This is a genomic window from Ligilactobacillus sp. 110_WCHN, from assembly GCF_030518115.1.
GTDB lineage: Bacteria > Bacillota > Bacilli > Lactobacillales > Lactobacillaceae > Ligilactobacillus > Ligilactobacillus aviarius_C.
Genome location: NZ_JAULLI010000010.1, coordinates 1 through 57,671 on the forward strand (window position 1 = coordinate 1; position 57,671 = coordinate 57,671).

The window sequence follows — 57,671 nt, forward strand, 5'->3', positions numbered from 1 at the left end:
CTATGGAGAGTTGTCCGAGTTGGCCGAAGGAGCATGATTGGAAATCATGTAAACGGGTAATAACCTGTTTCAAGGGTTCGAATCCCTTACTCTCCGTATGCGAAAGTTATAAATATGACCCGTTGGTCAAGTGGTTAAGACACCGCCCTTTCACGGCGGTAACATGGGTTCAAATCCCGTACGGGTCATTATATGGAGGATTAGCTCAGTTGGGAGAGCATCTGCCTTACAAGCAGGGGGTCACAGGTTCGAGCCCTGTATCCTCCATTTGTGACTGAAAGGTTGCATTTGAATTTAATATTTAGTATCATCAATTAAGTAGTGGCTCGGTAGCTCAGTCGGTAGAGCAAAGGATTGAAGCTCCTTGTGTCGGCAGTTCGATTCTGTCCCGCGCCACCACGGAGGGGTAGCGAAGTCTGGCTAAACGCGGCGGACTGTAAATCCGCTCCTTCGGGTTCGGTGGTTCGAATCCACTCCCCTCCATTTTATGATAGGGATATAGTTTAAAGGTAGAACTACGGTCTCCAAAACCGTCGGTGTGGGTTCAATTCCTACTATCCCTGCTTCTTATTTTGATGGCGATAGTGGTGAAGGTTGGTTAACACACCGGTTTGTGGCACCGGCACGCGTGGGTTCGAATCCCACCTATCGCCCTTTTTTATTGGGCTATGGCCAAGCGGTAAGGCAAAGGACTTTGACTCCTTTATGCGCTGGTTCGAATCCAGCTAGCCCAATTTCTTAAGGATTTGAATCCTTTGAGATGGCGGTATAGCCAAGTGGTAAGGCAGAGGTCTGCAAAACCTTCATCACCGGTTCAAATCCGGTTACCGCCTTATTAATGCTAAGCAAGGCGTTAACTTTTAAAATTTAATTATGCCGGTGTGGCGGAATTGGCAGACGCGCTGGACTCAAAATCCGGTGTCCGTTGAGGACGTATCGGTTCGACCCCGATCACCGGTATCATATATGAAAGGGCTGTGATATGATCACGGTTCTTTTTTTTGTATATATTATTAAATTAATATTAGGTATACTTTATAGGATAATCAATAAATTTGATGTTAAAATTACTATAATAAATTACATATGGTTTAATTTGTGAATTTATTAAGATCAAAACTTGAAGTTATTGTTATAACAATGATTAGAGCACTAAAATGTTCTAGATGAAACCTTAAATTACTTTAAAGGAACTCTAGCTTTTTTCTAAATTACCCAATCACCAATTAAAAATAAGTGTATAATAGAATATGTAAGGTAGTTATTTGGATATGGACAAAAGCAAAGGAGCGGTTAGATATGGTTACTTTATATACATCACCAAGTTGTACTTCATGCAGAAAAGCTCGCGCCTGGTTAAAAGAACATGATATTCCTTTTACAGAAAGAAATATTTTCTCCAATCCACTTAGCATTGATGAAATTAAACAAATTTTACAAATGACTGAGGATGGGACAGAAGAGATTATTTCTAAACGTTCAAAAGCTTATCAAGATTTGAATGTTGACATTAACGATATGCCACTTCAACAGTTATTTGAATTATTACAATCAAATCCTGGACTTTTACGGCGTCCAATTATCATGGATGATAAGCGCCTTCAAGTTGGATACAATGAAGACGAAATTCGGCGGTTCTTGCCACGGAAGGTTCGGGTTCTTGAACTTGAAAAAGCCCAAAAGATGGCCGGATTTTAATTATAACTGATTATTAAAATGGAATTTTAAAAAGGTTGCCCATATAATAAGGGTAGCCTTTTTTATTAAATATGTGCTATGATATTACGTGAATTTGAAGGGAGGTTCTCTTTATGGAAATGGAGAAAATCAACGAAAATACAATGCGTGTAACCCTTGGAAAAGAGGATCTTGCCGAGCGTGGAATCTCAATCTTGGATTTGATTGGAAACCAACACGACGTTGAAGATTTTTTCTATAGTATTTTGGATGAAGTTGATACTGACCATGAGTTTCGTGATAACGGGGCAGTGACATTTCAGTTAGTTCCAAGCGGCGATGGGGTTGAGTTATTTATTACCAAAGTTGATCCGGAAGCCGCAGAGAAGATGAATTTACCTAAAGATGCAGAATTTGATGAAAATAATAGCGTAATGCTTTCAAATTTAACTCCCGATGAATTGGACCAAATCGGATTAGATAAAGATGTAACGCGGATTTTAAAGGACCGAATGAAAGGTAACTTTAAAACTAATTCAAAAGATCAGCGAAAGACATCGATTCAACAGTCTGAAAAAACAGCTGCTGATCAAGCGTCATCACAGCGTGAACAACCTGAAAATTATGTCCGGGTTGTTGAATTTGAAACGCTTCAGGACTTTATCGACCTGACACGCAATGTGATCTTTAAGGCTCCATTTGGATCAGATTTATTCCGAATGGATGATAAGTATTATTTGGTGGTTAAATTTTCTGATGAAGAGGTTACCAGCGGAACGGTTCAAGATGTATATTCAACCATGCTTGAATACGGAAAAGCACCGAAATTACCGCCAATTTATCTCGAAGAACATGGCCAAGTTGTTAAAACCCGAAATGCATACGAATGGTTTTCGTATAATTTTAGTTAATAAAAAGACACCTTATTTGCGTAATTGTAAATGAGGTGTCTTTTTATGTTTTATGCGTTAAATTCTCAAAATCAATTGGTCCACGCATCTGCAGCTGATTTACTGAAAGAATATTATTGTCCGGTATGTCGTCAGCCGGTCAAGTTGCGAATCGGCAAGTTAAATTCTGCCCATTTCGCGCATCAACATTCAACTTTTTCAAATCAGCATTATGATACAAACGTTCATCAGGCTGGAAAACGGTTGTTAATGAAATGGGGGAATGAGTTAGGATACAATGTACAGTCAGAAGTATCCTTTAAAGCAATCCAAAGGCGAGCAGATGTAATTCTTAAACTTCCGAAGTCCCAAGTTGTTATCGAGTACCAATGTTCACCAATTTCAGCAGCTGAACTGACGAAGCGGAGTCGAGCGTACGCGCAGACAGGGTTACAGTGTATTTGGCTTGTTGGAAAACGTTATTGCCTTCATGGTAGAATCTCACAGCATAACGCCCAATTTTTCAGATACCATCCGAATATCGGATTTTACTTTATTTATTTGAATGCTGAAATGCAGCGGCTAGAGCTTTATTATCAAATTCAACAAGCAGCGTTTTTACGTCCCAAATATCGAATTAAGTTTTTAGCAAATCTAAAAGAATTAATTCAATTTATTCACCATGTAAAAGAAAACCATTTAAACAAAATTTCGGTTAAAATGCGGATGCACCAAATTCGAAATTTCAATCGAGCGGAGGCATACTCAACGGGAATGACCCGCAAGTTGCAGGTCCAATGTTATTTGAACCATCTTAAGTTTCGTCAAGAAGTTTTACAAAATCTTTCGTTGTCCTTTGATTACCCAATTTATCGCTATTCAAAGGTATATTTTCAAATTGCGGTTCAATTGGGAATTAATTCTAAAAAATTGCTTTATCAAATGCCATTTATTAATTATCATAATTTTATTTAAGAAAATTTACTGGTAAAATGATTTTGAGGTGAAGATGATGACAGAAATTAAAAAGGTTCCCGCACGTTCAGAAGTTCCTGAGAAATTAACGTGGGATTTGGAACGGGTTTACCAATCAATTGAAGAATGGAAAAAGGATCAACGGAAATTAGAAAACAAATTAGATGAATTCAAACATGCCAAAGACCAATTGGAAATGAACGCGGATAAATTTTTAGAGGTAATTGAACAGTACCTTGAAATTATGCGGATTTATGAAAAGCTTGCGGTCTTTGCATCGATGAAAAATGATCAAGACACGACTAATTCGCAGTATCAAGAACTGCAAGGAATGGCAGATAATTTAGGAACGCAAGTCAGTGAAGCAGTTGCGTGGTTCCAACCAGCACTTGTTCATCTTGATGATCAAGTCGTTCAGGATTATTTTCACCAGAATTCAAAGCTTAAACCATACCGGCACTTTATTACTGAATTACGTTCACAGCGCGAGCATTTGTTAAGCGATGCGCAAGAAGAGTTATTGGCTGCAGCGGGGAACATTTTTGGCGCTCCCGAAAAAACATTTGAAATGTTAAGTGATGCGGATTTAAAGTTTCCGGTTGTTGAAGGAGAAAATGGGCAAAAAGTTGAGCTTTCAGAAGGAGCATACAGTAAATTACTCGAATCGGTTGATCAAAAGGTTCGCCAAGGGGCATTTAAGGCGTTATATCAAACGTATGGGGCATTTAAAAATACATTTGCAACAACATTAACTTCACAGGTTCAAGTGCAAAATTATCAAGCAAAAGTTCGACATTATGCTTCTGCAAAGGATGCAGCGTTAAGTGAAAATCACATTCCGGATAAAGTATACGATGTTTTAATTGACGAAGTTCACCGAAATTTACCATTGTTACACCGTTATATTAAATTGCGCGGCGAAGTTTTAAATTTGGATAAGGTTCATATGTACGACTTGTACACGCCAATTGTGAAGGAAAACAATTTATCATTTACATATCCTGAAGCTCAGGCTAAAGCACTTGAGGCTCTTCAAGTTTATGGTGACGATTATCTTCAGCATGTCCAAGAAGCCTTTGATAATCGTTGGATCGATGTTGTTGAAAATAAAGGCAAACGAACCGGGGCATATTCTTCGGGCGGATATGACACCGATCCATATATCCTGTTAAATTGGCAAGATGGATTGGAAGATCTGTATACGCTGGTTCATGAAATGGGACACAGTATGCACAGCTATTATACGACGCATACCCAACCATATGTATACGGCGATTATCCGATCTTTGTTGCGGAAATTGCATCAACTACGAATGAAAACTTACTTACGGATTACTTATTGAAGACGGAAAAGGATCCCCAAGTTCGGGCATTCGTTTTAAACCATTATTTAGATGGCTTTAAAGGAACAATTTTTAGACAAACTCAATTTGCGGAGTTTGAACAGTGGATCCATGAACAGGATGCCAGCGGGAAGTCATTGACGGCGGATTCAATTTCAAAATTTTATGGTGACTTGAATAAGCAATATTATGGCCCGGCAATTTATAATGATGATGAAATTGCGATGGAATGGATGCGGATCCCGCATTTTTACTACGACTTTTATGTATATCAATATGCAACCGGCTTTGCAGCCGCAACAACGTTATCGCAACGGATTGAAGATGATGATCCGGCGCACACCGAAGCATATTTGAACTTTTTAAAGTCTGGGAGTTCAGCATATCCAATTGAAACGATGCAAAAAGCGGGCGTTGATATGACGCAACGCGCATATTTAGAAAAGGCATTTAAGGTTTTTGAAGAACGGTTAAATGAACTTGAAAAATTGATTGTGAAGTAACATAAAAACGGAGGCGCTAAAATGCCTCCGTTTTATTTAACTGTTTTTTGTGGTTTGCTTAATTTTGCAGAATGTAAATACTGAGTATGGTTATTTGGACATAAGACCGAATCTTGCGGATGCAAAATAAACTTTTGTAAAATATCAAATGATTCTTGCGGGTTCAGTGAAAATGCATAATCAGGGAAATCGGTATTAGTTACAACAACTTCCGGATAAGTCGTGATTTGCATTTCAGCTGCAATCCGCTGATCTTTTTTAAAGGTTTTGACTGCCAGATCAGATTGCCGGTCTTCTTTAAAGAGTTCCCAATCAAGGTGACTCTTAAAAGCAACCTTTTCGACCATTTCGTCAGTGTATTTAAAATTGTTTCTTAATGTACATTCTTGAACGTTGAGTAAGAAATTCCGTCCGCGTTTCTGGCCTTGAAAAAGAGCGGCTTCATAATCAAGCGATGCCTTATAAAGGGTATCAACAACTTGATGTTCAATTGAATTTGAAACGCCCACGTGCTGCATCGCAAATGAAACGGTACTCAACGTTAAAAGGGGGAGAACCCGAAATCGAATTTTATTTTGAGCTTGCGCAAGCAATTTAATAATTTTCTTTTCAGTCTGATAGCAAGTTTCACTAATCGGATTAATAAATAGATATACCTCTAACATATTTATTTTTCCTCCCTGCTCGATTTATCCATTCCTTACTTTAAATAAAACAAAGCCGTTTTGCAATTAATATGTTTTCACCAACCAATGGTAACGTATGGTAGAATAACAACAGATAAAGTTTCGGGGAGCGAAATGATGGATCGTTGGGATGATTTTTTAGCACCATATGCTCAAGCAGTTGATGAGCTTAAGCTTAAATTGAATAGTTTAAAAAAACAAATGAGCTATAACAACCATGGCCCGATTGAATTTGTAACGGGCCGGGTAAAAACAAAGGAAAGCATTCTTGAGAAGATGCAGCGGCGGCACATCACCGCTGAAAACCTTGCAGTTGATATGGAAGACATTGCAGCTGTTCGAATTATGTGCGAGTTTGTCGACGACATCTATGCCATTGTAGGGATTCTTCGCAAACGCCATGATATGGATATTATTGAAGAACGGGACTATATTGCTCATAAGAAACCGAGCGGCTACCGTTCATACCATATTATTATCCGTTACCCGGTCGAACTCGTTACGGGAACAAAGTATATTAAAGCTGAAATTCAAATTCGGACGTTGGCAATGAATTTTTGGGCGACAATTGAGCACTCATTAAACTATAAGTATCAGGGGGAATTTCCACCTGAAATTGCTGAACGGTTACGGAAGACAGCGGAGGCAGCCTTTTTGCTTGATACGGAAATGTCAAATATCCATGATGATATTAAAGAGGCTGAACGACTATTTGCACAGCGAAAACGGAATGACGAAGAGGATAAAAAATGAAGATTGGAATTTTTGCAAATGATACTCCGCAAACGGAGCAGATCAAAAATCAGCTTGAACAAAAATTAAGTGATCGTCATATTACGATCGATAACGCCAATCCTGATATTGTGATCACGATTGGTGGTGATGGAACGTTGCTTTCAGCATTTCATCATTATCAAGAACAGCTTGAAACGATTCGTTTTTTAGGGGTGCATACTGGTCATTTAGGGTTTTATACTGACTGGCGGGCGGATGAGCTTGACGACCTTGTAATCAGTCTTCAATCAGATAATGGGCAGGCGGTCAGTTACCCGCTCCTTGATATTTCCGTTACCTATCATGATGAAAATCAGGCGCGGCATTACTTAGCCCTAAATGAGGCAACCCTCAAGCGGATTGGAATGACAATGGGAGCTGATGTTTACATTGGCGGTGAATTGTTTGAACGTTTTCGGGGCGATGGACTATGTGTGTCAACCCCGACCGGTTCGACGGCTTATAATAAATCGCTTGGTGGAGCGGTGATTCATCCGAGTTTAGATGTGATTCAATTGACAGAAATCGGATCGCTAAATAATTTAGTATACCGGACGATCAGTTCGCCAATGATCGTTCCGGTAAATGATTGGATCACGATCGTCCCTAATCAGGCGAGTGACTTTTTTATGACAGTTGACCAGGAAAATATTTATGGAAAACAAATTGAACAGATCATGTTTAAGGTCTCGAAGCGTAAAATTCGGTTTGCGAAGTACCGGCACACTGAATTTTGGCGGCGGGTCCAAGCAGCATTTATTGGTGATTTAAATGAGAATTAGTTGGCAGTATACGGGAAATGAACCGATCAAACTGAAGACGTTTATTCGCAATCAGGGAATTTCCCGGCATTTAATGGCAAAAGTCCGGGGCGACGGTGGCAAAGTGCTGATCAATGGCGTTGAAAATCGGCGAATTGATAAAATCAACCCGCAAACGGTTTTAACGATCAAATTTCCGCCAGAAGAGAACCGTAAAAATGATTTAATTCCATCGTACGTTCCATTAAAGATTCTGTATGAGGATCGCGATTTTCTGATTATTGATAAGCCGGATCATGTTAATTCGATTCCGTCCGTGCCTCAACGAAAGGATTCATTGGTGAACCGGGTCGATGGTTATTATCATCTTCGCGGGTATGATGATTTGATTCCTCACATTGTGACCCGGCTTGATCGTGATACATCGGGCGTGGCGTTGTTTGCGAAACACCGGTATGCCCACGCATTGCTTTCGCAGCAAATGGAGCAGCATGCAATCAAAAAGACTTATTTAGCGCTTTTAAGCGGTAATTTAAGGGAAGATCATCTGGTGATTGATCGGCAGATTGGCCGTGTTCCGGGGAGCCTGATTGAACGCCAGGTAGTTTCAAGCGGTGGGCAAGAAGCACAGACTGAATTATGGGTCAAAAAACGGTTACCGGACTGTACGGTCTGCGATGTACGATTGCATACGGGGCGGACCCACCAAATTCGGGTCCACTGTGAGTCGATTGGCTATCCGTTAGTGGCGGATACGTTATATGGCGGTCAAATTCAGTTGCCACTGCAGCGGCAAGGACTACATTGTCGTAAAATTGAATTTTATCACCCATTCAAAAAGCAAATGATGACGTTTGAAAGTCCGCTCCCGCAGGATATGAAAAAGTATTTAGAGCTTGAAGAGCATAAAAAAACTGGACGTTAAGTCCAGTTTTTTTATTCAACTAAGAGTAAGTGAAGGTCAAACTGTTCACACAGCTTAGTTAATTGCTTTTCATCTTTTCCGGTCAGAACAAATTGGACGGCCCCTTGATTATAGTTGATCAACGTTTGAAGATTTTCTTTAAATGCTGATGAGTCCGGCTGAGCAGCAATCATGATCCGATCAATTCCATGCTCGTTTGCAAAATCAATGGCCTTCTTTTGACCAGCTAAGGTTAACTCATCAAAAGCGTGGTTTAAGGTGATTTGCATTCCGCCCGCTGCGCCGATTAGTTGTTCCATTGAATCTTCATCGAGCTGATTGTCTTCAGTAATTGCGCCAATTGCAACGCTGTCAACGCCTAATGCTTGCGCTTCAAAAACATCGGCTTCCATTACCTTGATTTCGATGTCGCTGTATGAATACTTGCCTGTGCGTGGCCGAATCAACGTTTCAATTGAAATTTTCTGATTGTCATGCAAATAGCGAATCGTTTCGGCAATCATGCCTTTGCTGGCAGTTGTTTGTTGGTTTTGAAGTTCAATTTTTTGAAAATCAGTAAGGGTTGAAAGTTCATGAATTGTTTGAACTGCCTTTTGTTTAATAATCATTTAAGATTCCTTTCTTTATCTTATTTTTTAAAGCAAACACAGACCCCTTCAGGAAGAGGAATATTTTGCTGGATGCAGTCTAGTTTACCATTTTTTGGATCCCGTTTAAATAAGGTTGCGTTGTTGGTATTTTGGTTAGCCACAATGAGAAACCGGTTTGTTTTGTCGAGTGCAAAATCGCGTGGGAAACTGCCTTTGGTTGAAGCCCAGTCAATCAATGCTAACGTATGGTCTGGATTGACTTGATAAATTGCAAGCGAGTCATGTCCGCGGTTTGAAACGTAAACAAACCGATGATCGTCTGTGATGCGGATTGCGGCAGCTCCGTTGTGAGCAGTAAAGTCAGCGGGAATCGTTGATAAGATTTGCCGAATTTCAAAGCGCCCATCATGCGGATCATATTGGAGAACGGCGATTTGACTACTGAGTTCAGCGGCTAAATAGGCGGTGTTTTGATCGGCAAAAACAAGGTGCCGGGGACCAAAACCAGCCTCAAAATTCAAGCAGGCATCTTCAGTTGCTTTTCCGGTTGAACTAATGGTATAAGTCGTTAACGTATCATTTCCAAGGTCAACCACGGCCAATCGTCCATCTGGCGTAAGGTCGGCAAAGTGGACGTGCGCGGCATCCTGTTCAGGACGGGGGCCGTTTCCATGATGAATGATTTGATCGGTAGGCGTTAAGGTTAGATCATCGTTTAAATGATAAATTTCAACGGTTCCCCGGTGGTAGTATGCTGCAAAAACGAGTTGCCGGGATCGATCATAGCCAATGTAACATGGACTGGAGCCAGTTGTGAGTTGATCATCAAGTAAATCAAATGATCGGTCAGCTAGGTTATAGTTGACAATTCCGCCAAGCGGACCTTCAACTGCGACAGCAAGTAACGAGTTGCGGTCAGTTAATCTTAAGTAGGTGGGATTGCCCACCGTAATGATGGGTTGCGGCTGACTTAAACGCCCGGCATCGCAATCAAGTTGAGCCTGATAAATTCCCCGACTGGTTTGTTTAGTATATGTTCCGAAATAAATTTGTTGTTTCATGTAACTCACTTCCCATTTAAGTTAATTTAATTATAGCATTTTCGAATTTCTTTAATAATTCAAAAATTGCTATGTTAAAATAGCCTTGAGGTGAAGCGTGATGATTAAAATGAAAGTTGTTTCAATCGGAGAAGGCGCATTGAATGCGGAAGATGGATTGGTGATTTTATTTGGCAAAGAGGTTTCAGAACGGTTAAAGGAAGTCTCAGTTATTCAAGAATTTGAACAAATCGATCAGTACGATGTGAAAAAAGGGATGCAATTGACGATCGATGACCAGCAATATCAAGTTGCATACGTTGGAAACTTAGTTGCAAGTAACCTTGAAACGGTTCATCATACCGTTCTCGACTTTAATGCTGTTCCGGATGAACCGCGCAGCAATGCGATCTACTTGGAACCGCAAAAATTTCCGGTAATTCATGCTGGATCACAGATTACGATTAAAGAATAGAGGAATTATCGTGGCAAAGAAGAAAAAAATCAAGAAGACAAATGAAGAACGGATTCTTGATGAAAACGGAATTGAATATGAAGAAAAGAATTTTAACTGGGTTGGACGCGGAATGGATGCTTTGAAAGATGCTGAAAGCCAAGGAATCGATCCGGACAGTTTGTTGAAGACAATTGTTTTACAAGCAAATAATGATGCCAAGGATTACCTGGTGGTCTGCATACCGGTTCAGGCTGAAATCAACTTAAAATTAGTTGCGCATGAACTTGGAAAGAAACAGGTGCATTTAGCTGATAATAAAAAATTAGTCAAAATTACCGGCTACGTTCACGGCGCAAATACACCAATCGGAATCAGCGCGTATAAAGGCTTTCCAATCTATTTTGATGAACAGATTCAAAGGTTTGATGAAATTTCGGTTTCTGCAGGAAAGTTAGGACGCTCAGTGCGCTTAAAACGGGAAGATTTAGTAAAACTGGTGAAGGGATCATACATTAAAGTTGAACGCTAATCAAACAAAGTTATTAAAGAAAATTGATCAGGCAAAAGTTTTTTTGACACACAATCGTAACTTGTTTAAGTGTCCGTATTGCGGGACGGGGATGACCACGGTCGAAGGTTATAGCCTTATTTGTGCTCAAGGCCACCGGTTTGACTTGTCAAAGAAGGGGACGCTTTTCTTAATTAAGCATGGAGTTAAAAGCGACTATGATCAAAAAGAATTATGGCAGGCCCGGCGCCATGTCCTTCAACACGGATTATTTGATGGGGTCCTTGAACAGATTATTCACCGGATGCCTCAACGAAATTTAACTTATATTGATGTTGGATGCGGTGAAGGCACGCCGCTTGCCCGAATCCGGGAACAACGGCGTCAATTCAATGATCAAGCAATTGGTTTTGATATTTCAAAGGATGCGATCAACCTGGCAACGCAGCAAACGGCAAATAGTTTCTTTTGCATTGCGGATCTGGCAGCACTTCCGTTTGCCGATCGTCAAATCGATGTCATTATTGATATTTTGTCGCCGTCGTCATACCGCGAATTTGATCGGGTTCTTGCTCAGAATGGAATTTTATTTAAGGTTATTCCGAATGCTGAGTATTTGATCGAACTTCGGCACCGCCTCTATCAACCTGAAGATCCGAAGTATTCGTATCACAACGATGACGTGTTAAACCGGGTGCTGGAACAGTATCCGCAAACCGAAGTCGTTCCGGTTAAATATCAATTTGATTTAACGCCAGCGCTTGCGACGGACTTGTTAAAGATGACCCCATTGCAGTGGGGAACGCAAGCGGATCCGGCGAATGTTTTTAAAACGCCGTTAGAGCATGTTACGGTTGATATGTCACTGTTAATTGTTCGGAAAAATTTGTAAAATTGCTTGTCAAACAATATTTAAGGTGTTACCCTTATTAGTAAGAAAACGGTTATTAGTAATTAACCAAGTTGTTAGTTATTAATTAATTGGACTTCATTAACGTAGCTGTTCGCCGTGCCCACACCGAACGGTTACGCTTTTTTATTGCTTGAAATTAAGAAAGGAAGATATTGATGACGAATCACATTGCGCTCTTTGAACCATTAATGCCGGCAAACACAGGCAACATTGCACGGACTTGTGCAGGAACAAATACGGAATTGCATTTAATCGAACCACTAGGATTTTCAACCGATGATAAGTATTTAAAGCGGGCCGGTTTGGATTACTGGGACAAAGTTAAAATTACATACCATAAGAATCTTCCAGCATTTTTAGAAACGATTCCTGATATGAGTAAGCTTTATCTGGTTTCAAAGTTTGCGGAAAAAACATATACTGATCCGGATTATTCAAACGTCGATGAAGATCACTATTTCCTTTTTGGAAAAGAGACAACGGGATTACCGGAAAACTTCATGCGGCAAAATGCGGAAAAATGTATTCGGATTCCGCAAAATGATGACCATATCCGGGCATTGAACTTGTCAAATACGGCAGCAATTGTAATTTATGAAGCGTTGCGGCAACAAGGATTCCCGCAATTAGACCGGACGCACCTTTACAAAAATGACAAATTAAAATAGAAGAGGGAAAAATGGCAGCAAAAAAAAGCGGTAAACGAACATCGAAACGGAAAAAAACGGCCGCAGCCCAAAAACAAATTTTTTCTGAACGGGTCGTTGGCCTGATCTTAGGTGTTGTAAGTTTATTTGGAATTTTTCATTTAGGTTACTTAGGAGTTTTGATTGCAAATGCATTTCGGTTGCTGATCGGCGATGCATATTTAATTGGAATTGGGCTTTTATTATTATTTAGTATTTATTTGTTGATTTATGGTAAAGAACCCCAAATCAAACCACGGTATTGGGGTGGAATATTACTGATTATTTTGGGAATTAGCCTTGGATTGGAGGCAATTTTCTTTAATAAACTGGATTTGCATAACGATTTTATTGGTGTTACGTGGCAATATTTGGCCAATGATATTGTCGGTGCAAGTCTTGGGACTGCGGTTGGCGGCGGAATGATCGGAGCGTTGCTGTATACCGGAACGGATTTTCTGCTTGCTCAACTGGGGTCATATTTGATCAGTCTTTTGCTGATTGGTGCCGGTTTGTGCATGTTATTTGGAATTTCACTGCAACAGGTAGCTCAATTTTTCGGGAAAATTGGACTCGTTTGTTGGAATGGAATTAAATTGATCGCTGGAAAGTTAAAGAACGCTGCAGGAACAGCGAAGGATTCACTTCAAGATGCGGCGGAAAAACGGAAAGCAATGGTCACTGAAAAATCGGATGATCAACCGGAAGAAAAGGAAGAACCCGCCGAACCGGAAGATTTGAAAGAAGAAGTTGAACCGCTTGTTGCTCCGGAAGATAAGGAATTGCCAAAACCAATCAGCGAGCGGGATGCAACGGATGTTTGGAATCACGAGGTTGAAAAGCCGGAAGAATCAGCAATCAAGCCGGCTTTACACCCGTCATCTTCAATTGAAAATTATCAATTGCCACCCGTCAGTTTGCTTCAGGATGTTGCGCCAACAGACCAAAGTCAGGAACGAAAAGAAATCAAGCATAACCAAGAGGTCCTTCGGCAAACGTTGAAGAGCTTTGGCGTTGATGCAGAACTGAAAAATACAATTTTAGGACCGTCGGTCACAAAATATGAACTTCACCCAGCAATTGGCGTCAAAGTTTCAAAGATCGTGAACTTGACGGATGATTTAGCCTTGGCCCTGGCAGCCAAGGATATCCGAATCGAAGCTCCAATCCCCGGCAAATCATTGATTGGGATTGAAGTTCCTAACAAAAAGGTGGCCACAATTTCATTTAAAGATGTGATTTCGGCGGAACACAAGCGCCCGCATCAGTTACTTGAGGTTCCTTTAGGACGGGATGTTTCGGGAAAATTAATTACCTTGGATATTACGAAGACGCCGCACCTTTTGATTGCCGGAGCAACCGGGAGCGGAAAGTCAGTGGCAATCAATGGAATCATTACGAGCTTATTGATGAATTGTACGCCAGATGAAGTTAAATTAATGCTGGTTGATCCGAAAAAGGTTGAATTGGGAGTTTACAATGGAATTCCGCATTTAATTTCACCAGTTGTCACGGAATCCAAAAAGGCGGCCATTTCACTGAACAAACTCGTAGCTGAAATGGAACGGCGGTATGAAACGTTTGCGAATGTCGGCGTGCGGAACATTGACGGTTATAACCGGTTGATCAAGAACCAACAAGCCTCAATGGATACGGGCGAAAAACCAATGCCGTACATTGTTGGCATCGTTGATGAATTAGCCGACTTAATGATGGTTTCATCAAATGAAGTTGAAGGTGCAATCATTCGAATCGCTCAAATGGGACGGGCCGCTGGAATTCATATGATTATTGCAACTCAACGGCCGTCAGTTGACGTAATTACCGGATTGATCAAGGCAAATGTACCGTCACGGATGGCATTTGCGGTTTCAAGTGGGACGGATTCGCGGACGATTCTTGATCAAAACGGGGCCGAAAAATTACTTGGCCGGGGCGATATGCTCTTTAAGCTGGTCGGAAAGAAACCGATCCGGGTTCAAGGAGCATTTATTTCGGATGAAGACGTTGAAAAGGTCGTTTCCTTTGTCAAAGAACAGGGAACAGCCGATTATGATGATAATCTTGCAGTTTCGGATGAAGAAGTCCAGGCAACGCAGGATGGAAATGATTCGGATAGCGATCCGCTTTTTGAACAGGTGGTCGACTTTATTCAACGGGAACAAAAGGTAAGCATTTCCCTCCTTCAACGGCGGTTTAAAATTGGATATAACCGGGCTGCCCGCATCGTTGATGATTTAACGGAAAAAGGGATGGTCGGACCGCAAGAAGGAAGCAAGCCGCGGAAAGTTTACTTACCGAAGAAGGAAGAATAAGGATGAAGAGTGAATTTAATTATGAACTTAAGCCGGGGGTCAAGGTCCGGTTTATTCAGAATAAACAATTTAAATCAGTTCAGATGATGGTTTCGTTTATTCACGAATTGAAAAATGAACGGGAACTCGCAAGCCGGACACTTTTAGCTGGGATCTTGGAAAGTTCAAGTGCAGCATACCCGAATCAGCATGCAATCACGCTTAAACTTGCTGAATTATATGGGGCAACGTTTGGTGCGAATACGGAAGTTGAGGGGAATTTAAGTCTCCTCAATTTTGTTTATAGTTTTGTTGCGCCGGAATACTTGAAAGCCGGGCAGTCCCTGCTTGACGAATCGGTTGATTTTTTGAATCAAATTATTTTTCACCCGCGAATGGAAAACGGAATGTTCAAGCCGGAAGTCTTTGAACGTCAGCGAACGAATTTAAAAACATATATTCAGGGAATTGTTGATAATAAACAGTCTGAAGCCTTGATCAATGTTCAACGGTCATATTTTGATGATCCGATTCAGCAGAATACGCCGTATGGAACGGAAAATGATTATCAAGAATTAACGAATCAAGATATTGTTGCAGCCTATGATCAAATGCTTCGCCGTGATCAAGTTCAAATCACGGTAATGGGAGATTTAGTCCTTGATTATTTGAAGCGTTCCCTTTCAAAATTTGAATTCCGAGAATCAGTCCGGGAAACACTTCATGAAATTTGTTATTCTCAGGCGGCGAAAAATCAAGTCGAGGTGCAAACGAAGGCAGAACCGGTTCAGCAAAGTAAACTGGATTTGATTTACCATTTACCGATCGATGCGCATCAGGACAGAATGTTTTATGCGGCAGTTGTAATGAACGCCTTACTGGGTGGTTCGCCGCAATCACTTCTTTTTCAAAACGTTCGCGAAAAGGCAAGTATGGCGTATTATGCTGAAAGCAGCTATTCAGCATTACGGTCGATGGTGCTGATTCAAACGGGAATTCAAGCAACGAATCATGATTCAGTTTTAACGTTGATCAAGGAGCAGATCGCGGCCTTGCAGCAAGGCGATTTTTCCGCTGAACAGTTAGCTAAAATTAAAATCGAACTGATCAATGAACGGCAACGGATGCAAGATAGTCCGGCAAGCAGTCTCGAACAGGCTGTTTTGAGTGAATTGCTGGTCCGACCATTGGATTCTGAAACCCAACAAAATGGGATTCAAGCAGTGACAAAGCAGGACGTCGTTGCGGCTGCTAGTCAACTTAAACTTCAAACTGAATTTTTCTTGAAAGGGGAGATGGATAATGGCAACCATTAATTACAGCCGCTTTGGCGAAAAAATGGAAAGTTTTGTTTTACCGAATGGCTTGTATGTTGATTTGATTGCCCGCCCATCCTTTCACCAAACGGACGGCATTTTGACGACCCGGTTTGGATCAGTTAATACGACGTTCACGGTTGATGATCAGCTGAAAACTTATCCAAGCGGAATTGCCCATTTTTTGGAACATAAGTTGTTTGAAAAGGAAGAGTACGACGCGTTTGATAAATTTGCAATTTACGGAGCAGATTCAAATGCATTTACCAGTTTTACCCGGACAAGTTACCTTTTTTCAACGGCTGAAAACGTTGGCGAATGTGTTTCAACGTTGCTGGATTTTGTTTTTAGTCCGTATTTCAGTGACCAAACCGTTAATAAGGAAAAAGGAATTATTGGGCAAGAAATTCAGATGTATGAAGACGATGCAAACTGGCAGTTGCTGTTTGGAATTATCAGTAATTTGTATCCAAAGACGCCGCTGACAGCCGATATTGCTGGAAGCGTTCAGTCGATTCAAGCAATTACGCCTGCAATGCTTTATGAATGCGATCAATATTTTTATCAGCCGTCGAATATGAGTTTAATGATCGTTGGTAATTTTGATGAAGCTCAAATTAAAGAAATTATTAAGAATGCGGCTGCAGGAAGTTTAGCTTCAAATGATAAGTTAAACTTACAACGAACTGTAATTGGTCATCCTGAAATTATTTCATTTGCTGAGCGGCAAATGGATGTTCAGCGGCCGAAACTCGCGTTGGGAGTTCGGTTTGAAAAAGATTTTCTTCCAACTGAACGATTTAAAGCTAAAATTATGCTGCAGATTATTTTGGAAATGCTTGTTGGCGAATCGTCTGCTGATTATCAGCGTTTGTTTGACCAGGGATTGATCGACAACAGTTTCGGTTATGAAATTCAGCTTGAAGATGGCTTTCAGTTTGTTGATTTTTATTTAGATACAAGTTTAGAACAAATCGATCAGGCGGCTGCCGAATTAAAGGCGATCATTGTCAATGCAGCGGCAAAACTTACGGAACAAAAGCCGATTTTCGAATCGATGAAGCGCGAATTTATTGGACGGGCAATTAAAGGAATGAATTCGAACGAGAACATTGCTAACCAGTTTGATTTGTGGCTTTATGGCGAACGGACGGTGTTTGATGTTCCGGCAACGATCGAACAGCTGACATTCGATGAGGTGGTTGATTTTGCGGATCAGTTCTTTGACCCGGCAAAATTGACCCGTTATCAAATATTACCAAGGGGAGATCAAAAATGAAATGGGCGTTGATTTTAGGAAGTTCGGGCGATATTGGAAGGCAGATTGCACGCGACTTGGCACAGCAGGGCTGGTCGCTTTACCTGCACTATGCCCACCAACAAGAACGAATTGAAAAGTTGATTGGCGAATTTCGATCAAAGTTCCCGCGACAAGATTTTATTCCGATTCAGAGTGATTTTATGGCGGACGATTGTGTCGACCGGATCGCGAATTCGATTTTTAGCGTTGATACGGTGATTTTTGCTCAGGGAACAACGCACTTTAAGTTTTTGCATGACTTTACTGAAAGCGAACTAGATGAAATTTTGCGAATGCAGCTTAAAGTGCCGATGGTGATTCTTCAACGTTTAGAAGATAAGCTTGCCCGTTCTCAAGCCGGGAGAGTTGTCTTTATCAGTTCAGTATACGGAAAAAGCGGCAGTGCAATGGAAACTCCATACAGCGCAGTAAAGGGGGCAATCAATACATTTGTGAAGGCATATAGCAAGGAAGTTGCTTCGATGGGAATCACGGTCAACGCGGTGGCTCCCGGAGCGGTTAATACTCAAATGAATCAAATGTTTGATGCGGAAACTTTGGCGACTGTTCGGGACGAAATTCCAGTGGGCCATTTGGCTGATCCGGCAGAAATCAGTTATTGGGTGCGCGTTTTATTAGCACCTGAAGCGGGGTATATGACCGGCCAAACCCTTTATGTTACGGGCGGCTGGCTGGAATAGTCGTTTTTGGCAGATAAAGACGCTTATGATATACTTAACTGTATGTAAGACGAAATATTAAAAGTTTGAGATTAAATAAGAAAGATGTGGATTTTTAATGGCTAGTGTTGGTCAAAAATTAAAAGACGCAAGAATTGCCAAGGGATTGACCCTTGATGATTTGCAACAAACAACTAAAATTCAAAAGCGTTATTTAATTGCGATTGAAGAAGGCAATTATGATGCTCTTCCGGGAAAGTTTTATGTGAAGGCATTTGCCCGGCAATATGCAGAAACGGTTGGTTTAAATCCCAACGAGATCATTCAAGAATTAGACCAAGAACTTGGAATGCCGGCTTCGCCTGAAGAACAAGCAGAAACAACTTCGCGGGTTCAAAAGCGGGAAGAATTGACCCGGCCGCAAGACAACAGTTTAAGCGCAAAAATTTCTAAATACCTTCCAACGATCATTATCGTCGTGGTAGTGGTTGCAATTTTAGGGACAATTTATGCCGTTGCATGGGGAAACCATGAAAAGGCTAAAAATCAACAAATTGAACAAACCAATACCAAGGTTGCAGTTTCAACTGATGTAAAGAAGCCAGCCAAGAAGAAGAGCGAATCTTCATCAACATCGAAGAAGGAACAAAAGATCGTCAATGTCGCTTCGGCAGGCTCAACGTTTACGTATAACGTTGAAAACGCACCGAGTCAAAGCACAATTGAACTTGGGGCGACTGGCGGTTCATCATGGGATGCAGTTTACGTTGGCGGTGCTCAAAGTTGGCAAGGAACCCTTCAATCAGGAACAACGAAGGAAATTCAAGTTCCAGCTGGGACAAGCCGTGTTGTTTTGAGCATTGGAAATTCAAATGCTTCAACGGTTAAAATCAATGGTCACAAGTTGAACTTCCTTGCTCAGAATTCATCATTAACTGTGCGGAAATTAGTCTTGAACTTTACAAACGGTTCAAGTTCAACCAATGCCGAAACCCAGTCCCAAACCCAAACCCCAACCCAAACGGCTGCTCAAACTCAAGGACAAGGGCAAACGGTTAATAATCAAAATGGTTATCAAACAAACCAGCAACAACGTTATCAACAAAATAACGGCCGGACAAATAATTATCAAACCGTTACCCGGTAATTTTAGTTGAGGTGAGAGAGTTGAATTTACCTAATAAATTAACAGTTATTCGAATTTTATTAATTCCATTATTTATGTTTGTTTTGCTGTTGCCATTACATTGGGGCAACATTGTTCTTGCAGGAACAGCAATTCCGAAAACAAGCTTAATCGGAGCAATTATTTTTGCAGGGGCATCGATCACGGACTTTGTTGATGGCCAGATTGCGCGGCGGAAGCACTTAGTAACAAACTTTGGCAAGTTTGCCGACCCGTTAGCAGATAAGATGCTGGTAATGACCGCGTTTATTATCCTGGTTCAAATGGGAAAAGTTCCGGCATGGGTTGCCGCAATTATTGTCTGCCGTGAGTTAGCGGTTACCGGATTACGGTTGATCGTTGTTGAAAATAATGGTGAAGTAATGGCCGCAAAGATGCCAGGGAAAATTAAGACAGCATCGCAGATGTTTTCAATTATTTTTCTCTTTTTAAACAATGTTTTCTTTGCAAATATTCACTTCCCGATTGGACAAGTTCTTTTATACATTTGTTTGTTCTTTACGATCTATTCAGGGGTCGAATATTTTTACAATGCACGGCATGTATTTGCTGATTCATTTGGAAAAGATAAAGAATAATTTGAAAAATAAAGGTGGAGAGGCTAGGGAATTTTCTAGCCTCTGTTTTGTCTAAAAATAACTTTAATTTCGTATCTATTAAGTGAGGAGGATTTATATGGGGTCAGATGTGCATCAAACGAATCAATCAAAATTGATTCAAACCGTAATGGAAAAGTTAACTGCTCAAAACCAGACGATTGTATTTGCAACTGATTTTTTAACAAATTTTGCGACGGATTTAATCGACCGGGAAGCAAGTTTTGCAGGATTATTTGTTGCGCCCACCGATGACGCAAAGAATGCGATGTTTGATATCCCATATCAAATTTTAAATGCGAATGGATCGCAAAGCGAAGAAACAACGATTTGGATGGCCCGGCAAGCAAAAGCGGTTCTGCGCACAGACTATGCGATCGCGGTTACCCGGAATTCAGTGCAACATACTATTTGGATCGCAATCGTTGATCAGGCAGGGCATGAACGGTCATGTTCGATTCCGTTTTATCGAACACAAAATGTCGAGGATAAGGTATTTAACAAGGCATTTGAACTTGTTCAGCAAAGTTTTGAAAATAAATCAAACGTTTGTTCGCATCTTTGACTAATCTTTGGTATAATAAATTCGACGAGAAATGATACAGGAGGAAAAGGCGTGGCTAATAACGATAGACAAGCAGCATTGGATAATGCGTTAAAGAAAATTGAAAAAAACTTTGGGAAGGGTTCCATTATGCGGATGGGTGAAAAGGCCGATACGCAAATTTCAACGGTTCCAACGGGTTCACTTGCCCTTGATGAAGCTCTTGGAGTCGGCGGATATCCGCGAGGCCGGATCGTTGAAATTTATGGACCTGAAAGTTCAGGGAAAACAACGGTTGCATTGCACGCCGTTGCTGAAGTTCAGAAAAACGGGGGCACAGCTGCATACATTGATGCTGAAAACGCCCTTGACCCGGCATATGCTTCTGCATTAGGGGTTAATATTGATGATTTATTGCTTTCACAACCAGATACGGGTGAAGAAGGTTTGGAAATTGCCGATGCGTTGGTTTCATCTGGCGCAATCGATATCGTTGTTGTCGACTCAGTTGCTGCATTAGTTCCGCGTGCTGAAATTGAAGGCGAAATGGGCGATGCCCACGTTGGTTTGCAGGCCCGGTTAATGTCACAAGCATTGCGGAAACTTTCAGGAACGATCAATAAGACCAAAACAATCGCGTTATTTATCAACCAGATTCGTGAAAAAGTCGGCGTAATGTTTGGTAACCCAGAAACAACTCCTGGTGGCCGGGCATTGAAATTCTATTCAACGATTCGGTTAGATGTTCGGCGGGCTGAACAAATCAAAGACGGTTCCGATGTAATTGGTAACCGGGTTCGAATCAAAGTTGTGAAGAATAAGGTTGCTCCGCCATTTAAGCAAGCTGAAGTTGACATTATGTATGGCGAAGGAATCTCGAAGACCGGTGAATTGCTTGATATGGCGGTTGAAAAGGACATTATCAAGAAGAGCGGCTCATGGTTCTCATATGGTGAAGACCGAATTGGCCAAGGACGTGAAAACGTTAAACGGTATTTGAAGGAACATCCTGAAATGATGAAGGAAGTTACCTTGAAAGTTCGGAAAGCATACGGGATTGCAACTGAAGAAGAACAAAAGCAACTTGATTTAAAACTTGATGATCAAGCAAAGGAACCTGAGAAGGATTCAAAGAAGAAATAAGATTGCTGAAAGAGACTGGGACTGAAATGTCACAGTCTCTTATTATATATTTTTTATTATTTCTAAAAATGCCGACTATTTATGTTGACATTTTTCGGGCGCAACAACTAAAATAAGTACGTATGTGTAATAAGTATATTTAATTTAAAAAATTAAAAATGCGGTTTAAAAGCCGCATTTTTGAGACGATGCGGAGGTATTAACTATGATGGAGATCATTGTAATCCTCGCCGTCGCTGTTTTGACTTTGATTATTGGTTTTATCTTGGGAGATAAACGTCGAATCAAGCTTTATGAAACCAGTTTGAACGAGGCTAGCCGAACAGCTGAAGGAATTGTAAAGCATGCTTGCAAAGAAGCGGCTGCAAAGAAAAAGGAAGCAATTCTGGAAGCGAAAGAAGAAAGCCATCGTTACCGTTCTGAAGTTGAAAAGGAACTTCGTGAACGGCGCAATGAAGTTCAAAAGCAAGAGAATCGAATGATTCAACGTGAAGAAAACCTTGACCGGAAGGATTCTTTACTTGAAAAACGCGAACAATCTCTTGATAAGAAAGAGGATCAGTTAAATGCTGATCAACAAAAAATTGATCATCAACGTCAAAAAGTAACAGAACTTGTTCAACAACAACACGATAAGTTAGAAGAAGTTGCTTCATTAACGACCGAACAAGCAAAAGACCAAATCATGAAGGAAACCAAGGCAAGCCTGACTTATGAACTTGGTCAGATGATTAAGGAAAGCGAAGATGAAGCAAAAGCTCGCGCTGAACAAACAGCTAAAGATTTAATCGCTCAGGCAATCGAGCGCAGTGCGGCTGATACGGTTTCTGAATCAACGGTATCAGTTGTAACATTACCTAATAATGACATGAAAGGGCGGATCATTGGTAAAGAAGGCCGGAATGTCCGGACGTTTGAAACGTTGACCGGAATTGACCTGATTATTGATGATACTCCAGATACAGTTTTATTGAGCGGATTTGACCCTGTTCGAAGAGAAATCGCTAAAATCGCGCTTGAAAAATTGATTCAGGATGGACGAATTCATCCCGCTCGAATTGAAGAAATGGTTGATAAGGCTACCCGTGAGATGGATACTAAAATTCGTGAGATCGGGGAAGAAACGATTTTTGATTTGGGCTTGAATTCAATGCACCCTGATTTGATCAAGACGGTTGGTCGGTTAAATTACCGGACAAGTTATGGTCAGAATGTATTGACCCACTCAATTGAAGTTGCCAAGATAGCTGGAGTTTTAGCTGCTGAATTAGGAGAAGATGTTACATTAGCGAAACGCGCAGGATTATTACACGATATTGGGAAAGCTGTTGATCATGAGATTGACGGTTCACACGTTGAAATTGGGGTTGAATTGGCGAAGAAATATCACGAAAATGATGTGGTTGTAAATACGATTGCATCGCACCACGGTGATGTTGAACCGAAGTCAGTAATTGCAGTTTTAGTTGCTGCTGCAGACTCGATTTCAGCTGCTCGCCCAGGAGCACGGAGCGAATCATTAGAAAATTACCTTCACCGGTTAGAGAAACTTGAAAGTATTTCAAATGAATTTGACGGTGTAAGTAAGAGTTATGCAATTCAAGCAGGACGTGAAGTTCGCGTAATTGTTAAACCGGAAAAGATCAATGATTTGCAAGCAACAGTATTGGCACGTGACATTAAAGATAAGATCGAAAATGAACTTGAATATCCGGGACACATCAAAGTTACGGTTATCCGGGAAACGCGTGCGACAGAATATGCAAGATAAAAAGAGGTTGGATTTTCTCCGACCTTTTTTATTATCGAATTTAAAACCGTTGATAATTGAAAAATGTTAAAATAAGAAAAGCAAACCATAAGGAAGGAATGAGAAGCGTGGCCCAAAAAATCAAGCCAACCCCGATGATGGAACAGTACCTGGCAATCAAAAAGCAATATCCGGATGCTTTTTTGTTTTACCGCTTAGGCGACTTTTATGAAATGTTTTATGATGATGCAGTTAAGGGATCCCAGCTGCTTGAACTGACCCTGACTCAACGCAATCATAGTTCAAAAAATCCCGTTCCAATGTGTGGTGTTCCGCACCATGCCGTTCAAAACTATATCGATATTTTGGTTGATAAAGGCTATAAGGTCGCCATTTGTGAACAGATGGAAGACCCGAAGCAGGCCAAAGGAATGGTTAAGCGGGAAGTTATCCAGTTGGTTACGCCGGGGACGTTAATGGATGAATCCGCCGGCGATGCGAAGGAAAATAACTATTTAACCGCTCTTCACCAAGACCAGAACGGTAAAATGGGCTTTGCTTACGCCGACCTTTCGACTGGTGAATTGAAAGTTACGGAACTGCAATCGCCGGATGCATTGGTCAACGAATTAACCAGTTTACGGACAAAGGAAATTGTGGTTGATGATTCTGTAAACCAGGGTATTTTAGCTGTAATCAAGAAGCTGAAAATTTTAATTTCAACCCAGAATTCATATGAAGAAAAAGCAGAATTTTCATATGCGGTGCAGGATCTAACATCGGACCTTGAAGTTCAAGTTGTTAAACACCTGTTGATGTATTTGAACGTGACGCAGAAGCGGGCCCTTGCACACCTTCAACGGGCAATTCACTATGAACCGTCAGCATATTTGAAACTGGACCGGTTTGCCAAACGGAACTTGGAACTTTTGCAAAATTCGCGGACCGGGAAAAAATCCGGGACGTTGCTCTGGATTCTGGATGCAACCAAAACGGCGATGGGGGGCCGGTTGTTAAAACAATGGCTATCGCGCCCGTTGTTGTCAAAGGATGAAATTGAACAACGGCAAGGAATCGTTCAAAACTTGATGGACAATTTCTTTGAACGGAATAATCTACAAGATGAATTAACAAATGTTTATGATTTGGAACGGTTGGCCGGGAAGATTGCGTTTGGCAGTGCGAACGGCCGGGATTTGATTCAATTAAAAACTTCATTATCCCACGTTCCCCAAATTCGGTATCTGCTTTCGCAATTAAATACGGATGGAATTTATAATGATTTGCTTGCTGAACTTGACCCGGTTGAAGAAGTGGCTGATTTAATTGAACAGGCAATTGTTGATGATCCGCCAATTTCAGTGACAGATGGAAATTTGATCCGTGAAGGCTATAACGATGAACTTGATCAGTACGTTGATGCGATGAAAAACGGGAAGCAGTGGCTTGCTGATCTTGAAGAACAGGAACGTGAAAAGACCGGAATTCATAACTTAAAGATCGGTTTTAACAAGGTTTTCGGGTACTACATTGAGGTTTCAAAGGGAAATGCTAATAAAGTCCCTCAAGATCGTTATCAACGCAAGCAGACCCTTGTTAACGCCGAACGGTTTATTACACCTGAATTAAAGGAAAAGGAATCACTGATTCTTGGTTCAGAAAGTAAAGCGTATGATTTGCAATACAAACTCTTTGTCGATGTTCGGGAGCAAATCAAAGACCAGATCAAACGCATTCAAAAACTTGCCCACGCCTTAGCTAAATTGGACGTGTTGCAAGGTTTTGCGGTTGTGAGCGAAAATCATCAATTTGTAAAACCAGAATTAACAACGCAAGGCCATTCGCTTGAAATCAAGGACGGATGGCACCCGGTCGTTGAAGAAGTTATGGGACGTCAAAGCTACGTTCCAAATGACATCAAAATGGATGATGACCAAACAATTTTACTGATTACCGGGCCAAACATGTCAGGAAAGAGTACTTATATGCGGCAACTGGCATTAACGGTTATTATGGCGCAAATCGGGTGCTTTGTTCCGGCAACGCAGGCGCGGATGCCGATTTTTGACCAGATTTTTACCCGGATCGGGGCTGCTGATGATTTAATTTCCGGAGAATCAACGTTTATGGTGGAAATGAAAGAAGCCAATGAAGCGCTTGAAAACGCAAGCGAGAATAGTCTGATTCTTTTTGACGAAATCGGCCGCGGAACCGCAACGTATGATGGAATGGCCCTTGCACAAGCAATTATTGAATTTATTCATGACCATGTCCATGCGAAGACGCTGTTTTCAACGCACTATCATGAATTAACGGTTCTTGATAAGAAATTGAAACATCTCACGAATGTCCACGTTGGAGCAGTTGAAAAGAACGGTGAGTTGATTTTCTTGCACAAAATGCAACCTGGACCGGCTGATAAGTCGTACGGGATTCACGTTGCTAAACTAGCAGGCATGCCGGATTCACTGTTGCAGCGGGCAGATGTGATTTTGAAACGGTTGGAAAATGATTCAAAGAAGGTTACGCATCATGAAGAGACTAATGAAGGACCTCAAGTAACACCGGTGATCAAAGAGAACGAATCATCAGCAAGCCAAGTTGACGAACAGCTTTCACTTTTCCAACCAGAAACGGTTAAACTTGATTCGCAGGAAAACGAATTGCTTGAAGATATCAAGACGACGAATTTAATGTCATTAACGCCGTTAGAAGTAATGAACAAGGTTTTTGAGTGGCAGCAACGATTAACAAAGAAAGGTAAGCGAAAATAATGGGAAAAATCCATGAATTGCCGGAAGTTCTTGCTGACCAAATTGCGGCGGGTGAGGTGATCGAACGGCCCGCATCGGTTGTAAAGGAATTAACTGAAAACTCAATTGATGCGCAAAGTACGCGCATTGATATTTTAGTCGAAGATGCCGGCTTGAAGTCGATTCAGGTAATTGATAACGGAATTGGAATTGCAGCCGATGATGTTCAAATTGCCTTTCAGCGGCATGCAACCAGCAAAATTACCAGTCGGGATGATCTGTTTCGCGTCCGCACCCTTGGCTTTCGGGGAGAGGCGCTTCCAAGTATTGCATCAATTGCAGATGTGATTTTAGAAACCATGCCGCAGGATGCCTCAATCGGGTCAATGATTCATTTTAAAGGCGGAAAGCGGATTGCCCAGCAACCATACGCCGGCCGGCAAGGGACCCGCATCACCGTCAACCAGTTGTTCTATAACACTCCGGCTCGTTTAAAGTACTTAAGTTCGCCGCAAACGGAATTAGCAGCGATCACTGACTGGGTCGATCACCTTGCGATGAGTCACCCGGAAGTGGCATTTTCACTATCAAATAACGGGCGGACCCTGCTCCGGACTTCTGGTAATGGAAATCTGGTTCAGGTGATTAGTGCGATTTACGGGGTAAAAAACGCGCATCAAATGATCGATTTGGCGGGTGAAGACCGTGACTTTCAGGTTAGCGGATTGGTTTCGCTTCCTAAATTGACCCGGGCGTCGAAAAATTATATCAGTATTTTATTGAATGGCCGGTACATTAAAAATAATCAGCTTTCAAAAGCAATTATTAAAGGGTACGGCTCCAAATTAATGGTTGGTCGCTATCCAATCGCCGTGTTAGCAATTCAACTCGACCCGTTACTGGTAGACGTTAATGTTCATCCAACCAAGCAGGAAGTTCGAATCAGTAAGGAAAATCAACTGGCGGGCTTGATCACGACAAGTGTTGCTAATCGAATCGGCCAGCAAAATTTGATTCCAAGTGCAGTTGGCAATTTAAATTCGCATCAATCAAAGGTGAAAAAAGCAGAACAATTTGATATTGGATTGAATCCGCAAGCCGTTGAACACCAGCATCACGTTGAAAAGCAGCAAGAAGTTTTAGCGGCACTTTTAGGTGAAAAGCCGTTGCCAACTTCTAAAAATGAAAAGCAATCAGCGGATTCAACGACAGAACCGGTAGCGAATAATGAACCGTTTAAACCGCAAACGATTACTCATCCGGTAATGATTGCGACCCGAAATGATTTGAAGAGTTCGGCGGTTCAGCAATGGGACCAAAAGTATCACTTTCAATCGGCGGCTGAACAACCAAATCCTTCATTTGAGATTCATGAAGAGCAGGCAACAGAAAAGGTTAGTGAACCGTTGCCACGGCGTTTTCCAGATTTGAAGTATATCGGGCAGTTGCATGGAACCTATTTGCTTGCTGAAGCGGATGATGGGTTTTATCTACTCGATCAGCATGCTGCGCAGGAACGTGTCAAATATGAGTTTTATCGGGAAGAAATCGAGAATGACAACCCGGCAGAACAGAAAATGCTTGTTCCGCTTGTTTTAACGTACTCGGTCAGCGATGCGCTGAAGGTTGAACAAAATCGCGATAAGTTAGCGCAATTGGGAATTAACCTCGAAGATTTCGGGCAAAACACCTATATTGTTCATGAACATCCAGCGTGGATCCCAGCTGGAAAAGAGGAAGAAACGATTCGGAACTTAATTGAAGAATGTTTAGCTGATCCGCAATTGACAGTTGCTAAATTTCGGGAGGCAACCGCGATCATGATCAGTTGTAAGCAATCGATCAAAGCAAACCACCATTTGGAACGGCAACAGGCATTTTCACTGTTACAGCAGTTAAAGGAATGTGAAAATCCATTTAATTGTCCGCACGGGCGGCCAACGGTGGTTAAATTCAGTAATCAAGATTTGGAACGGATGTTTAAACGGATCCAAGATTCACACCGTTCATTACGGGAAACAAAAAACGCAGGAGATTAACATGTACGAATATTTAATTGGAAAAATTACGGCCATCAATCCGCATTACATTGTGGTTGAGGTCAACGGAATCGGTTATCAGTTGCAGGTGGCCAACCCATTCCGGTACGAAGAAAATACCACCCAAAAGGTATATGTCTATCAAGCAGTTCGGGAAAATGACGTGACGTTATACGGCTTTTACGACCTTGCTGAAAAGCAACTGTTTTTGAAACTGATTAGCGTTTCCGGAATCGGGCCGAAAAGTGCACTTGCGATTTTGGCAACGAATGATCAGGGTGGTTTTGTTGCGGCAATCAATGCAGATGACGAAGCCTATCTGACAAAGTTTCCAAGTATCGGAAAGAAGACGGCCAAGCAAATTATCCTTGATTTGAAGGGTAAAATGGATGACATTGAAACGCCGACACCAATGGTTGACCAACAAAATCTGGCCCTTGATTTTGATAACGAACAATCATACCTCAAAGAGGCGCTTGAAGCAATGTTAAGCCTTGGTTATACTAAAACGGAAGTTAAAAAAGTCAGCAAAAAACTTAAAGATTTTCAGGCCGACTCAACGGATGCTTACTTGAGTGCCGCGTTGAAATTGGTTTTGAAGAAATGACTGATTGATTGAATTATGAATAGAAAGGAGCAGACCGATGGCAGACGATGACCGGATTATTTCGGGAGAAGCGCTTGATGCGAATGACGAATTTGGGCAGTTAAGTTTACGGCCGCAATTTTTAAATCAGTATATCGGGCAAACCAAGATCAAAGATGAGATTGCGGTCTATATTCAGGCGGCCAAGCAACGGGAAGAGTCCCTTGACCATGTTTTGTTGTACGGCCCGCCAGGATTAGGAAAGACAACGCTGGCAACGGTAATTGCCAATGAGTTGCAAGTTAACATTAAGACAACCACGGGGCCGGCAATCGAAAAGCCGGGGGATCTGGTTGCAATTTTAAATGAGCTTGAACCGGGCGATGTTTTATTCATCGATGAAATTCACCGGTTGCCGAAAAACGTTGAAGAAATTTTGTATTCGGCAATGGAAGATTTTTACATCGATATCATTGTGGGCCAGGATACGACGGCGCATCCCGTCCACTTTCCGTTGCCGCCATTTACATTGATTGGCGCAACCACCCGAGCAGGAATGCTTTCAGCACCGTTGCGGGCCCGGTTCGGAATTCTGGGACATATGAGCTACTATACGGAAGCGGAATTGACCGCGATCGTTAAACGTTCCGCTGAAGTTTTTGATACGCAGATCGATGACCAGGGAGCCCATGAAATTGCCCGGCGTTCGCGGGGAACTCCTCGAATCGCGAACCGCTTATTAAAACGGGTGCGAGACTTTTCACAAGTTTCGCAAAAGGAAACGATTGATAAGGAAATCGTTGATTATGCGCTTAAACTGTTACGGGTCGATGAAAAAGGCTTGGATGATAACGACCGCAAACTTTTGCGGACAATGATTTTGCTTTATAACGGCGGCCCGGTCGGTTTATCGACGATTGCCGCCAATGTTGGTGAGGAAACGGACACGATTGAAGATGTAATCGAACCGTATTTGCTCCAAATCGGCTTTATAAAGCGGACGCCGCGTGGTAGAGTGGTAACAGACGCTGCCTATCAGCATTTAGGATTAGCACACACAGAAAAATAGGAAAGGTGAAATTTAAAATGACAGATAAACCATTAAAGACAGAAGATTTTGATTATGATTTACCCCATGAATTAATTGCCCAAACTCCATTAAAGGAACGGGACGAAGCCCGGATGCTGGTTTTGAATGCTAAGACCGGCGAATACAAGGATGATTATTTCTATGACATTATCGACTACTTAAATCCAGGCGATGCGGTTGTTATGAACGACTCCCGGGTAATGCCTGCTCGAATTTACGGCGTTAAGCCAGATACCGGTGGTCACCTTGAAGTCTTGCTATTAAACAATACTGAAGGCGATAATTGGGAAACGTTAGTTAAACCTGCCCGGCGCGCAAAGGTCGGTACGAAGATCGTTTTTGGAAACGGTGAATTGACGGCCACGGTTACCAAAGAACTTGAACACGGTGGCCGGATGATCAAATTTGAATATGACGGAATTTTCATGGAAATTCTTGATAAGTTAGGTGAAATGCCGCTTCCGCCATATATTAAAGAAAAACTTGATGATCCTGAAATGTACCAAACAGTTTACTCAAAGGAAATCGGTTCAGCAGCTGCGCCAACGGCCGGTTTCCACTGGACAAAGGAACTGTTGAAAAAGGTTGAAGAAAAGGGCGTTAAGTTAGTTTACTTAACGTTACACGTCGGATTGGGAACGTTCCGGCCAGTTAACGAAGAAAACATTGACGATCATAAAATGCACAGTGAATTTTACAGCATGTCGCAAGAAGCAGCGGACACATTGAATGAAGTCCGCAAAAACGGCGGTCGGATCGTTGCAACCGGAACAACTTCAATTCGGACATTGGAAACGATTGGAACCAAATTTAACGGTGAATTAAAGGCTGATAGCGGCTGGACAGATATCTTCATCAAGCCAGGTTACAAGTGGCAAGTCGTTGATGCTTTCATTACAAACTTCCACTTACCAAAATCAACGTTGGTAATGTTGGTTGCTGCTTTTACTGGCCGGGAAAACATTTTGAATGCATACAAGCACGCTGTTCAAGAAAAATACCGTTTCTTCAGTTTCGGCGATGCAATGTTTATTCACAAATAATTAGGAGGATCTATGAGCGAACCAGCAATCAAATACCGGTTAATTAAAAAAGAAAAACATACTGGCGCACGGCTTGGTGAAATCATTACGCCGCACGGAACCTTTCCAACCCCGATTTTTATGCCGGTTGGGACCCAAGCAACGGTTAAAGCGATGTCACCGGAAGAACTGGATGAATTAGGTGCCGACATCATTTTGTCAAACACCTATCACTTGTGGTTGCGGCCTGGTGAGGACCTTGTCCGGGAAGCAGGCGGCTTGCACAAATTTATGAATTGGCACAAGGGAATCTTAACGGATTCGGGTGGTTTCCAAGTCTTTTCATTGGCTGAATTGCGGAATATTACCGAAGAAGGGGTTCATTTCAAGAACCACCTGAATGGTCACCAAATGTTTCTTTCACCTGAAAAGGCGATCCACATTGAAAACGCGCTGGGTGCCGATATCATGATGAGCTTTGATGAATGTCCACCGTTTTTTGAAAGTTACGACTACATTAAAAAATCCGTTGAACGGACCAGTCGGTGGGCTGAAAGAGGATTAAAGGCGCACCAAAATCCGGAGGCCCAAGCTTTATTCGGAATCGTTCAAGGCGGCGGTCACAAAGATTTACGGCAACAAAGCGCCCGCGATCTGGTCGCAATGGACTTTCCGGGGTACTCGATCGGCGGCTTGTCGGTTGGGGAATCGAAGGCGGAAATGAACCACGTTCTGGACTTTACGACACCATTATTGCCGGAAAATAAACCGCGGTACTTAATGGGCGTTGGCTCACCGGATGCGTTGATCGATGGCGTTATTCGCGGAGTGGACATGTTTGACTGTGTTTTGCCGACCCGGATCGCGCGGAATGGAACATGTATGACTTCGCATGGTCGTTTAGTTGTCAAAAATGCCCAGTATGAGCACGATTTTGGCCCGATCGATGACCAGTGCGATTGTTATGCATGCCGGAACTATACGCGGGCCTATGTCCGGCATTTGTTAAAAGTCAACGAAACGATGGGAATTCGTTTAACAAGTTATCATAACCTGTACTTCTTGACGCACTTGATGCAAAAGATTCGGCAGGCAATTTTAGATGATAATTTACTTGAATTCCGGGAAGATTTCTTTGACCAATACGGATTAAATGTTAAAAATCCTAAGAATTTCTAGGATTTTGTTCGATTTTGCTAGTAACTAAGCAATTTTTTTGATACAGTGTTACCTGTAACGATAATTTAAGGAGTGACAAAGATGAAAGGCGGAGGACTTTACTCAATTATCATGATCGTCGTCTTATTCGGATTGATGTACTTCATGATGATTCGTCCACAAAAGAAGCAACAGCAACAATGGCAAAACATGATCAACAACTTGAAGAAGGGTGATCATGTTGTTACGCGCGGCGGCTTGCACGGTGTGATCGACAGCATCGACAAGGCAAACAAGACCGTAACGCTTGATTGCGATGGCATTTTCTTGACATTCAGTTTGAACGCAATTGGAAACGTTCAAAGTGCACCGGCTGCACAACCAGCCCAACCAGCTGCCAAGGAAGAAAAAGCAGCTGAACCTGCTAAAGAAGAAAAGGCAGATTCACAAGCTGAAGATAAAGAAACAAAATAATTATTAAAAAAGGTTGGATGAGAGTCCAGCCTTTTTGATTGGAGGAATAATGATGCAATTTACCAAGAAAGGAACCGTTTTGGAAACTAATGGAACGCCACTTCAAGTTGGCGACCAGCTTCCAGTATTTCAAGTTCAAAATCGAGCAGGGCAAACAGTGACTGAAGATGAGCTGATCAACCGGGTGACGTTCATCAGCGTTGTTCCCAATATTAATACTCCGGTATGCAGCTTATCAACGCGAAAATTTAATGATGAAGTTGGTAATTACCAAAACATCGATTTTTACACAATTTCAACGAATTCAACTGATGAGCAGCAAAAGTGGTGTGCGTTATCGGATGTCAGTCAAATGCAGATGTTATCAGATCGTGAGCATGATTTTGGTGAAAAGATGGGATTATGGATCAAAGATGCCGGCATTGATGCCCGCAGTGTTTGGGTCGTTGATCCCAATGGAAAGATTATTTATCGTGAATTAGTTGAAGAATTAAGTCATGAACCAAATTATGATCAAGTTTTGGAATTTCTCAAAAACCAGCAAAATTAATTTGATTTTCAAAAGAAATTTACATTTTTAAAAATTAGTTTATACTTACTTAACAATAAGGTAACTAACTATTAAAAATTTGAAAGTTAAAAGATTAATTAGTAATCAGGACGCTTTTGAACCGGATACTTTGAACCATCAAAGTATCTGGTTCTTTTTGTTAAGAAAGTTAAATAAATTAATAAATTTGTTTATTTGGCTACTTTCCTTTGCTTGACAGTGCTTTTTTTATGAAGTATGGTTTGTACATCGAATATTTTGATATTCGAAATAAATCAAGGGGTGATTTTATGAAAGTCATGGATGCTCAAGAAATCATGGAGATCATTCCAAACCGGTTTCCGATTTGCTATGTCGACTACGTTGATGAACTTGAGCCGGGGAAGCGGATCGCTGCAACGAAAAACGTGACGATCAATGAATCTTATTTTCGCGGTCATTTTCCTGGGAATCCAGTGATGCCGGGAGTTTTAATTATCGAAACGATGGCGCAAATTGCATCGATCCTGATTTTAAAATCAAAGGAGTTTCGAAATAAAACGGCATACCTTGGTGGAGTCCAAAAGGCAAAATTCAAACGGATGGTTCGCCCAGGAGATGTGTTGAAAATTGAAGTCGAAATTACAAAGCAACGGGGCAACATCGGAATCGTGAATGCGAAAGCCCGGGTTGACGGTAAAGTTGCGTGTTCGGCAGAATTAATGTTTATTGTTTCTTTAAAGGATGAACAGCAAGCAAAATAGCGAAATGCCTTATTTTTTGATATTATTTTGATAGACAAAATATTTGAATAGCAAATGATAAGGTGAGAATAGAATGAATGAGCGAGAAAAATACATCGATGAAGCGATGAAAAGAGTTTATGCCGATATTGTGTGGATCGAAGAAAATGAACTTCGCAAAAGCAGTTTTAATGATTTAAGCATTAAGGAAATTCACGCGATTATCGCGATCACAATGTATGATCATCAAACAGCATCGGAAGTTGCCCGAAAGTTGCATTTAACTCCGGGAACCTTGACGACAACGGTTGACCGGTTAGTAAAGAAAGGGTATGTTCGGCGGATTCGGGGCGAAGATGATCGGCGAATCATTCGGTTAGGGTTAACTAAAAAGGGCCGCCTTGTTTACCGCGCCCACGATGCCTTTCACCGGCAGATGGTTCGCAGCTTCCTCAAGGATCTTGATCCGGAGGAAGTTAAAACGATTGAAAAGGCGATTCGCAATTTAGAGGCATTTTTGGAGGCTCACTCTGATTAATGGGAAGGCTGAATTGTGAAAAAGGTAAAAATCAATCAAATTGCTGGATACGCACCAGCATACACGGTTTCAAATGATGATCTAAGTCAGATCATGGATACATCTGACGAATGGATCAGCACGCGGACCGGAATCAGGGAACGTAGAATAAGTTTAAATGAAAATACATCGGTTTTATGTACCAAAGTGGCGCAGCAGCTGATTGCCAAAGCCCAAATTTCAGTTGATGAAATTGGCTTGATCATTGTTGCGACCATGTCACCGGATGCATGTACGCCGTCAACGGCAGCGCTGGTTCAGGGACAGATCAAAGCTCCGAATGCGGTAGCGTTTGATATTTCAGCAGCGTGTTCAGGATTCATCTACGGGATGGAAATTGCGCAAAAGATGATGCGGATGAGTGATTTTAAGTATGCAATCGTCATTGGCGGCGAAGTCCTTTCAAAGGAAGTTGATTGGACGGACCGGACATCCGCTGTGCTTTTCGGCGATGGCGCTGCCGGGGCTTTGCTTGAAGCCAATGACAATGTTGAAGCCTTTGCAGGCACCGATTTGAAAACATTTGGCGATCTTGGTGATCGGTTAGTTGCCGGTGAAACCAATCCAATCGGCGAATTTCCGCCTGCTAAATTCACGACTTTCCATCCGTTTAAGATGGACGGCCGGGCGGTTTATAAATTTGCAACGACGGAAGTTCCGAATTCAATTGAGCGGGTATGTGATTACAATCACGTTTCACTTGATGACGTTGATTACTTTATCCTGCACCAGGCAAATATCCGGATCATTAAGTCGATTGCCAAAAAACTAAAACAACCGCTCACGAAGTTTCCGAATAACATGGAACGTTACGGAAACACCTCGGCAGCAAGCGTTCCGCTTCTCTTAGCGGAGATGAATGAGAATGGAGAATTACATGCTGGACAAACAATTGTATTGTCCGGTTTCGGTGGCGGCCTGACAATCGGCAGTCAAATTATCAAATTATAACAAGAACAAGGGAGAAATGAACAATGACAGAAGAACAAATTTTTGAAAAAGTACGTGAAATTGCAGCAGACCAATTAGAAGTTGATCAAGATGATATCAAGTTGACATCAAACATCAAGGACGATTTGGATGCTGACAGTTTAGATTTCTTTGAAATCATGAATGAACTTGAAGATGCATTTGATATCAAATTGGAATCAGATGAAGATGTTGCAACGATCGATGACGTTGTTAAGTACGTTAAGAAACAACTTGATAATAAATAGGAAATTCAGATGACACTTCAATGGGGAATTTTATTTAGCGGTCAGGGCGCACAAAAAACGGGGATGGGCCTTGATTGCTACGAGCAAAGTAATGTGTTTCGACAGGTAATCGATGCTAGCAGTCAGGAATTGCAAATGGATCTGCTAAAGGTGTTGCGGAATGAAAACGGGGAACTTGACCTTACGCGCAACGTTCAGCCGGCATTGGTTGCGGTCAGTCTTGGCTTTTATGCGATGTTGCAGCATGATCTGCCGCAAATTGATATTCGGGCCAGCGTTGGTTTATCGCTTGGTGAATATTCAGCGTTAATCGCTAGCGGAAAGCTGCCTTTTCAAACTGGAATGCGGATTTTAAAAGCCCGTGCACTTGCAATGGAGCGGGATAGCCAAGCTGCTGAAGGAAAAATGTATGCAATCGTTGATCCGCAAGATGTTGTTCAAATTCTAACGATTTGTCAGCAACATTGTTCACCGGATCAAGTTGTCCAAATTGCAAATTACAACTCACCGCATCAAATTGTGATTGGCGGCAACACAGCGGCGACCCGCCAAGTTGCCAAGACGATTCAGGACCAGCAGTTGGCAGCCAAGGTGATTGAACTGCGAGTCGAAGGCGCGTTTCATACACCGTTGTATACTGGCACGCATCATGAATTGGCACGGGTGATTCATGCAGATGACTTTGTTGCCAATTCGAAATGTGTGTTAAGTAATACGACTGGAAAGAACTTTGAGCCGGATTCAATTGCAAAAACATTGGTTGATCAAGTTGTGCGGCCAACCCACTTTGGTGACTGTTTGCGGCGAATGATCGATGAAAATCAGGTTAATGCGACCCTTGAAATTGGGGCGGGCAAAGCCTTATCATCGTTTGCGCGTCAAGTTGATCCGCAACTGCAACGGGAACGCATCACAAATTACCGAAACTATCAACGATTTATTGAGAAAGCGGGAGAAAAGGAATGGATCTAACGGGGAAGAATGTTTTAGTAACGGGTTCATCACGCGGACTGGGAGCCGCCATTGCGGTTAAGTTTGCTGAGCATAGAGCAAACGTAATTTTAAATGCCCGCCATGAACCAACAGAATTGATTCAACAGATTAAGGACCTTGGTGTCCAAGTGTGGTTTATTCAAGCGGATATTTCAAGTCCGCGCGACATTGAGGAAATGGTCCACCAACTTGATGATCATCAAATCAACGTTGATGTTTTAGTCAACAATGCTGGAATCAACCGGGATAAGCTGATGATTGGCATGCGGGAAAAAGACTTCGACGACGTTGTGAATACAAATTTGATTGGAACGTTTCGGGTAACCCAGCCGCTTTTTAAACGGATGTTGAAACGCCGAACGGGCGTCATCATCAACATGGCAAGCGTTGTTGGCGAACACGGAAATATCGGGCAGGCCAACTATGCGGCAAGTAAAGCTGGAGTGATCGGCTTTACAAAGGCGGTCGCTCAGGAAGGTGCATTACGGGGAGTGCGGTGTAATGCAATCGCTCCGGGAATGATCGCCAGTTCAATGACCGCCGCAATTGATGAAAAACGGCAAAAAGAAATTAAGGAACGAATTCCGCTTAAACGGTTAGGAACAGCAGAAGAAGTTGCGCAAACGGCACTTTTCCTTGCTCAAAATGATTATTTGACCGGTGAAGTAATTAACGTTGACGGCGGAATGGCAATGTAAGGGAGAAAAAGATGACAAGAGTTGTGATTACTGGAATGGGGGCAATTACCCCTTTAGGAAATGACGTTCAAACGTTTACTGCGAACGCGTATGCCGGTAAAGTTGGAATTGGCCCGATTACCAAATTTGATGCTGAAGAAACGGGCATTACGGTTGCCGGCGAAGTTAAAGATTTTGATCCGGCTGAAAAGATTGGTAAGAAGGCCGCCAAGCGAATGGATCTGTTTTCACAATATGCGGTTGCTTCGGCAGTTGAAGCCGTTGAACAAGCCGGCTTAACGGAAGAAAATACCCGTAGCGAGGATCTGGGCGTAATTTATGGTTCCGGAATCGGTGGCTTAACAACCATTCAGGAACAAATCATTAAAATGCATGAAAAGGGACCGCAACGCGTTTCACCAATGTTTGTCCCGACGGCAATTGCGAACATGGCAGCCGGGAACATTGCGATTCGGTTCCATGCGCAAAATATTTGTACGGCAATTGTTACTGCCTGTGCAACCGGGACGAATTCGATTGGCGAAGCCTACCGGCAAATCAAAGAAGGCCGCGCACAGGCAATGATTTGCGGCGGCTCCGAAGCATCGGTCAATGAAATCGGAATTGCCGGGTTTGCCGCATTAAATGCGTTATCAAAGGAAAAGGATCCGGCAAGAGCTTCAATTCCGTTTGATAAAAAGCGGTCGGGATTTGTTTTAGGTGAAGGCGCGGGAACGCTGGTGCTTGAAAGCCTCGAACATGCTCAAAGTCACGGGGCAAAAATTTTAGGCGAAGTTGTCGGTTATGGCAGTAATTGTGATGCCTATCACATTACGGCGCCAGACCCGACCGGTCAACCAGCGGCCCGGGCAATGCAGGAAGCAATCGTTGAAGCGGGAATTACCGCTGACCAGGTTGGATACATTAATGCCCACGGAACATCGACGCATGCAAATGATGCCAGCGAATCACTTGCTATTCGCAAGGTGTTTGGCGAAAATAGTAACGTGCAAGTCAGCAGTTCAAAGTCAATGACCGGACACCTTTTGGGGGCGGCCGGTGCCATTGAAGCCGTGCTGACGGTCGATGCACTCCAACGTCAGGTTTTGCCACCAAATGTTGGTTTGACGGAACAGGACGAAGAGTGCGATATTAATGTAGTTAAAACCGCAACCCCGGATCCAACGTTAGAATATGCAATCAGCAATTCGCTTGGATTTGGCGGGCACAATGCGGTCCTTGCATTCAAAAGATGGAGTGAATGAGATTGAATTTTGATGAAATAAATAAGATTATTGATAAATTTAATCAATCCTCAGTAAGAGAATTGGAAATTAATGATGGCGAATTTCACCTTCATTTGAGTAAAAATGAAAGTTCACCGGAAGCACCAGTTCAAGCGGTTCAACAACCAGTTCAGGCAAATGAACCGGCAACCAAAGTTGAAGCTTCTTCAAAGAACCCAGTTTCAGGTTCAAATCAAATTGTTGCGCCAATGGTCGGAACGGTTTACTTGCAACCGGAACCGGGAGCAAAGCCATACGTTGAACCAGGGAAAATGGTGCATGCCGGCGATGTTGTTTGCGTGATCGAAGCAATGAAGATGCTGACGGAAGTTAAAAGCAACGTTACTGGTCAGGTGAAAAATATTTTGGTTGAAAATGAAGATTTGGTCGAATACGACCAACCATTATTTGAAATCGAGGAAAAGTAAATGGAATTGGATGTTACGGAAATTCAAAAGATTATTCCGCACCGCTATCCAATGCTGTTGATCGATAAGGTAACTGACCTTGAACCGGGGCATAAGGCAGTCGCAATTCATAACGTAACGACGCATGAAGAAATTTTTAACGGGCATTTTCCAGGAAATCCGGTAATGCCAGGTGTTCTGATCGTTGAAGCCCTTGCGCAGATCGGAGCGGTTGCCTTATTGTCAATGCCGGACTTTAAAGGAAAAACGGCGTACTTTGGCGGAATCAAAAAAGCCCGGTTCTATCAAATGGTTCGCCCAGGCGATTCGTTGCGGTTGGAAGTTGAATTGACGAAATTGCGGGAACATATTGGAAGCGGAAAAGGAATTGCGTATGTCGGCGACAAAAAAGCATGCACAGCTGAACTGACATTTATGATTGGAGAGTAGCTGATGTTTAAGAAAGTTTTAGTTGCAAATCGTGGTGAAATTGCGGTGCGCGTCATTCGAACATTAAAGGAAATGGGAATCAAGACGGTTGCAGTGTATTCGACGGCTGACCGCGAAAGTCTCCATGTTCAGATTGCTGATGAAGCTGTCTGCATTGGCGGCCCGCAACTTAAGGACTCTTATTTGAATATGAAATCGATCCTGGCGGCTGCAATCGGAACCGGGGCGGAAGCAATTCATCCCGGATTTGGTTTTTTGTCAGAAAACAGTGAATTTGCGCGGTTATGTGAAGAATGCCACGTGAAATTTATTGGCCCGCGGTCGGAAACGATTGAATTAATGGGTAATAAGGCAAATGCGCGGATGCGGATGATGCAAAGCGACGTTCCGGTAATTCCAGGAAGCAAAGGTTTTATTCAAGATACTGCTGAAGCACTTGAAATTGCGGATCGAGTTGGTTATCCGGTTTTGCTTAAAGCAGCTGCAGGCGGTGGCGGCAAAGGAATCCGGGTGGTTCAAGACCGGCAGGAAATGAAGACGGCGTTTACGCAAGCGAAGCAAGAAGCTCAGCATGCGTTTAATGATGACCGGATGTATCTGGAAAAGGTAATGCAAGATGTTAAGCACCTTGAAATTCAAATTTTTCGGGATCAAGCCGGCCATACCTTGGCATTTCCAGAACGGGATTGTTCAGTTCAACGCAATAAGCAAAAGATGATCGAAGAAAGTCCTTGCCCGATCTTAACGGAAAAAGAACGTCAAGAGTTGCAATCAATTGCAATCAAAGCAACCGATGCGCTTAACTATGTCAATACCGGAACGATCGAATGCTTAATGGATCAAGCTCATCATTTCTACTTTATGGAAATGAATACCCGAATCCAGGTTGAACACACGGTCAGTGAAATGATTACCGGGGTCGATATTGTGCGGGAACAGGTGCGGATCGCTGCCGGGTTAGAACTTGATATTACGCAAGCTAATCTGACTCCGCATGGGGTAGCACTTGAATGCCGGATTAATGCTGAAGATCCGGCCCGTGACTTTCTACCGCAATCGGGGAAGGTTGACTATCTGTACCTTCCAACCGGGAACCTTGGTGTGCGGATTGATACGGAATTGTATCCGCAATGGACGATCTCGCCGTTTTACGATTCAATGGTCGCTAAATTTGTGTCGTGGGGGCCGAACCGGCAAGAGGCAATTGCTAAAATGAAACGTGTTTTAGATGAAGCGGTTATCAAGGGTGTCCAGACGAACATTGAATTTCACCAGGCATTTCTTGAATGTGATGGTCAATTTGCTAAGGGAACGGTAACGACGGATTATCTTGAAAAGCATTTTTTGCCGGAATGGAAGAAAGGTTTAAACCATGAAACTTTACGAAAATAAATCACGAATCAGCGAGCAACATGTGAAAGCTGATCATCAAGCAATGGACCGGGTTCCGGACGGCTTGTGGATCAGGTGTCCAAAGTGTCATCAAGTATTTTTACGTGAAAAACTCGGGAAATTTCGGACATGCCCCGAATGCGGTTATGGCTTTCGAACAAGTGCCCGGAAACGGGTTAAATGGCTTGCTGATGATTTCAAAGAAATTTTGACGGATATTGAAGAATCGAATCCAATCGATTTTGAAGGCTTTGATAAAAAAATTGAACAATGCCGTGAAAAAAGCGGAATTGATGAATCAGTCCTGACGGGAATCGCAAAGATTGATCATGAAAAATGCGCGCTTGCGATTATGGATCCGGATTTCATTATGGGTTCATTAGGAAGCGTCACGGGTGAAAAGTTGACCCGGTTATTTGAAATGGCAACGCAAAAACGGTTACCGGTCGTCTTGTTTGCCCTTTCTGGCGGGGCCCGGATGCAAGAAGGAATCTACTCATTGATGCAGATGCAAAAGGTTACCCAAGCGGTAATGGAACATTCAAATGCCGGGTTGTTTTATCTGACAGTTTTGACTGATCCAACGACTGGCGGGGTGACGGCTAGTTTTGCGAACCAAAGCGATATTATTTTGGCCGAACCCAAAGCATTGATCGGCTTTGCTGGTCGGCGGGTAATTGAACAAACAATGCACCAAAAGATTGCGGATGATTTGCAGTCAGCGGAAACATTAATGAAAAACGGCTTGATCGATGACATTGTTCCGCGGAATCGGCAAAAACAGGTAATTGCAAAGTTATTGCGGTTAAACCGGACGGAGGCAGCAAATGACTAAAAAAGAACAAACAGCAGCTGAAATTGTGAAAGCTGCTCGGGATAAAAATAAAGTCAGTGCGCGAGAACTGATTGCAAATGTTTTTGATGACTTTTATGAACTGCACGGTGATCGGGTAATGGAAGACGATCCGGCATTGATTGGCGGAATTGCCTTGTTCAACGGTCAACCGGTGACGGTCATTGCAACCGATAAGGGAACGACGCCGCAAGAACGGATCGCCCGCCACTTTGGCTGTCCGACACCTGCCGGTTACCGTAAAGCCCAACGGTTAATGACTCAAGCGGCAAAGTTTAACCGCCCAGTAGTCGTGTTTGTGAACACTGCAGGGGCATATGCCGGCGTTGAAGCGGAAGAACAGGGACAAGGTTACATGATTGCCCAAAACTTGATGGTGATGAGTGAATTAAAGACGCCTCTGATCACCGTTATTACCGGTGAAGGCGGCAGCGGCGGCGCATTGGCATTAGCTGGTGGCGATGCGGTATGGATGCTTGAAAAGAGCATTTACTCCGTTATTTCGCCAGAAGCATTTGCTTCAATTCTGTGGAAGGATAGTTCCCGGGCTGATGAAGCGGCTGAAACGCTGAAAATTTCACCGGCGGAATTATTGAAACGAAACATAATCGAAGGAATTATTCCGGAAAGTGAAGACCATTCTGAAACGTGTGCGGCGGTTGCCGATGTTCTTCAAACTGAGATTCAACGGTTACAAAAATTTTCGGTTGAAGAATTACTTGCTCAGCGGCATGCACGCTTCAGAAAATTTTAATAGGGGATGATTAAGGAATGAACGGCTTGCTTGAAGGCAAAAAGATTTTAGTAATGGGCGTTGCAAACAAGCGTTCAATTGCCTGGGGATGTGCTCAGGTGATGGCGCAACAGGGAGCAACGCTTATTTTTACATACCAAAACGAACGAATGAAGAAAAGCTTGGCCAAACTGGTCAACGATGATGACCGCTTAATTGAATGCGACGTGGCGGCTGATGAAAACATCGAAAAGGCATTTACCGAAGTTCAAAAGCAGTTCGGCAAAATCGACGGCATCGTGCATGCAATTGCATACGCTGATCGAAACGAACTTCAAGGCGACGTGATGAAGACGACCCGTGAAGGATATAATTTGGCGCAGGATATTTCCGCATATTCATTAATTGCGGTTGCCCGTTATGGTCAAAAAATCCTGAATCATCCGGGCAGCATCGTAACCTTGACCTATATGGGTTCGGTGCGGGCAATTCCAAATTACAATGCAATGGGAATTGCGAAGGCGGCCCTTGAATCGGCTGTCCGGTACTTATCCCGTGACATGGGAAAGGATAATATCCGGGTGAATGCTATTTCGGCTGGCGCAATGAAGACGTTGGCAGTTACCGGGGTCGCCGACCATTCGGCTTTGTTAGCCGAATCGGAACGGCGGACGGTTGATCAGCATTCAGTAACTTTAGAAGAAATTGGCGGCGTGTGTGCCTTTTTGATGAGCGATTTAGCAACCGGTGTTGTGGGAGACGTAATTTACGCTGATAAAGGGGTTCATTTGATCTAAAAATCCCTTGTCGCAATTCTGAGTTATAGTACAATGAAAGTGTAAAATTTTGATGAAAGTGACGGGGAATGTCTTGAAAGAACGAAAAGCACTCTTTATTATATTCGGCGCAACTGGCGATTTAGCCCAACGCAAACTGTATCCGGCTTTGTTTCACCTTTACCAAAAAGGATTTTTAAAGAATAAATTCGCTGTTATCGGAACTGCCCGGCGGCCGTGGACAAATGAACGGCTCCAGGAAGTCGTTCGGAACAGCGTTGCTGATATGGAAAACAACGCCCTTGAAATCAATCAGTTTGCCAGCCATTTTTATTATCAATCACATAACGTTAATGATACTGAGCACTATATAACTTTAAAGAACTTGGCAGCTAAGTTAGATGAACGTTATCAAATCGGCGGCAACCGCATTTTTTACCTTGCGATGTCACCAACGTTCTTCGGAACGATTGCCAAGCATTTACGGTCACAAAATCTTGTGACTGAAAACGGCTATAATCGACTGGTCATCGAAAAACCATTTGGCCATGATTTAAAGAGTGCGGAAGCCTTAAACGACGATATTGCCCGTTATTTTGAAGAAAAGGATATTTTCCGAATCGACCATTATCTGGGAAAGGAAATGGCCCAAAGTATTTATGCGATCCGGTTCGCTAATCCGATTTTTAACGCGTTGTGGAACAACCGTTACATTTCGAATATTCAGATTACGCTTGGCGAAATTTTAGGCGTTGAGGAACGGGCTGGCTATTATGAACACGCTGGAGCGTTGCGGGATATGGTCCAAAATCATATTTTACAACTTGTTTCTTTACTAACGATGAACGCGCCAGTTTCGTATAAAGATACTGATATTGAACGCGAAAAAATCAGTGCATTGAAAGCATTGAAGGTTTATGAACCAGATGAAGTGCGGCAAAACTTTGTCCGGGGGCAGTACGGTGCAACTGCTGGGATGCCGGCTTACCGGGAAGAAAGTCAAGTACCGGCTGATTCAATGACCGAAACCTTTGTTGCCGGGCGGATTTTTGTAAATAACATGAACTTTGCGGGGGTTCCAATCTATATTCGGACTGGAAAGCGGATGGCTGTTAAGGGAACCCGGATCGATGTCGTCTTTAAAGACATGCCGAATAATATTTTCTCAAACGAAAAGCTTGATCCGAACGTCTTGACGATCAACGTTGAGCCGACTCCGGAAACAAGTTTACGGTTGAATGAAAAGGAAGTCAGCGAAGAAAATTATCCGGTAAGCAACGTTACGATGAAGTTTAAGCATAACTCTGCTTTACGGGCAAAGACCCCGGAAGCATATGAAAAGCTATTACTTGATGTAATTAAAGGCGATTCAACCAACTTTGTTCATTGGGATGAAGTCCGCTATTCATGGCGGTTTGTGGATGCCATTCGAAAAGCATGGAATGAATCTGATGCGGATCCAGCAATCTTTCCAAATTATGATTGCGGTTCAATGGGGCCGCGCGAAGCGGATGAATTGCTGATTCGCGATGGAAATTATTGGGAATTTAATCCGTTAAGGTAAAAATAGGATGTGACGATGGTCACATCCTATTTTTATTCATTTCTTGATTTCGAACATACATTCGTTTAAAATATTAGCGAAACTTTGAAGGTGAGGTGGAAGAGCGTGGCAAAGCAGCGGAAAATCGTGCATGTTGATATGGATGCGTTTTATGCGTCGGTTGAGATGCGGGACCACCCTGAACTCCGGACCAAACCGCTTGTGATTTCACGTAATCCACAGCACACCGGTGGCCGGGGCGTTGTCGCAACGGCGAATTACATTGCTCGTTCTTATGGAATCCATTCGGCAATGAGCGCTCAAGAAGCGTTGAAGCGGTGTCCGCAAGCTTACTTTAAGAAGCCGAATTTTCCAAAGTACAAGCGCGTTTCGCATCAAATCCATGCGATTTTTCACGAATATACTGATAAGATCGAGCCGGTGGCTTTTGATGAAGCCTACTTGGATGTGACTGAAAATAAGCCAGGAATTGAATCAGCAGTGGCCCTTGCCCATCGAATTCAGCAGGAAATTTATGATCAGTTGCATTTGACGTGTTCGACGGGTGTTTCGTATAACAAGTTTTTAGCAAAGCTTGCGTCGGATTACCACAAGCCGGTTGGAATGACGATCATCAACCCGGAAGATGCGCTTGATTTCCTTTTTCCGTTACCGATTGAGAAGTTTCGCGGCATTGGAAAGAAAACGGCACCCAAAATGCGGGAATTAGGAATCAACATTGGTGAAGATCTCTATCACTGGAAAGAGATCGATTTAATTTCAAAATTCGGTAAGATGGGTCACATTTTGTATCAGCGGGTTCGCGGAATCGATGACCGGCCGGTTGAATGGCAACGGGAACGAAAATCAGTTGGTAGTCAGCGAACGTTTGACCAGCCGTTAAATTCAATCGAACAGGTCGATGAACAGTTGAAGCTGACGGCTGAACGGTTAGTCGCTGAGTTAAAACGCCAGCAAAAACACGGCAAAACGATCGTGATCAAGGTCCGGGACAGTCATTTTGAAACGGTCACGAAACGGCTGACATTTGATGATTATCTTGATAATCAGGTGGAAAACTTTGCGTATTACGGCCGGCAGCTCTTTGATGAGATTCAAGATAACCCAATTGATGTCCGGTTATTGGGATTAACAATCACCAACCTTGATCCACTAGAGTTTGAAAACATCCGGCTGGACCTTTGAAAAAGCCGGGACTTATTTGTATACTTGATAATTGGAGATTAATTGAAAGAGGTCAGAAAATGACAATCGAACAACAAATTATTGAAAAAATTAAAGAATATGACAAAATTATCATTCATCGTCACACCGATCCGGATCCGGACGCATTCGGTTCTCAAGGTGGTTTGGCAGAAGTAATTCGGAATAGTTTTCCAGAAAAGACCGTTTACCAAGCAGGTGAAAATGACGGCAGTTTAACGTGGATCACAACCGAAGATGAATTGACTGACGACATGTTCAAGGGCGCTTTAGTGATCGCAATCGACACTGCTAACCGGCCACGGGTTGACGATCAACGCTATGATCAAGGCGATTATCTGATTAAAATTGATCACCACCCGGATGATGACCACTATGGTGATATCAGCTTGATCAACACCGGGGCATCAAGTTGTTCTGAAATGGTCGTTGATTTAGTTAACAAGTCAGAAGGCCAATTAGTGTTGAATCAAAAGGCTGCGCGGATGTTATATGCCGGGATCGCAGGCGATACTGGTCGCTTTATGTATGACAACACCACAGCCCACACATTGCGCGTAACGGCCCAATTATTTGAATTTGATATCAACGCTTCTGAAATGAACCGTAAAATGGATGATATCAGTCAAGGAGTTGCCAAACTGTCAGCATATGTTTGGGACAACATGGTCATGACCGAACATAATGCAGCATACATTGTGTTGAAGCATGATTTGGTTAAGAGTTTCGATCTTGGAGCTCAAGGAACAGCCCCAATCGTTTCTGTGATCGGTAAAATCGATAAGGTCGTTTGCTGGACACTCTTTGTTGAAGGCGAAGACGGCAAGTATCGCTTGAATATTCGTTCAAAGGGTCCGGTAATTAACGAACTTGCTAAGGAATACGGCGGTGGCGGCCACCCATTAGCAAGTGGAGCCATGATGGACACCTTGACCGATGATCAATTGAAAGAATACGTTGCGAAGTTAGATCAAATTGCCGCAACATACACAGGAGAAAAGAATGACTAAAGAATTTAAGGATTTTGATTTTAAACCCTTTATTAACAAGGCATTGAAGGCGATGGGTTTCCGGAAACCAACACCGGTTCAGGAACGCTTGATTCCAACGATCCTGAAAGGCAAAAGTGTCGTTGGTCAATCCCAAACCGGAAGCGGGAAGACGCACACGTTCCTTTTGCCAATTTTCCAAAAAGTTGATCCGAATGGTCCCGCCCAAGCGGTCATCACAACGCCGAGTCGGGAACTGGCATATCAGATTTATGAAGCGGTAAAGCAAATTGCAAAGTTCGCGCCAGAACCGATTATCGTTCACAATTACGTTGGCGGAACGGATAAACAACGGCAAATTGAAAAGTTGAGCCATAATCAGCCGCAAATCGTGATTGGGACTCCCGGTCGGATTTTGGATTTGATCCGGGCTCAAGCACTTGATGTTCACGAAGTTCAGCAATTTGTTGTTGATGAAGCGGATATGACGTTGGATATGGGATTCTTGGATGACACGGATGCAATCGCATCATCACTGCCGCAAGATTTGCAGATGATGGTCTTTTCAGCTACGATTCCTGAAAAGTTGCAACCATTCCTTCACAAATACATGGAAAATCCAGTCGTTGAAGTTGTTAAGAACCAAACAATCATCAGCGATACGATCGATAACTGGTTGATTTCAACGAAGGGCCGTGACCGGAATCAAATCATTTACAAGTTGCTGACAATGGGGGAACCATACTTAGCATTGGTCTTCACCAACACGAAGGAACGCGCCGATGAACTGACAGATTACTTACGGTCACAAGGATTAAAGGTTGCGAAGATCCATGGCGGGTTGCAACCGCGGGAACGGAAGCGGATCATGAAGGCCGTTCAGAACCTTGAATATCAGTACGTGGTAGCAACCGATTTGGCAGCGCGGGGAATTGATATTCAAGGCGTTTCCCATGTTATCAATGATGATTTGCCAACCGATCTTGAATTCTTTGTTCACCGGGTTGGCCGGACAGGCCGGAATGGGATGAGCGGAACGGCCATTACGCTTTATGAACCGAATGATGAAAGCAAGATCGAAGAACTTGAAAAGATGGGTATCAAGTTTGAACCGAAAGCCATTCGGAATGGCGAAATCGTTGATTCATATGATCGGAACCGGCGGAAGAAGCGGAAGAAGATCCATGAAAAGATGGATCCGCAACTGCAAGGAATGGTCAATAAACAAAAGAAAAAACACAAACCAGGGTATAAGAAGAAAATTCAGCGCGCAATCAAGCGTGATCAACAACAAAAACGGCGGATCGCCCAACGGCAAGCGCGGCGTAAAGCACGCAAGTCACGGTAACGGATTGACAAACGCTTAATTTTTAAATATACTTTTGGAAGATTAGGATATGTTGTTTTACGGATTCTTTTCAGCGAGGGTTTGGGTGGTGCGAAAGCCTAAGAATTGTAAAATGATGCTCCCTATGATGACATTGAAATTAATAAACTTAAAGAGGTTACGATAAAGTATCGTTGCAAGCAGGGTGGTACCGCGCATGTGCGTCCCTGCAGGCAATGGTACTTTTTGTATATTGGAAAGGGAAAAATATGAAAGAATTATCAAGTGCCGAAGTGCGGCAAATGTATTTGGATTTCTTTAAATCAAAGGGCCACGATGTTTTAAAGAGTGCGCCATTGATCCCCCAAGATGACCCGACATTGTTATGGATCAACTCTGGGGTTGCAACGATGAAGAAGTATTTTGACGGAACGGTTGTCCCGAAAAACCGGCGGATGACAAGTTCGCAAAAGTCAATTCGAACAAACGATATTGAAAACGTGGGTCACACTGCGCGCCACCATACATTATTTGAAATGCTCGGAAACTTCTCAGTTGGGGACTATTTCCGAAATGAAGTTATTCCGTGGGCATGGGAATTGTTGACCAGTCCAGAATGGTTCGGAATGGATCCTGAAAAACTTTACATTACGGTTTATCCAAAAGATAAGGAATCAAAGAAAGTGTGGATGAAGGCCGGCGTTGCTGAAGATCACATTTACCAAGTCGAAGACAACTTCTGGGATATTGGGGAAGGTCCATGTGGTCCGGACTCAGAAATTTTCTACGATCGCGGCCAAGAATTCAACAACGTTGCTGAAGATGATCCTGAAAATTATCCGGGTGGTGAAAACGAACGCTACCTTGAAATCTGGAACATTGTCTTCTCAGAATACAACCACAAGCCAGATGGCACATACGAACCGCTTCCGCATAAAAACATTGATACGGGGATGGGCCTTGAACGGGTTGTTTCCGTTTTCCAACATGCGAAGACCAACTTTGAAACTGACTTGTTTATGCCGATCATTGATGCAACGGCGCAAATGTCAGCTGGCAAGCAATACGGCGATAACGCCGACAACGACGTTTCATTCAAGGTCATTGCGGACCACGCGCGGGCAATTACATTTGCCATTGGGGATGGTGCATTGCCATCAAACGAAGGCCGCGGCTATGTTATCCGCCGGTTGATTCGGCGCGCTGAACTCCACGGGCAAAAGTTAGGCATTGACGGCGCATTCTTGTACAAGTTAGTGCCAGTTGTTGGGGACATCATGAAGTCTGCTTATCCGGAAGTCTTGGAACAAGCTGAATTTATTCAAAAAGTTATCAAGATGGAAGAAGAACGGTTCAACAACACTTTGAAGGACGGAATGCAATTGCTTGACCAAGTGATCGCTGATGCCAAGGAAAACAAGCAAGATAAGATCGACGGTAAGACCGCTTTCAAGTTGTACGATACTTACGGTTTCCCATTGGAATTAACGGTTGAATATGCGAATGATGCCGGATTAGGTGTTAACGAAGACGAATTCCAAAGCGAAATGGATGCTCAAAAGGAACGTGCCCGGAATGCCCGGAGCAACGAAAAATCAATGGGTGTTCAAAACGGCTTGTTGACCGACATTAAGACTCCAAGTGAATACGTTGGTTACGAAAAACTTGATGCTCAAGGGGTATTAAAGGACATTATTGTTGATAACCAATTAGTTGATGAGGTTGCAGACGGCGAAGCCAAGATGATCTTCTCAGTTACTCCATTCTATGCTGAAATGGGAGGTCAAGTTGCTGACCAAGGGGTTATCAAGGACGAAAACGGCGAAGTTGTTGCGGAAGTTGAAGATGTTCAACATGCGCCCAACGGTCAAAACATGCACACCGTTAAGGTTTTGAAGAAGATGACCAAGGAACACGAATATGAATTGGTTGTTAACAAGAAGTTCCATGATAAAGTGCGGAAGAACCATACCGCAACTCACTTGCTTGACCAAGCATTACGGGATGTTTTAGGCGAACACACGCATCAAGCTGGTTCATTGGTTGAACCAACATACTTGCGGTTTGACTTCACGAACTTAGGCTCAGTTACCGCTGAAGACCTTGATAAGGTTGAACGGATCGTAAACGAAAAGATTTGGGATGCTTTACCAGTCGAAACCGTTGAAACTGATATTGAATCAGCTAAGAAGATGGGCGCAATTGCCTTGTTCAGTGAAAAGTACGGCGACGTTGTCCGGGTCGTTAAGATCGGCGATTACTCAATGGAGTTCTGCGGTGGAAACCATGCCGATAATACCAGTGAACTTGGGTTGTTCAAGATCGTTTCTGAATCAGGTGTCGGTGCTGGCGTTCGCCGGATCGAAGCCGTAACTTCAAAGGAAGCATACGAATTCTTGCAACAACGGAATAACATCTTAAACGAATCAGCCGCTAAGTTAAAGGTTGCTCAAGTTAAGGATGTTCCAAGTAAGATCGATCAAACGCTTGCTCAAATCAAGGAACTTGAACAACAAAAGCAAGCCTTAGAAGATAAGTTTGCCAGCCAACAAGCTGCCGACGTCTTCAAGAACGTGCAAACGATCAATGGCAAGACCTTGATTGCTTCGCAAGTCAACGTTTCAGGCATGAATCAATTAAGGCAATTGGCTGACCAATGGAAAGCTAAGGATCTTTCAGATGTTCTTGTTCTTGGAACGGCAACTGAAGATGGCAAAGTCAACTTGATCGTTGCCATGAGCGATGCTGCAATGAAAGACGGTTTAAAGGCCGGCGACTTGATCAAAGAAATCGCCCCATTAGTTGGTGGTGGCGGTGGTGGCCGGCCAAACCTTGCCCAAGCCGGTGGAAAGAAGCCAGCTGGAATGCAAGATGCATTGAAGGCCGCTGCTGAATGGTTAGCAAAGAAATAAAAGCTGAATAGAAAAATGAAGACTCACGCTAGCATAACGCTAACATGAGTCTTTTTTAATATCGAAAACAGTCAACTTCGTGATCATCGACCATGCCAATCGCCTGAATTAACGATTGAATCGTCACTGGACCGGTGAACTGGAAGCCGTCCTTTTTCATTTGCTTGCTGATTTTGATTGAGAGTTCCGTTTTGGCGGGGATTTCACGATAGCTTTGGCAATGATGCTTAATCGTTTTAAAATCAGTAAATTGCCATAGATATTCATTTAGTGACTTAGAAAGTTTGAGAACAATTTTGGCATTGTTGATCGTCGCCTCGATTTTCTTGCGGTTGCGGATAATTGCAGCGTTTTGCAAGAGCGTTTCAACTTTGTCATCAGAATACTGACTGATTTTGGCGACATCAAAATCATCGAATGCGGCTTTAAAAGCGGGGCGCTTTTTCAAAATTGTATTCCAGCTTAACCCAGCCTGAAAGATCTCAAGGGTTAGAAGTTCAAATAATTTTTGATCATCATGACATGGGACTCCCCATTCATGATCATGATATTCCTGTGCAAGCTGATTTTGGGTTGCCCACTGACAACGTGGTTTATCTGCCAAAGTTAAAGACCTCCGGGAAAAATAATGATTGGCTTCATTATAGTGGAATTATCCTAATATGTAAATCTAATAGTTAATTAAGAACGATATAACTGATTATGAATTTTATAGTTTAAAAATATATTAATTTTAAAGCCAATATATGCTAAAATAATACGTGTTTAATCACTAATATTTTTTGAGGAGAAATGTTATGAAGAATGTTTATTTTAATCATGATGGCAACGTTGACGATTTAACCTCGCTTTTACTTTTGTTGCAAGTTCCTGACATTCGGCTGATTGGGGTTGGAGTAACGGATGCCGATTGCTTCGTCGAACCGGCTGCTGAAGCATCACGGAAGATGATTGATCGGTTCAACACGCATCATCAAAATGTTGAAGTGGCCCTTTCAAATTCGCGGCCAAAGCACCCATTCCCGAAAGAATGGCGGTTAAGTTCATACGCATTTAATTCTTTTCCGATTTTAAATGAAAAGGGAACGATCAAAACACCGCAAGCTGCAAAGCCAGCTCATTTGGATATGATCGACAAAATTATGGCGCAGGACGAAAAGACAACGCTGATCATGACCGGCCCGTTATCTGACTTGGCCCGCGCACTGGAAATCGAACCGCGAATCCAGGATAAGATCGAAAAGTTGTACTGGATGGGCGGCTGTCTTGATGGTCACGGCAATGTTCTTGAGCCTAGTTACGATGGCACGGCTGAATGGAATGCCTTTTGGGATCCAGAAGCGGTTAAAACGGTTTGGGATTCATCGTTGGATATTCAAATGGTTGGCTTGGAAAGCACTGAAGAATTACCATTGAACGTTCAATTACGTGATCACTGGGCAAGTTTGCGGAAATATCCAGCAATGGATTTGATTGGACAAGGATATGCGTTAGTGCTCAACTATGAAGCCAATTCAGTTTACTATCTCTGGGACGTTTTAACCACGATTTCGAGTCTGTATCCTGAAACAATTGAAACGAAGAAGGTCAAAAGCGATGTAATGGTTGGCGGACCAGCTGACGGGCGGACTTATCCAACCGACGATGGCCGCGAAATTACGTTGGTAACGAAAGCTCATGAAAATCGTTTCTATGAAATCATGGACCAATTAGCAGAATCAGCAAAATTTGAATAATTAAGTGAATAGACGAAAGTCCTGAACTGGCTCTTAAACGCCAATTCAGGACTTTTTATTATAAAATTCTCATAAATTAAATGACCCAATCGAACTTAATGTTTCGATAAAATGCTGATGATTTGGCAATTAATTTAAAATCCATCCTTGACAGATTAAAATATTATCATTAAAATTAAGATATTTTAATTATTAACTAATTAAAAATTAATCATAAGAGGGATGGTTTTATGGATTCTCAGTCGAGAAAGATTACATATGGCAGTTTGGTTTTGATGATTTTTTCAGCAATTTTTGGGTTTAGTAATTCGATGACTGCCTTTTATCAAATGGGATATTCAAGTATTATTTGGTACATTGTTGCCGCCGTGGCGTTTTTCTTGCCGTCAGCGCTAATGTTTGCTGAATACGGAGCAACGTTTAAGGAAGCCAAGGGGGGAATCTATTCATGGTTAAAGGGTTCAACCAATGAAAAGTTTGCTTTTATTGGAACTTTTATTTGGCTTGCTGCTTGGGTTGTTTGGTTGGTATCATCAACGCAGTTCTTCATCGTGGCAGTTTCAACGGCATTGTTTGGCTCAGACAAAACTCAAACATGGGGCTTTGGTCCGTTTAACTCGAACCAGGTTGTCGGAATTTTGGGTGTCCTTTTTATTTTGTTAGTTACATTCTTAGCCAGCCGGGGAATTGATAAAATTGCGAAGGTCGCTACATTCGGTGGAATCTTTGCTTTTGGAATTACGCTGTTATTCAGTTTGTTCAGTATCGTGGTTTTGATTGCTCATCATGGAGTTTTAGCTCAAGGAATTACGGGAATTAAAAGTTTTACAACGTCGCCGAACAGTAATTTTCAGTCGCCAATTGCTATTATTTCGTTCTTAGTATATGCAATTTTTGCCTATGGCGGCCTGGAAACAACGTCCGGGGTGATTGATTCGGTTGATAAGCCAGAAAGGACGTATCCAAAGGCTTTGATCACGGTAATGATCTTGATGACGTTGTTCTACCTGATTTTGATTACAATGTGTGGGATTTCAACCAACTGGCATTCGGTTTTAGGAAAGAGCTCAGTTGACTTGGCCAACTGCGAATATGTTTTGATCAATAATCTGGGGATCGAAGTTGGAAAGGCCTTTGGATTATCTGGAACAGCAGCACTTGGAATTGGAAAACTTTTCTCCCACATCACTGCATTGTCAGACGTTCTTACGGGATTAGGGGCCGTCTTTGTGATGATTTACTCACCAGTTAAGTCATTTGTATTGGGAAGCGATTCACGCCTGTTGCCAAAGAAAATCACGAAACTGAACGATAAGGGAATGCCCGCCAACGCAATGTGGTTACAAGCCCTTGTGGTCAGCTTGATCATGCTATTTGTAGCATTCGGTGGGAAAGCGGCAACTCAGTTCTATACGATTTTAACGGACATGATGAACGTTTCATCTTCAGCTCCTTATCTGTTTTTGATTGCTGCCTTCCCGTTCTTTAAACAAAAGCAAAATCTTGACCGGCCGTTTGTCTTCTACAAGAATAAAAAGGTAGTTTGGACAGTTACAAGCATTGTGTGGCTTGTTGTTGCTGCTGGAATTGTCTTCACTTGTGTTGAGCCGATTTTAAGTCACGATTATATGACCGCTTTCTGGACAGCATTCGGCCCAATTTTCTTTGGGGTTGTCGGCTGGATTTTGTATAAGCGGTCAGAAGCGAAGTTGGATTAATGGATGAGAAGTAACATAATACTGAATTGAGAAGCGATGTTTGGTCGCTTCTTTTTTCATCTTTATTAATAAAGGATAATAAAAAAGGTGTGTCCCGCAAGATCACACCGCAATTAGATTATATTCATATCTTAATTATTGATTTATAAGTTGTCAATAGATAATCTTTGAAGAAAATTAATAATAAACTGTATGTAATACAAATTATTGCATATGTATTACTAATTATATATAATTTAAAAAGGAGGGATATAGAATGTTAAAAACGATAAGTGTACGTGTAGATGATCAGTTAAAAGAAGAAAGTGCTAAAATGTTATCTGACATTGGGATGAGTACTTCACAATTCGTTAAAATGGCATTAAAACAACTTGTTAGACAAGGCAAATTACCATTTAATCAGGAATCTTACGAAGCAAATGTGGATTTTAATGATGAAACTGCGCAATCTTACATCGATGCAATTAAACATAAAGATACTAAGACTTTTACAGATTTTGATAGTCTGGAAAAGGAGCTTAATAAATAGTGAAAGTAACCTATACGAGAATTTTTAAGAAAAATTTCAAAAGGATAAAAAGGGATAAAAAGTGGAATTTTATTTTTGAAGATGAAATTAATTTAAATGGTATTAAAGCTACAAGATGGGAATATGTATTGAAATATTGTTTTTTTGAGGATAATACTATTCCACGATATTTTAATAATCATCAAATTCATATCACTAGTGACACCAAAAAAATGCTGGCTAAGAGATTAGGTGTATCATCAAGAAATATTAGTTGCCTTGAACTTCATTTGAATGGCCAAAACGGAAATTGTTTGTTAGTTTATTCTAAAAGCGATAGTGAAATAATATTAATTAATATTGGCACGCATAATCAAGTATTTAAAAGTCTTTGAAAAGTCGGACATGCTCAATGTTATATGTTAGTTTGAGAAATAAAAGCCGTGTTTATCACGGTTATTTTATTGTAAAAAAGCTGGTGCATGAAGAACTCCTAGTCATTCATTCAAATCATTCTTCAAATCATCAGCATACTGATTAGTTTGATTAAAACAAATCTTAACCAATGTTATTTTTTTTCCTCTGAAATCAAATTAAAGGAAGCGCACACAGAACTATCGTTTTAAGTCTAGCATGTAGAAATAAAAATATTTTGCTAGGGGACAAGTATTACGAATGATAATTAAAAAGGCAACCGAGTATAAATAAAACACGCCTAGAAAATTCTAAGCGTGTTTTTTACTAAGATTGTTAAGTGCATTAATATGCATTATTTGTTTTTATCTTTTAATAAAAGTTCTCTTTTTTGCACAGCTAATTTTTGTAATGTAAACAACTTTCTTAGTTCATCTCTAGAATCATCCCATAGGCCACTTGAAATATATAATGTATAATTTCTTTTGATGAATAATAATAAATGTGATATAGGATTTTTAAACACATATATAGCGATTGTTATATAAAAAGTATTAACTAACTTATTTAGAATAGGTTGGCTTTGGTTTAAATAAATGAAAAATACAAGAATAAATAAAATCACTACAGATAAGATGAACTCAAATAATATAACATCAGAAATCAAATATCTGATCAATTTAATTGTATTATTAATATTTGATAACTCTGTTTCTTTTTTTATGTTTTTCTCAGTTTGATTTTCAAATAGATTTTCCCTATCTATGTCATTTTCAAGTTGAAAGTTTTCAATTTGAAAATGAACATACCAGAAAGATACAATCAAAAAAATAAATGCAACGCCTAAAATTAAACTAAATAATTTCATTAACAACCCCTTCTCACGTTAATAAATAGTGATTTTGTGATGAATTTTAAATAATAAAATTGTATCATCTCAATGGTTTGTATTTTAATATAACAGTTACAAATTATCGAGAATTTTTTTAATGTTTATTCATACAGCAATATAAAAACTGTCTGTAACGTTAAAATATGGCGTTGGATGCATTCAAAAAAGCTAACAAATAACATTAATGATATAAATTTGTATAATGCAATTTTATTCGCGATTGCTATGTTTTTGTGCACCCTTTTAATACTATTTGATAGGAATTGGTATATATAACAGATCATTAAAATGAGGTTATTCGTTGATATATCAAGGCTTGTTTAGACTCTATGAAGTTATGACAGGTTCTGAAAAATTTTGGTATTCAAAAATGTATTCTGTGCGAGCGGAAGTTCCATTGCGCGCTTTCCTTGTTTGTAAATGTAAGGCGGGGATATTTGAGTAAAATAAAAAACGTGTCGCTAAATCATAGCTAGAAATCTTAAAACTGTTAAATATGTAAATTAATTATATTATTTAATCCTTGAAATTATAAGAACGAGCAAACGTATTTTTAGGGCCTCTTTGATGCCTTTTAGTATCAAAATGATAAAAATAAAAAAGCCATAAACTCAACGTTTATAGCCTTTAAACCGTGTATATATCACTGTAAGTTGGGTATACTGGGATATTATGTGATTTTTATTAATTGCTTATATTCCAGTATTCTTATGCGATTTAACCATTAAATTATTAAAGTGGCTAGGTAATTGGCTAGGTTTAATAATCAATATAATTTGTTAATTGATCGACTACTTTTCTTTCTTGCTGTTCACTAATATGTGTATAAATCTGCATAGTGGTAGCAAGGTCAGAATGACCAAGTCGTTTTTGTGCCTCTTTAACGTTTACGCCGCTTGCGTATAACAAACTAGCATGTGTGTGTCTCAATCCGTGAACGGTTATTTTTTTCAGATTATTTTCTTGAATAATATCGTTCAACCACTCTCCGGGAGAGTATAATGAAAGAAAAGAATTAACCTTATTTGCAAAAATAAGTTGTTTATCGTTTGACTTTAAACCAACATTCAGGAAATTATACCATTTTGCTTGCTGTTCTTTCCATTTTGAAAGAGT

56 protein-coding genes and 10 tRNA genes (1 of these 66 running past the window's edge) are annotated in these 57,671 nt (G+C 41.8%); 60 read left to right on the top strand and 6 right to left on the bottom strand.

Annotated elements, in window-relative coordinates; translation table 11 throughout:
- Positions 1–4: 4 nt before the first annotated feature.
- From Q3C15_RS04680 to pepF, 14 genes are all read left to right on the top strand, one after another.
- A tRNA-Ser gene (locus Q3C15_RS04680) sits at positions 5–96 on the top strand.
- A 20-nt stretch (positions 97–116) separates the two neighbouring features.
- A tRNA-Glu gene (locus Q3C15_RS04685) sits at positions 117–188 on the top strand.
- A gap of 6 nt (positions 189–194) precedes the next feature.
- Positions 195–267, top strand: a tRNA-Val gene (locus Q3C15_RS04690).
- 56 nt (positions 268–323) lie between these two features.
- Positions 324–399: transfer RNA gene (locus tag Q3C15_RS04695), tRNA-Phe, on the top strand.
- 1 nt (position 400) lies between these two features.
- Positions 401–483: transfer RNA gene (locus Q3C15_RS04700), tRNA-Tyr, on the top strand.
- A gap of 9 nt (positions 484–492) precedes the next feature.
- A tRNA-Trp gene (locus Q3C15_RS04705) sits at positions 493–563 on the top strand.
- A gap of 15 nt (positions 564–578) precedes the next feature.
- Positions 579–653 (top strand) — tRNA-His (locus Q3C15_RS04710).
- A gap of 9 nt (positions 654–662) precedes the next feature.
- Positions 663–734 (top strand) — tRNA-Gln (locus Q3C15_RS04715).
- 28 nt (positions 735–762) lie between these two features.
- Positions 763–833: transfer RNA gene (locus Q3C15_RS04720), tRNA-Cys, on the top strand.
- Positions 834–875: 42 nt separating this feature from the next.
- A tRNA-Leu gene (locus Q3C15_RS04725) sits at positions 876–960 on the top strand.
- 339 nt (positions 961–1,299) lie between these two features.
- Positions 1,300–1,698, top strand: coding sequence for a transcriptional regulator SpxA (gene spxA / locus Q3C15_RS04730; RefSeq protein WP_057827603.1), 399 nt, complete (start codon positions 1,300–1,302; stop codon positions 1,696–1,698).
- A gap of 113 nt (positions 1,699–1,811) precedes the next feature.
- Positions 1,812–2,588: an adaptor protein MecA gene (locus Q3C15_RS04735; protein WP_204778966.1), complete on the top strand. Its 777-nt coding sequence runs from the start codon at positions 1,812–1,814 to the stop codon at positions 2,586–2,588.
- A 45-nt stretch (positions 2,589–2,633) separates the two neighbouring features.
- Positions 2,634–3,542, top strand: a complete 909-nt coding sequence (locus Q3C15_RS04740) for a competence protein CoiA (protein WP_278851820.1) — start codon at positions 2,634–2,636, stop codon at positions 3,540–3,542.
- Positions 3,543–3,579: 37 nt separating this feature from the next.
- Positions 3,580–5,388 carry an oligoendopeptidase F gene (gene pepF, locus Q3C15_RS04745; protein WP_302704524.1) on the top strand — a complete coding sequence of 603 codons (1,809 nt, stop codon included), beginning with the start codon at positions 3,580–3,582 and terminating at the stop codon, positions 5,386–5,388.
- A 32-nt stretch (positions 5,389–5,420) separates the two neighbouring features.
- Here the strand turns inward: pepF and Q3C15_RS04750 are convergent, their stop codons facing one another.
- Positions 5,421–6,053 (bottom strand): DsbA family protein, encoded by a 633-nt coding sequence (locus Q3C15_RS04750; RefSeq protein WP_278851816.1) that lies wholly within the window; start codon positions 6,051–6,053, stop codon positions 5,421–5,423.
- A gap of 135 nt (positions 6,054–6,188) precedes the next feature.
- Here Q3C15_RS04750 and Q3C15_RS04755 point away from each other — a divergent pair, with 135 nt between their 5' ends.
- From Q3C15_RS04755 to Q3C15_RS04765, 3 genes are read left to right on the top strand one after another with little or no spacing between them, the layout of a single operon-like run.
- Positions 6,189–6,827, top strand: coding sequence for a GTP pyrophosphokinase family protein (locus Q3C15_RS04755; RefSeq protein ID WP_057827608.1), 639 nt, complete (start codon positions 6,189–6,191; stop codon positions 6,825–6,827).
- Positions 6,824–7,630, top strand: a complete 807-nt coding sequence (locus Q3C15_RS04760; protein ID WP_064208081.1) for an NAD kinase — start codon at positions 6,824–6,826, stop codon at positions 7,628–7,630. The genes Q3C15_RS04755 and Q3C15_RS04760 overlap by 4 nt, the downstream gene beginning before the upstream one ends.
- A complete protein-coding gene (locus tag Q3C15_RS04765; RefSeq protein WP_204778962.1) occupies positions 7,620–8,534 on the top strand; it encodes an RluA family pseudouridine synthase in 915 nt (304 codons plus the stop codon). Before Q3C15_RS04760 ends, Q3C15_RS04765 begins: the two co-directional genes overlap by 11 nt.
- Before the next feature lie 11 nt (positions 8,535–8,545).
- Here the strand turns inward: Q3C15_RS04765 and Q3C15_RS04770 are convergent, their stop codons facing one another.
- Complete coding sequence (locus Q3C15_RS04770) at positions 8,546–9,142, bottom strand: copper homeostasis protein CutC (protein ID WP_302704418.1); 597 nt, start codon at positions 9,140–9,142, stop codon at positions 8,546–8,548.
- 20 nt (positions 9,143–9,162) lie between these two features.
- Positions 9,163–10,185, bottom strand: a complete 1,023-nt coding sequence (locus Q3C15_RS04775; protein WP_302704419.1) for a lactonase family protein — start codon at positions 10,183–10,185, stop codon at positions 9,163–9,165.
- A gap of 100 nt (positions 10,186–10,285) precedes the next feature.
- On the opposite strand from Q3C15_RS04775, the gene Q3C15_RS04780 reads away from it, so the two are divergent.
- From Q3C15_RS04780 to alaS, 39 genes are all read left to right on the top strand, one after another.
- Positions 10,286–10,639 carry a PTS glucitol/sorbitol transporter subunit IIA gene (locus Q3C15_RS04780; RefSeq protein WP_204778959.1) on the top strand — a complete coding sequence of 118 codons (354 nt, stop codon included), beginning with the start codon at positions 10,286–10,288 and terminating at the stop codon, positions 10,637–10,639.
- A 10-nt stretch (positions 10,640–10,649) separates the two neighbouring features.
- The gene (locus Q3C15_RS04785; protein ID WP_302704421.1) at positions 10,650–11,150 is read left to right on the top strand and encodes an aminoacyl-tRNA deacylase; all 501 of its coding nucleotides are present in this window, start codon (positions 10,650–10,652) and stop codon (positions 11,148–11,150) included.
- Between the two features lie 91 nt (positions 11,151–11,241).
- On the top strand, positions 11,242–12,021 hold the full coding sequence (locus Q3C15_RS04790) for a methyltransferase domain-containing protein (protein ID WP_302704423.1): 780 nt from the start codon (positions 11,242–11,244) through the stop codon (positions 12,019–12,021).
- A 176-nt stretch (positions 12,022–12,197) separates the two neighbouring features.
- Positions 12,198–12,710: a tRNA (uridine(34)/cytosine(34)/5-carboxymethylaminomethyluridine(34)-2'-O)-methyltransferase TrmL gene (gene trmL / locus Q3C15_RS04795; RefSeq protein WP_204778957.1), complete on the top strand. Its 513-nt coding sequence runs from the start codon at positions 12,198–12,200 to the stop codon at positions 12,708–12,710.
- A gap of 11 nt (positions 12,711–12,721) precedes the next feature.
- Complete coding sequence (locus Q3C15_RS04800) at positions 12,722–15,043, top strand: DNA translocase FtsK (protein WP_302704424.1); 2,322 nt, start codon at positions 12,722–12,724, stop codon at positions 15,041–15,043.
- A 2-nt stretch (positions 15,044–15,045) separates the two neighbouring features.
- On the top strand, positions 15,046–16,338 hold the full coding sequence (locus Q3C15_RS04805) for a pitrilysin family protein (protein ID WP_283596699.1): 1,293 nt from the start codon (positions 15,046–15,048) through the stop codon (positions 16,336–16,338).
- Entirely contained in the window at positions 16,325–17,617 is a 1,293-nt protein-coding gene (locus Q3C15_RS04810; RefSeq protein WP_283596701.1) for a pitrilysin family protein, read from the top strand. Before Q3C15_RS04805 ends, Q3C15_RS04810 begins: the two co-directional genes overlap by 14 nt.
- A complete protein-coding gene (locus Q3C15_RS04815) occupies positions 17,614–18,339 on the top strand; it encodes an SDR family oxidoreductase (protein WP_283596702.1) in 726 nt (241 codons plus the stop codon). Before Q3C15_RS04810 ends, Q3C15_RS04815 begins: the two co-directional genes overlap by 4 nt.
- Before the next feature lie 97 nt (positions 18,340–18,436).
- On the top strand, positions 18,437–19,465 hold the full coding sequence (locus Q3C15_RS04820) for a helix-turn-helix domain-containing protein (RefSeq protein ID WP_368045393.1): 1,029 nt from the start codon (positions 18,437–18,439) through the stop codon (positions 19,463–19,465).
- Positions 19,466–19,485: 20 nt separating this feature from the next.
- Positions 19,486–20,082: a CDP-diacylglycerol--glycerol-3-phosphate 3-phosphatidyltransferase gene (gene pgsA / locus Q3C15_RS04825; protein ID WP_302704430.1), complete on the top strand. Its 597-nt coding sequence runs from the start codon at positions 19,486–19,488 to the stop codon at positions 20,080–20,082.
- A gap of 97 nt (positions 20,083–20,179) precedes the next feature.
- The gene (locus Q3C15_RS04830) at positions 20,180–20,665 is read left to right on the top strand and encodes a CinA family protein (RefSeq protein ID WP_302704436.1); all 486 of its coding nucleotides are present in this window, start codon (positions 20,180–20,182) and stop codon (positions 20,663–20,665) included.
- Between the two features lie 51 nt (positions 20,666–20,716).
- Complete coding sequence (recA, locus tag Q3C15_RS04835) at positions 20,717–21,787, top strand: recombinase RecA (protein WP_057827624.1); 1,071 nt, start codon at positions 20,717–20,719, stop codon at positions 21,785–21,787.
- Between the two features lie 205 nt (positions 21,788–21,992).
- On the top strand, positions 21,993–23,558 hold the full coding sequence (gene rny / locus Q3C15_RS04840; protein WP_302704451.1) for a ribonuclease Y: 1,566 nt from the start codon (positions 21,993–21,995) through the stop codon (positions 23,556–23,558).
- A 107-nt stretch (positions 23,559–23,665) separates the two neighbouring features.
- Positions 23,666–26,311: a DNA mismatch repair protein MutS gene (mutS, locus tag Q3C15_RS04845; protein ID WP_302704459.1), complete on the top strand. Its 2,646-nt coding sequence runs from the start codon at positions 23,666–23,668 to the stop codon at positions 26,309–26,311.
- A complete protein-coding gene (gene mutL, locus Q3C15_RS04850; RefSeq protein ID WP_302704460.1) occupies positions 26,311–28,329 on the top strand; it encodes a DNA mismatch repair endonuclease MutL in 2,019 nt (672 codons plus the stop codon). The genes mutS and mutL overlap by 1 nt, the downstream gene beginning before the upstream one ends.
- A gap of 1 nt (position 28,330) precedes the next feature.
- Positions 28,331–28,936 carry a Holliday junction branch migration protein RuvA gene (gene ruvA / locus Q3C15_RS04855; RefSeq protein ID WP_302704461.1) on the top strand — a complete coding sequence of 202 codons (606 nt, stop codon included), beginning with the start codon at positions 28,331–28,333 and terminating at the stop codon, positions 28,934–28,936.
- 37 nt (positions 28,937–28,973) lie between these two features.
- Positions 28,974–29,984 carry a Holliday junction branch migration DNA helicase RuvB gene (ruvB, locus tag Q3C15_RS04860; RefSeq protein ID WP_283573517.1) on the top strand — a complete coding sequence of 337 codons (1,011 nt, stop codon included), beginning with the start codon at positions 28,974–28,976 and terminating at the stop codon, positions 29,982–29,984.
- A gap of 17 nt (positions 29,985–30,001) precedes the next feature.
- Positions 30,002–31,048, top strand: a complete 1,047-nt coding sequence (gene queA / locus Q3C15_RS04865) for a tRNA preQ1(34) S-adenosylmethionine ribosyltransferase-isomerase QueA (RefSeq protein WP_064208089.1) — start codon at positions 30,002–30,004, stop codon at positions 31,046–31,048.
- Between the two features lie 12 nt (positions 31,049–31,060).
- Positions 31,061–32,206: a tRNA guanosine(34) transglycosylase Tgt gene (gene tgt / locus Q3C15_RS04870; RefSeq protein WP_302704463.1), complete on the top strand. Its 1,146-nt coding sequence runs from the start codon at positions 31,061–31,063 to the stop codon at positions 32,204–32,206.
- Positions 32,207–32,287: 81 nt separating this feature from the next.
- A complete protein-coding gene (gene yajC, locus Q3C15_RS04875; protein WP_283579706.1) occupies positions 32,288–32,659 on the top strand; it encodes a preprotein translocase subunit YajC in 372 nt (123 codons plus the stop codon).
- 52 nt (positions 32,660–32,711) lie between these two features.
- The gene (gene tpx, locus Q3C15_RS04880; RefSeq protein WP_204778945.1) at positions 32,712–33,209 is read left to right on the top strand and encodes a thiol peroxidase; all 498 of its coding nucleotides are present in this window, start codon (positions 32,712–32,714) and stop codon (positions 33,207–33,209) included.
- 290 nt (positions 33,210–33,499) lie between these two features.
- Positions 33,500–33,952 carry a 3-hydroxyacyl-ACP dehydratase FabZ gene (gene fabZ / locus Q3C15_RS04885; protein ID WP_064208093.1) on the top strand — a complete coding sequence of 151 codons (453 nt, stop codon included), beginning with the start codon at positions 33,500–33,502 and terminating at the stop codon, positions 33,950–33,952.
- A 73-nt stretch (positions 33,953–34,025) separates the two neighbouring features.
- A complete protein-coding gene (locus Q3C15_RS04890; protein ID WP_057827635.1) occupies positions 34,026–34,469 on the top strand; it encodes a MarR family winged helix-turn-helix transcriptional regulator in 444 nt (147 codons plus the stop codon).
- 15 nt (positions 34,470–34,484) lie between these two features.
- Positions 34,485–35,459 carry a beta-ketoacyl-ACP synthase III gene (locus tag Q3C15_RS04895; RefSeq protein ID WP_283573513.1) on the top strand — a complete coding sequence of 325 codons (975 nt, stop codon included), beginning with the start codon at positions 34,485–34,487 and terminating at the stop codon, positions 35,457–35,459.
- A 23-nt stretch (positions 35,460–35,482) separates the two neighbouring features.
- Complete coding sequence (locus Q3C15_RS04900) at positions 35,483–35,725, top strand: acyl carrier protein (protein ID WP_204778943.1); 243 nt, start codon at positions 35,483–35,485, stop codon at positions 35,723–35,725.
- 9 nt (positions 35,726–35,734) lie between these two features.
- Positions 35,735–36,697 carry an ACP S-malonyltransferase gene (locus Q3C15_RS04905; protein ID WP_302704467.1) on the top strand — a complete coding sequence of 321 codons (963 nt, stop codon included), beginning with the start codon at positions 35,735–35,737 and terminating at the stop codon, positions 36,695–36,697.
- A complete protein-coding gene (fabG, locus tag Q3C15_RS04910) occupies positions 36,688–37,416 on the top strand; it encodes a 3-oxoacyl-ACP reductase FabG (protein WP_302704469.1) in 729 nt (242 codons plus the stop codon). The genes Q3C15_RS04905 and fabG overlap by 10 nt, the downstream gene beginning before the upstream one ends.
- Before the next feature lie 11 nt (positions 37,417–37,427).
- On the top strand, positions 37,428–38,660 hold the full coding sequence (fabF, locus tag Q3C15_RS04915) for a beta-ketoacyl-ACP synthase II (RefSeq protein WP_302704470.1): 1,233 nt from the start codon (positions 37,428–37,430) through the stop codon (positions 38,658–38,660).
- A gap of 2 nt (positions 38,661–38,662) precedes the next feature.
- On the top strand, positions 38,663–39,109 hold the full coding sequence (accB, locus tag Q3C15_RS04920) for an acetyl-CoA carboxylase biotin carboxyl carrier protein (protein ID WP_302704472.1): 447 nt from the start codon (positions 38,663–38,665) through the stop codon (positions 39,107–39,109).
- Positions 39,110–39,538, top strand: a complete 429-nt coding sequence (fabZ, locus tag Q3C15_RS04925; protein ID WP_302704473.1) for a 3-hydroxyacyl-ACP dehydratase FabZ — start codon at positions 39,110–39,112, stop codon at positions 39,536–39,538.
- A gap of 3 nt (positions 39,539–39,541) precedes the next feature.
- On the top strand, positions 39,542–40,930 hold the full coding sequence (accC, locus tag Q3C15_RS04930) for an acetyl-CoA carboxylase biotin carboxylase subunit (RefSeq protein ID WP_302704476.1): 1,389 nt from the start codon (positions 39,542–39,544) through the stop codon (positions 40,928–40,930).
- On the top strand, positions 40,911–41,765 hold the full coding sequence (locus Q3C15_RS04935; RefSeq protein ID WP_302704481.1) for an acetyl-CoA carboxylase carboxyltransferase subunit beta: 855 nt from the start codon (positions 40,911–40,913) through the stop codon (positions 41,763–41,765). The genes accC and Q3C15_RS04935 overlap by 20 nt, the downstream gene beginning before the upstream one ends.
- On the top strand, positions 41,758–42,537 hold the full coding sequence (accA, locus tag Q3C15_RS04940) for a carboxyltransferase subunit alpha (protein ID WP_302704482.1): 780 nt from the start codon (positions 41,758–41,760) through the stop codon (positions 42,535–42,537). Before Q3C15_RS04935 ends, accA begins: the two co-directional genes overlap by 8 nt.
- Positions 42,538–42,554: 17 nt before the next feature.
- The gene (gene fabI, locus Q3C15_RS04945) at positions 42,555–43,313 is read left to right on the top strand and encodes an enoyl-ACP reductase FabI (RefSeq protein WP_204778935.1); all 759 of its coding nucleotides are present in this window, start codon (positions 42,555–42,557) and stop codon (positions 43,311–43,313) included.
- Positions 43,314–43,365: 52 nt separating this feature from the next.
- Complete coding sequence (gene zwf, locus Q3C15_RS04950; RefSeq protein WP_283601408.1) at positions 43,366–44,856, top strand: glucose-6-phosphate dehydrogenase; 1,491 nt, start codon at positions 43,366–43,368, stop codon at positions 44,854–44,856.
- Between the two features lie 105 nt (positions 44,857–44,961).
- The gene (dinB, locus tag Q3C15_RS04955) at positions 44,962–46,041 is read left to right on the top strand and encodes a DNA polymerase IV (RefSeq protein ID WP_302704485.1); all 1,080 of its coding nucleotides are present in this window, start codon (positions 44,962–44,964) and stop codon (positions 46,039–46,041) included.
- Positions 46,042–46,100: 59 nt separating this feature from the next.
- Positions 46,101–47,069, top strand: a complete 969-nt coding sequence (locus Q3C15_RS04960) for a bifunctional oligoribonuclease/PAP phosphatase NrnA (RefSeq protein WP_064208105.1) — start codon at positions 46,101–46,103, stop codon at positions 47,067–47,069.
- Entirely contained in the window at positions 47,062–48,396 is a 1,335-nt protein-coding gene (locus tag Q3C15_RS04965) for a DEAD/DEAH box helicase (protein ID WP_302704487.1), read from the top strand. Before Q3C15_RS04960 ends, Q3C15_RS04965 begins: the two co-directional genes overlap by 8 nt.
- Positions 48,397–48,644: 248 nt before the next feature.
- Positions 48,645–51,287: an alanine--tRNA ligase gene (gene alaS / locus Q3C15_RS04970; protein WP_283573503.1), complete on the top strand. Its 2,643-nt coding sequence runs from the start codon at positions 48,645–48,647 to the stop codon at positions 51,285–51,287.
- A gap of 55 nt (positions 51,288–51,342) precedes the next feature.
- Here alaS and Q3C15_RS04975 read toward each other — a convergent pair whose 3' ends face one another.
- On the bottom strand, positions 51,343–51,891 hold the full coding sequence (locus Q3C15_RS04975) for a DNA-3-methyladenine glycosylase I (RefSeq protein WP_302704489.1): 549 nt from the start codon (positions 51,889–51,891) through the stop codon (positions 51,343–51,345).
- 193 nt (positions 51,892–52,084) lie between these two features.
- Here Q3C15_RS04975 and Q3C15_RS04980 point away from each other — a divergent pair, with 193 nt between their 5' ends.
- The 4 genes from Q3C15_RS04980 to Q3C15_RS04995 all read left to right on the top strand — a co-directional run bounded on the left by Q3C15_RS04980 (position 52,085) and on the right by Q3C15_RS04995 (position 55,644).
- Positions 52,085–53,023: a nucleoside hydrolase gene (locus tag Q3C15_RS04980; protein ID WP_302704490.1), complete on the top strand. Its 939-nt coding sequence runs from the start codon at positions 52,085–52,087 to the stop codon at positions 53,021–53,023.
- A 230-nt stretch (positions 53,024–53,253) separates the two neighbouring features.
- Complete coding sequence (gene yjeM / locus Q3C15_RS04985) at positions 53,254–54,741, top strand: glutamate/gamma-aminobutyrate family transporter YjeM (protein ID WP_302704492.1); 1,488 nt, start codon at positions 53,254–53,256, stop codon at positions 54,739–54,741.
- Between the two features lie 256 nt (positions 54,742–54,997).
- Positions 54,998–55,270: a type II toxin-antitoxin system RelB/DinJ family antitoxin gene (locus Q3C15_RS04990; RefSeq protein WP_064215350.1), complete on the top strand. Its 273-nt coding sequence runs from the start codon at positions 54,998–55,000 to the stop codon at positions 55,268–55,270.
- Positions 55,270–55,644: a replication associated protein gene (locus Q3C15_RS04995; protein WP_302704494.1), complete on the top strand. Its 375-nt coding sequence runs from the start codon at positions 55,270–55,272 to the stop codon at positions 55,642–55,644. Before Q3C15_RS04990 ends, Q3C15_RS04995 begins: the two co-directional genes overlap by 1 nt.
- Positions 55,645–56,018: 374 nt before the next feature.
- On the opposite strand, the gene Q3C15_RS05000 is transcribed toward Q3C15_RS04995, so the two are convergent.
- Both Q3C15_RS05000 and Q3C15_RS05005 read right to left on the bottom strand, forming a co-directional pair.
- Complete coding sequence (locus Q3C15_RS05000) at positions 56,019–56,531, bottom strand: hypothetical protein (protein WP_302704500.1); 513 nt, start codon at positions 56,529–56,531, stop codon at positions 56,019–56,021.
- Positions 56,532–57,314: 783 nt separating this feature from the next.
- Positions 57,315–57,671, bottom strand: partial view of a tyrosine-type recombinase/integrase gene (locus tag Q3C15_RS05005; RefSeq protein ID WP_302704507.1) — the final stretch only. 795 nt of this gene lie beyond the right edge of the window; the window shows 357 of its 1,152 coding nt (coding positions 796–1,152); its start codon lies beyond the right edge, outside the window; its stop codon occupies positions 57,315–57,317.

Bases quoted from the DNA above. Each gene is read 5' to 3' on its own strand.
- alaS (WP_283573503.1), top strand. From the start codon at position 48,645: ATGAAAGAATTATCAAGTGCCGAAGTGCGGCAAATGTATTTGGATTTC.
- Q3C15_RS04980 (WP_302704490.1), top strand. From the start codon at position 52,085: ATGAAGAATGTTTATTTTAATCATGATGGCAACGTTGACGATTTAACC.
- ruvA (WP_302704461.1), top strand. From the start codon at position 28,331: ATGTACGAATATTTAATTGGAAAAATTACGGCCATCAATCCGCATTAC.
- accC (WP_302704476.1), top strand. From the start codon at position 39,542: ATGTTTAAGAAAGTTTTAGTTGCAAATCGTGGTGAAATTGCGGTGCGC.
- fabI (WP_204778935.1), top strand. From the start codon at position 42,555: ATGAACGGCTTGCTTGAAGGCAAAAAGATTTTAGTAATGGGCGTTGCA.
- ruvB (WP_283573517.1), top strand. From the start codon at position 28,974: ATGGCAGACGATGACCGGATTATTTCGGGAGAAGCGCTTGATGCGAAT.
- Q3C15_RS04800 (WP_302704424.1), top strand. From the start codon at position 12,722: ATGGCAGCAAAAAAAAGCGGTAAACGAACATCGAAACGGAAAAAAACG.
- Q3C15_RS04805 (WP_283596699.1), top strand. From the start codon at position 15,046: ATGAAGAGTGAATTTAATTATGAACTTAAGCCGGGGGTCAAGGTCCGG.
- fabF (WP_302704470.1), top strand. From the start codon at position 37,428: ATGACAAGAGTTGTGATTACTGGAATGGGGGCAATTACCCCTTTAGGA.
- Q3C15_RS04780 (WP_204778959.1), top strand. From the start codon at position 10,286: ATGATTAAAATGAAAGTTGTTTCAATCGGAGAAGGCGCATTGAATGCG.
- Q3C15_RS04765 (WP_204778962.1), top strand. From the start codon at position 7,620: ATGAGAATTAGTTGGCAGTATACGGGAAATGAACCGATCAAACTGAAG.
- Q3C15_RS04965 (WP_302704487.1), top strand. From the start codon at position 47,062: ATGACTAAAGAATTTAAGGATTTTGATTTTAAACCCTTTATTAACAAG.
- Q3C15_RS04960 (WP_064208105.1), top strand. From the start codon at position 46,101: ATGACAATCGAACAACAAATTATTGAAAAAATTAAAGAATATGACAAA.
- Q3C15_RS04820 (WP_368045393.1), top strand. From the start codon at position 18,437: ATGGCTAGTGTTGGTCAAAAATTAAAAGACGCAAGAATTGCCAAGGGA.
- Q3C15_RS04810 (WP_283596701.1), top strand. From the start codon at position 16,325: ATGGCAACCATTAATTACAGCCGCTTTGGCGAAAAAATGGAAAGTTTT.
- Q3C15_RS04770 (WP_302704418.1), bottom strand. From the start codon at position 9,142: ATGATTATTAAACAAAAGGCAGTTCAAACAATTCATGAACTTTCAACC.
- fabG (WP_302704469.1), top strand. From the start codon at position 36,688: ATGGATCTAACGGGGAAGAATGTTTTAGTAACGGGTTCATCACGCGGA.
- Q3C15_RS05000 (WP_302704500.1), bottom strand. From the start codon at position 56,531: ATGAAATTATTTAGTTTAATTTTAGGCGTTGCATTTATTTTTTTGATT.
- Q3C15_RS04890 (WP_057827635.1), top strand. From the start codon at position 34,026: ATGAATGAGCGAGAAAAATACATCGATGAAGCGATGAAAAGAGTTTAT.
- zwf (WP_283601408.1), top strand. From the start codon at position 43,366: ATGAAAGTGACGGGGAATGTCTTGAAAGAACGAAAAGCACTCTTTATT.
- tpx (WP_204778945.1), top strand. From the start codon at position 32,712: ATGCAATTTACCAAGAAAGGAACCGTTTTGGAAACTAATGGAACGCCA.
- fabZ (WP_302704473.1), top strand. From the start codon at position 39,110: ATGGAATTGGATGTTACGGAAATTCAAAAGATTATTCCGCACCGCTAT.
- fabZ (WP_064208093.1), top strand. From the start codon at position 33,500: ATGAAAGTCATGGATGCTCAAGAAATCATGGAGATCATTCCAAACCGG.
- Q3C15_RS04775 (WP_302704419.1), bottom strand. From the start codon at position 10,185: ATGAAACAACAAATTTATTTCGGAACATATACTAAACAAACCAGTCGG.
- spxA (WP_057827603.1), top strand. From the start codon at position 1,300: ATGGTTACTTTATATACATCACCAAGTTGTACTTCATGCAGAAAAGCT.
- Q3C15_RS04830 (WP_302704436.1), top strand. From the start codon at position 20,180: ATGGGGTCAGATGTGCATCAAACGAATCAATCAAAATTGATTCAAACC.
- Q3C15_RS04735 (WP_204778966.1), top strand. From the start codon at position 1,812: ATGGAAATGGAGAAAATCAACGAAAATACAATGCGTGTAACCCTTGGA.
- Q3C15_RS04755 (WP_057827608.1), top strand. From the start codon at position 6,189: ATGATGGATCGTTGGGATGATTTTTTAGCACCATATGCTCAAGCAGTT.
- tgt (WP_302704463.1), top strand. From the start codon at position 31,061: ATGAGCGAACCAGCAATCAAATACCGGTTAATTAAAAAAGAAAAACAT.
- Q3C15_RS04935 (WP_302704481.1), top strand. From the start codon at position 40,911: ATGAAACTTTACGAAAATAAATCACGAATCAGCGAGCAACATGTGAAA.
- rny (WP_302704451.1), top strand. From the start codon at position 21,993: ATGATGGAGATCATTGTAATCCTCGCCGTCGCTGTTTTGACTTTGATT.
- Q3C15_RS04760 (WP_064208081.1), top strand. From the start codon at position 6,824: ATGAAGATTGGAATTTTTGCAAATGATACTCCGCAAACGGAGCAGATC.
- Q3C15_RS04905 (WP_302704467.1), top strand. From the start codon at position 35,735: ATGACACTTCAATGGGGAATTTTATTTAGCGGTCAGGGCGCACAAAAA.
- mutL (WP_302704460.1), top strand. From the start codon at position 26,311: ATGGGAAAAATCCATGAATTGCCGGAAGTTCTTGCTGACCAAATTGCG.
- queA (WP_064208089.1), top strand. From the start codon at position 30,002: ATGACAGATAAACCATTAAAGACAGAAGATTTTGATTATGATTTACCC.
- trmL (WP_204778957.1), top strand. From the start codon at position 12,198: ATGACGAATCACATTGCGCTCTTTGAACCATTAATGCCGGCAAACACA.
- yjeM (WP_302704492.1), top strand. From the start codon at position 53,254: ATGGATTCTCAGTCGAGAAAGATTACATATGGCAGTTTGGTTTTGATG.
- Q3C15_RS04790 (WP_302704423.1), top strand. From the start codon at position 11,242: ATGACCACGGTCGAAGGTTATAGCCTTATTTGTGCTCAAGGCCACCGG.
- Q3C15_RS04815 (WP_283596702.1), top strand. From the start codon at position 17,614: ATGAAATGGGCGTTGATTTTAGGAAGTTCGGGCGATATTGGAAGGCAG.
- Q3C15_RS04900 (WP_204778943.1), top strand. From the start codon at position 35,483: ATGACAGAAGAACAAATTTTTGAAAAAGTACGTGAAATTGCAGCAGAC.
- Q3C15_RS04990 (WP_064215350.1), top strand. From the start codon at position 54,998: ATGTTAAAAACGATAAGTGTACGTGTAGATGATCAGTTAAAAGAAGAA.
- Q3C15_RS04750 (WP_278851816.1), bottom strand. From the start codon at position 6,053: ATGTTAGAGGTATATCTATTTATTAATCCGATTAGTGAAACTTGCTAT.
- pepF (WP_302704524.1), top strand. From the start codon at position 3,580: ATGACAGAAATTAAAAAGGTTCCCGCACGTTCAGAAGTTCCTGAGAAA.
- Q3C15_RS04740 (WP_278851820.1), top strand. From the start codon at position 2,634: ATGTTTTATGCGTTAAATTCTCAAAATCAATTGGTCCACGCATCTGCA.
- accA (WP_302704482.1), top strand. From the start codon at position 41,758: ATGACTAAAAAAGAACAAACAGCAGCTGAAATTGTGAAAGCTGCTCGG.
- yajC (WP_283579706.1), top strand. From the start codon at position 32,288: ATGAAAGGCGGAGGACTTTACTCAATTATCATGATCGTCGTCTTATTC.